Origin of the sequence: Bacillus sp. TH30 (assembly GCF_016650875.1) — a bacterium.
In the GTDB taxonomy this organism is placed as follows: domain Bacteria; phylum Bacillota; class Bacilli; order Bacillales; family Bacillaceae_G; genus Bacillus_A; species Bacillus_A mycoides.
Map to the genome: position 1 here is coordinate 2,981,371 of NZ_JAEKEY010000002.1, position 55,996 is coordinate 3,037,366.

Genomic DNA, 55,996 nt, shown 5'->3' on the forward strand with positions numbered 1-55,996 from the left:
AGGAAAGAACAGTAAACAAAAAAGCTGGAAGAATATCTTCCAGCTTAAGAGTTACTTTCAATTTGTTGACCATTTTCTTCTTCGTGGTCTTGTAATAGGTTGAATACGTCTGCTAGGCAGAATGCGATAAACCAAGTCCATAGACCGTGGAAGAAAGCTGAGCTTAATTGAAGTGGTAATGTATAGTTTGTCATTGAGTAGGAAATACATCCACCAACGATTCCGATCATTGTTAATAACATTGTTTTTTGAGCATTTTCTTCTGGATTGAAGAGGAAGAAAATGTATCCGCCTAAAATTGAAGCGCTTACAAGGGTTTCGATTCCATTAAAAATGATATTCTCTCCAAGCTCTGTGTTTGTCCAGAAACAGATCACGCCGCCGACGATGGCAAATAGGACAGCTAGTGTGTATCGTATATATTGATTCATATGTTCATCTCCTTATGTAATAAGATGATTTGGAAGTCAAAAAGGTAGGTATAGTATATTGAAGTGAATTTTAGTTGTACGTATCTTTTATAAAAAGATCAGTGAAGAATAACTAAGATGATCGGTTTTTTTTAAACCGTTACGTGTATGGTGTCTGAAATATACCCGACTGCTCGTTTCTTTTTGCTTATAAAAATAAGAGAAACTTCCAAGTCTATATACTCTTTTTTGTAAGTCTAGTTTTATTATAACACATTTAGTGATACAATAATAGAATTATCTGATTTTGTAATAAGTGTAAAAAATAAAAAACGCAAGGAATTGTAGTTCCTTGCGCTTTTTTATATACGTTTGAAACGGCCGACAATTTCAACTGTTTCAGTAATGTTCATAAATGCTTTATTATCCACTTGGCGGATAATACGTTTCATTTCGCCCAACTCGTAGCGAGTTACGACAGTGTAAATCATTTTTTTCTTATGGTTTGTATAGCCGCCGACAGCATCTACCATTGTTACGCCACGTATGCCGTGATGTAATAGTGAGCTTTTTATTTCCTCACCTTTTTCTGTAATTGTCATTATCGTTAATTTAATATGTTTTGTATGCACGGCATCAATTACTTTGCTGACTACAAACCGACTAATTAACGTATAAAGCGTAATATCCCATCCGAAAATAAATCCTGCTGCAACAAGTAAGATTAAGTTGAATCCAAAGATGATTGCTCCAATTGAAACATCGCGATGTTTCGCTACAATCAATCCAACAACATCAAAACCACCTGTTGAAGAAGCAAATCGGAATATGATTCCTGAGGCAGCACCGCAGATGACACCACCGAACACAGAAGACAGTAAAATATCGTCTGAAACTTGGTGTACTGGGATAATGTTCATCGCTAAAGATGATACAGCTACAAAGTATGCCGTTAAAAAGGTTGTCTTCTTTCCTAAGTAAAAGTGACTTAAAATAAGAAGTGGAATGTTTAGTAAAAAGATAAGTGCTCCGATATTGTAGTGCATTAAATAACCGATAATCATCCCTACACCAGCGAACCCACCGCTAATCATATTATGCGGGATAAAAAACATATTCATAGAAATTGCATACAAAATAGAAGCTATAAAAATAACAACTAACTGTATGATGAATTCTAAATGAAATGTTTTAGCTGCTGGGAAGGATAAAAAGGCGGTGTCGGGAACGTAATCGGCGTCTCCTAGTTGACCCATAGTATGTTTCATCTCCATATTCATTTTTGATTACAAGAAGAGAATAAAGCTTTTTTCAAAAACTGGCAATAGTTTTATTATAATGCAAAAATTTTATAAATTTCTAACAAATTAAACCTATTCAAAGATACGTGTGAATATACTAAAGAAAGCGAATACATTGGTTTTCTAGCATAATTTTTTGAGAAAATATGCAAAAAAACTTTTGAGAACAAAAGGAAATAGAGAATGTTTGCTGAATATGCTAAAATGACTTTATTAAGGATGTGAAGCGATGGAATTTTTATTGCAGGATGCAATTCTATATATATCGTTTGTAACGACAGCGCTTTGTGTATTAGAAGTCTTTTTTCTTGCTAACGTTTCTCGCTTTGTGCGTCAGCAAGCATCGAGCGGTAGACAGAGAGCTTTTAAACTAGTAGATACGTGTGAAGAGGGTACAAGAAATGTACCGCTATTTTCTATTTTTTATAAATATGGAATGATTCGTTCTGTCCGCAGACAAGAATCGAGTGGAGAGAGTGACGAGGTAGGTCCGTATACACCAATGTTTCGCTAATTAATTACGAAACATTGGAGGAATGAACATGTTAAAATCATACCGAGCTAGGCTCATTAGTTTATCATTATTACTTGTTTTTGTTTTATCTGGCTGCAGTAATGCAGGTACAATTGATTCACATAGTACGGGAATTTGGAACCATTATTTCGTATATCCAATCTCATTTATGATTCAATTTGTTGCTCATCATATACCTGGAGCTAGCTTCGGGATTGCCATCATTATCATGACGCTCGTTATTCGTTCAGCAATGATTCCATTAGCTGTTTCGCAATATCGTAGCCAAGCGAAAATGAAAAAAATGCAACCTGAATTACAGAAGCTGAAACAGAAATACGGTGATGTGGGTAAAGATCTTGAAAAACAAAAGCAGTATCAAAAAGAAATGTCAGAACTAATGAAATCAGGCGGTTGGAATCCGTTAGCTGGGTGCTGGCCAATCTTTATACAAATGCCGATTTTCTCTGCTTTGTATTATGCGATTAGCCGAACTGAAGAGATTCGTACATCTTCATTTTTATGGGTGAACCTAGGACATGCAGATCCATATCATATATTACCGATTATCGCAGCGTTAACAACATTTATTCAAATGAAGGTGTTCCAATCAAATGTAACGCCTGGAGAACAAGTTCAAATGCTGAAAATACAGCAAATTATGATGCCTGCAATGATTCTATTTATGGGATTTGCGGCGCCATCAGGACTGGTGCTGTATTGGATTACAGGTAACTTATTTACAATGACACAAACAATTGTATTAAGAAAAGTAATGGAACGTGAAGAATTACAATTACAAAAAGCTTAGAAAAACGCCGCTCGTGATGAGCGGTGTTTTTTATTTAAATCGTTAAGGAAATTTTAAGAAACCAACATTACTATTGGCATTGTATACGAAAGTGTACATGCTTTAGAACTATGAAGGAGGAAATTTCCTATGAAGAAGAAAACAGTTGGGTATTTAGTAATTGCAGGTGCTCTATCATTTGGAATTGTAGGAGGAGCTGGTATACCAGCGTTTGCGGCAACTAATACTCCAGCAGCTGAGCAAGTTACAAAAGGAACTGCGAAGAAGAATTTAGATGAGGCTACAAAACAAAAAGTAAAAACGATTATGGACGATACAAAGAAACAGTTAGAGGGATTAGGTGTGAAATTCCCAGAGAAGGGTAAGCACAAGGAAATGTTTGCAGGACTAGATGATCAGGCGAAAGAAAAAGCAAAGTCGATTCTAGAGCAAGAAAAGTCCGGGAAATTAACTCGCGAACAAGCAAATGAGGAATTAACAAAGCTAGGCGTGAAATTCCCAGAGAAAGGTAAGCACAAAGATATATTCGCGAATTTAGATGAGGTGACAAAAGAAAAAGCGAAGTCCATTTTTGAGCAAGAAAAGTCCGGAGCATTAACGCATGAGCAAGTGAAAGAGAAATTGAAAGAATTAGGCGTAACGCTTCCAGAGAAAGGGAAGCATGGTGACATGTTCGCGGATTTAGATGAGGCGACAAAAGAAAAAGCGGAAGCAATTTTGAAGCAAGAAAAGTCTGGAACAATAACTCGTGAGCAAGCGAAAGCCAAGTTGAAAGAACTAGGTGTGAAATTCCCAGAGAAAGGGAAGCACGGTGATATGTTCGCGAATCTAGATGAGGCGACAAAAGAAAAAGCGAAGTCCATTTTTGAGCAAGAAAAGTCCGGGAAATTAACTCGCGAGCAAGCGAAAGAAGAATTGACAAAACTAGGTGTGAATCTTCCAGAGAAAGGGAAGCATGAAGACATCTTTGCAAACTTAGATGAGGCGACAAAAGAAAAAGCGAAAGCGATTCTAGAAAAGGAAAAGAAACAATTAGCAGATTTAAATGTGGATCTTCCAAATCATAAATTTTTTATGAAAACAGATGATAAATAATTGAACTATGTAGTATCTTTCGTGTGGGCAACCGAAAGGTACATATGACAAATGCGAGGACCGATTTCTGTAAGCAGAAATCGGTCCCTTTTAATGATTCATTGAAATTCTTTTCATTGTTAGTATGTATCCAAAGATGCAGTAGAAGATTGCAAAACCGATAAACACTTCAGTATATTGGTATTTACCTAATACGTAGAAGGAAGCAGCTGGTATAATAGCTACCGCTAAAATGCTATAACCAGGATACTTATATCGATACATGATAGCGAATATAAAAGAAAGAACCGTAGCGATGATACAAAAAATAGCAATCATTATTAGTACACCTCCTACATGAATTGTACCATTTTTAGGGAATTAGAGAAGTGTCGGAACTTCTGTTATAATATAAGAAGAGAAATGTTTCTTATGTTATATAAAAAATATATTGATTTTTTCTAACAATTCAATATAATGGGAAACAACTACAAAATTCGACATCAAGAAGTGATGATGAGGATATGATCAGTTTTTTACGATTATCAGAGAGGGAGGCCTTTGGCTGTGAGCTTCCTAATACGGAAAAATCGATTACCACCTCTGAACTGCAGCAGTGAACGGATATCTAGTAATTGCATGCCGGCAAAAACCGTTATTTAGACTTGAGAAATTGGTGAAGTGTGTCACTTTACTAATTGAAACAAGGGTGGAACCACGAATACAACACTCGTCCCTTTTTTAGGGAGGAGTGTTTTTTTATTTCATTTTTGCATCACACTAGAATTGGAAGGAGGATACGCAGCATGCATCATGATGAGAAAAACAAAATTGGTTTAACAGTAGCACTTTCTATCGTAGTAGGAACTATTATTGGGTCTGGTGTGTTTATGAAACCAGGGAGCGTATTAGATTACTCAGGGAGTTCTAATATGGCTATTCTTGCTTGGGTAATTGGTGGTCTGTTGACGTTAGCAAGTGGTTTAACAGTAGCCGAAATTGGAGCGCAAATTCCGAAAAATGGTGGGTTGTATACGTATTTAGAGGAGATTTACGGAAGTTTTTGGGGGTATTTATCTGGCTGGATGCAAACAATTGTTTATGGACCAGCTATTATTGGAACGTTAGGTTTGTATTTTAGTTCTTTAATGATCAATTTTTTCTATTTAGATAAAGTCTGGAATTTACCAATCGCAATTGGAACAGTTGTGTTCCTAGGCGTTATAAATAGTTTGGGAACAAAATATGGGGGCATCGTCCAAACGGTTACGACAGTTGGGAAGATGATTCCAATTATATTAATTGTTGTGCTAGGGTTTTGGAAAGGGAATAGTGATATCTTCAACGTAGTTGTACCGATATCAGAAAATCAAAGTATCGGGATGGCAATTTTAGCAACTTTATTTGCCTATGATGGCTGGATTTTGCTTGCTTCTATTGGCGGAGAAATGAAGAATCCAACAAAGTTATTACCAAAGGCAATGACAGTTGGGATTTTAATTGTAACAGCTGCTTACGTATTAATTAACTTAGCGTTACTAAATGTATTACCAGCAGCGAAAATTGTAGCCCTTGGAGAAAACGCAACGGCGACAGCTGCGGGAATGTTACTTGGAGAATATGGCGGGAAAATTATTAGTATCGGTATTATTATTTCTATTTTCGGTTGTTTAAATGGAAAGATTTTAACATTCCCACGTATTCCGATGTCGATGGCAGAGCGTGGACACCTTCCGTTTTCTAAGTTTATTGCAAAAGAAAATTCGAGATTTAAAACACCAGCGAATGCGATTACTGTTGAAATCATATTAGGAATTATTTTAATGATTATTAGTGATCCGAATAAGCTATCCGAGATTTCCGTATTCATTATTTATATTTTCTATGTAATGACATTTATAGGTGTCTTCATTTTAAGAAAACGTAACAAGAATAAAGAGCGTGCATACAGTGTACCGTTATTCCCGATTGTACCAATCGTTGCGATTTTAGGATCGTTGTTTGTGCTTGGAAGTGCAATTATTAACGATCCGGTAAGCTGCTTCTTATCAATTGGAATTGTATTTACTGGACTTCCGGTATATTGGTACTTAAATAAGAAGAAAGAAACTGGAGTTTAATGATTGAAGGGCAGGCGTATTATACGCCTGCTTTTTTGCTATAAAAAAATTTGTACTTGCGTCCACTTTCTCTTTTGGTTACTATAATGGTAGTAACCAAAAGAGAAAGTGTGGGGAAAGGCTTGAATTTTCGTGTATATATTTTAGCTATTGCGGCTTTCGTAGTCGGAACGGTTGAGCTAATTATAGGAGGAACGCTTGATTTAGTTGCTAATGATTTAGGTGTGTCGATTAGTGCAGCTGGTCAGCTTATTACAATATTTTCAGTAGTATTTGCTCTATCGGGGCCAGTTTTATTAGCATTAACAGGCAAGTTTGAAAGAAAGAAATTGTATGTTGTGGCATTATCAATTTTCTTAATTGGAAATATCATTTCGGCATTTAGTGTGAATTACGAGATGTTAATGTTCTCGAGAGTAATTTGTGCAGCGAGTGGTTCGCTTATTATTGCACTATCGGTAACACTTGCTTCTAGTGTAGTAGAGCCGCATTTTCGTGCGCGTGCAATTGGAATCATTTTCATGGGTATTAGTGGATCACTCGTACTTGGAGTACCACTAGGTCTTGTGCTCGGAAATGCATATGGATGGCGTGCACCATTTGTATTAATTTCGGTATTAACAGTTATAGCAATCGCTTGTATTTCATTATTCTTAACGAAAGTACCACCGACATCAGTACTATCGATAAGAGAACAAATTGCTACGTTAAAGGATAAAAAAATTGTAAGCGCACAGTTAACATCATTTTTATTTTTAACAGGTCATTTAACGCTATACGCATATTTAACACCGTTTCTAAAAGATGTCATGCATGTTGAAGCAAATTGGATTAGTGTGTTTTACTTCATTTTCGGAATTGCGGCGGTACTTGGAGGCGGCCTTGGCGGCTTGCTTGCTGATAAATGGGGATCGAAGAAAAGTATTATTTCCATCATTATCGTATTTGCATGTGCAATCTTTATGTTGCCGATGATGACATTCTCATTCCCGCTTTTCATTATTATGATGGGGCTTTGGAGTATGCTGAGCTGGGCAATTTCGCCAGCACAGCAAAACTATTTAATTGAAATTGCGCCAGAATCAGCTGGTATTCAGCAAGGTTTAAATAACTCTGCACTTCATTTAGGAATTGCACTTGGCTCAACAGTGGGCGGAGTTGTTATTGAGAAATCATCTGTTATATATAACGCTTGGGTAGGCGGCGTTTTCATTATATTGGCACTGCTTTGTGCGATTTTCTCTATTACGAGAGGACGCTCGAATCAGCTTACGAAAGAAGAATCTATCATTTGATAGGTTCTTTTTTTGTTTGTAAAAAATTGCAGGTTTTAGTAGAAAAGTGGAGAAATTGTATGTAGCGAGGTGATGTATATGTATACGAATTTTTCGATTCTTGGCTTTCTAATTTCAATGCTTCCGTTGTTCCTTATTATTCTTGCACTTAGATGGGTTCGTTTCATCTATCAAAACTCAGAAAAACAAGTGGAGCAAAATGAAAAAATTATTGAGCTGTTAATGGTGATAAAGGAACAAAATGAAAAGGAGTCTAGGTGAAGAACTAGACTCCTTTTCATTATTCAACTAGTACCTCAACTTCATAAGCAGACTCTTAATTTCCTCATCCTGCATAAAGAGATCATGGTGCTTCTCTGTAATCTTCGCAAGTGCAACGTCATGATAGAAGAACTCCGTAAAGAACTTCACGAAAGGTTGTGACATTGTTTTCATCGCTTGCCATGATTCTTGCTCTACACCAGCAAATAAAATTTCACGATCGTCAACGATGAGTAGTAAATAACGCTCTAATGCGTTAGGTTCTTGAGCTGGGATTAAAAAATGCATGTTTTCTAAGTCAGTTTCCACTTTTCCAACTATGAGGGACTCGACTTGGACGCCTTGTTTTTCTTTTTGTTCTAGTAAAGGAAGATATTCTAAAAGGGTATCGTTCCATGCGGAGATGCGTATGGATTCTTTCGCATCTTCTATAAGTTGCCTACTTTGTACTTTAATAGAAGACTGCATTTTTAAACTCCAAACGCGGTCATCTGTAAATGACTTTTTAGAAATATTATTTTCAAGTTCTTTAATATTAGATTGGAATTCTGTCGTTAACTTTTCAATTGCTAGCTTGAGTGGTAATGCTGTATACAATTTTTTCTTTTCAGAAACAGAATCCATTACCATCCCTTTATCAATGAGTCGTGCTAACACTTCGTATATTTTTGCTTTTGGAACACCTGAATGTTTAACGATAGTTGTTGCATCTAATGGGTCATTGCTTGATACGACAACTTCATAAGCTTGGCTTTCATATTGTGAGAAACCGAATTTTTGTAGCATAGTTCCCTCCGAACGAATGAGATTATATGTTAAGGATAATGAACTATTTGTTTTTACACAAGTGTTGAGATAACAAGTAAGTTGATTGAAATGAGAATAAATTTCAATTTTTTAAACTATATGGATTGAGCTTTCTGATTTATCTATTATACTTAATATAGTGATTAATACGATTAAATTTTACCGAGAAGGGGATGCTTGAGGGAATATGTTGAGAAGTTTACGTTTAAAAATTGCAGTAGTATTTTCGGTACTTATTTCTATGATGTTTGTAATATTAGGTACAGCTGTGTATCAATTGCAAAAAGAGAAAGAAACGCACTCCTTAGATCAGTATTCTGAAAATACGATGGATCTTGTGACAGAGCAGTTAACTGCATTTATGCAGCGAATTGAAGAAGATATGGGTCATTATGGATCTCATGAGGATATTCAAAACATGCTACAAGATGGGGTTACTCCAGAAGAAGAGAGTTTTATTTTAAAAGAATTTTCAAGATTTAAAAAGAATCATCCTGATATTTTAGATGTATACATTGGGACGAAAGATAAAAAAACGTTAAGTGCAAACCTTGCTGATGGAGGAAAAGTACCTGAAGGATATGATCCAACAAGTCGTCCGTGGTATAAAACATCTGAAGCAGATACAAAATCGATTATTTGGGGACAACCACAATATGAAATCGCGACAGGTAAGTTAAGTATTGGAGTTTCAAAAGCCATTGTCGGGCAAGATGGTTCTGTGTTAGGTGTTGTAGCAATGGATGTATCACTAGGAACGATTCAAAAGCTACTCCATAATATTCAATATAATAATGGCGGAGAAATGTTTGTTATAAATGATAAAAATATTGCCATTGTGTACCCGGAGAAAGTAGGAAAAGATGTTTCGAAAGAACCACTTGTTAAAAGTTTAAATAAAGATGAAACGAAATTTGCGGCGGCGACATTAGGTGGAAAAGATGTAGTGGCATACAGTCAAGTGTTTGATAAGATGAAATGGAAAATTGGGATTGTATATCCGAAAGAGTCAATTGATAACTTACTCGTAGAAACAAGAAATACAGTTATTATAATGGCATGTATAAGTTTATTGATTGGAATATTAGCTTCATATTTATTCTCAAGAAGATTAGCAAGACCGTTACAATTATTAACGAATCACGTTCAAAAAGTAGCGGAAGGTGATTTAACGTTGCAAATGAAGGTGACAAGTAAAGATGAGGTTGGTACGCTTACGACTCACTTTAATCATATGGTTGAGCAAATGAATGAAATGGTAAGTAAAATTAAAAATAGTGTATCGACAGTACAGAAATCGACTCACAATCTGCATTATTTAACGAATGAAACTGTAGCAGCTAGTAGAGAAGTTTCAGGTGCAATGGATGATGTGAGCGGAGGCGCGTCTACTCTTGCTAATAGTGTAGATGAAGTTTCAGAACAGCTCGAGAATATGGCGCAGTCAGTGGAACAAATGAATAACTCCGTTGGTGAAATAAAAGGAGTGGCTGGCAAAGCTGAAGAGGCATCTAAGCAAGGATTAAATACGATGCGTAATTTAGTTCGTACGAGAGGACAATCATCTTCTATCATTGTTCATACAGAGGAAGCGTCTGGTAAGTTAGAGCAAAGAGTTGGATCGATTCAAAATGTTGTAGAGCTTATAAAAGGTATTTCGGATCAAACAAATTTACTTGCTTTAAATGCTTCGATTGAAGCAGCACGTGCAGGTGAACAAGGTAAGGGATTTGCGGTTGTTGCTGAAGAGGTTCGAAATTTAGCTGAACAATCAAAAGAGGCAACCGGAGAGATTGCAACGATGATTGGTGATGTACAATTAGAAGTAAAGCGAGTTGTAGAAGTTGTAAGTAAGTTGAAAGATATTGCTGATATACAAAATAAAGTTACGACAGAGGCGGAGACAGAATTCCGCACAATCATGTCAGTCGTAAGTACAATTAGTGCTTCAGTAGAGAAGATTGTAGCAGAAGTGCAGAATATAGGTCACGAGCAAGAAGAAATTACAGATGTTATGCAAACAATCGCTGGTACGAGTCAAGAAAGTGCAGCTGTTTCTGAAGAGGTAAATGCAGCGACTGAGTCACAGGTTAATCATCTAGAGAAAGTTGCTCACACGATGGAAAGTTTGACAGAGAATATGAGAGACTTAGAAAGATTGATTGAGCAGTTTAAAGTAGAAGAGTAATGTATTAGTAAAATGATGAGGATTTCGGTAAAATAGACAATGGATATATATAAAGTAGTTATAGGAGGAAGATTATTATGGCAATTGTTGATGTATCGATTATTCCAGTAGGAACAGGTAATCCAAGTGTTAGTGAATATGTAGCAGAAGTACAAAAGGTACTAGAGAAAAATGCTGATCGTGTGAAGTATCAATTAACACCGATGAATACAGTAATTGAAGGCGATCTTCCTGTCATTTTAGAAGTAATTCAACAAATGCATGAAGTGCCATATACGAAAGGTGCACAGCGTGTTGCAACAACAATTCGTATCGATGATCGTCGTGATAAAGTAAGCACGATGGAGAAGAAATTAAACTCTGTTCGATCAAAATTATAAGAAAAAGCAGCGATCTTCGCTGCTTTTTTCATATAGGAGGAAATAAGATGAGTGAAAAGTTTAACGAGCAATTTGACGGATTGCTAGAGAAATACACGGAACTATTACTTGGAGAGAGCAACGAAGAGCGAAAAGAGCAGGTACAGAAATGGGCACTTTATTCTTATATGGCTAAGACGATGCCAGCTTTAGTGAAACATTGGAATGAGACGTATCCAGATGCAAAAGAAGAGATGGTACAGTTAATTACGAATATTAAAAAGCTGAATGATGAGAAGCGAAATGAGAAGTAAGAAGGCTTGAGGATAATGTTACCTCAAGTTTTTGTTATTAATATCCTTATATAATTTACATGAAATATAAATGGTTTTGTGAGCATGTCGAATATTTTCGGCATGCTCATTTTTTCCCTAGTAAACCCGTTTTTTTTGAATGTCGAAAAATATTTTCTTCATATTTACAAACGAGAATATAGAGTTTTAAATGTTTTGATAGTATTTTATAAATTATCTAAATAATTATTTGTATCAAATAATTTTAAACAATGATATAATTTCGAAGAGGGGTAAAAAACAGATAAATTATAGTCGTAGGGGTGAATTACATGGAACAATTAATGCGAAATTCGTTTCTTTTCTTATCTAAAAATAAAGCGCTAACAAAACTGGCTAAAAAGTACGGTTTACGCTTTGGTGCAGGTCGCTTCGTCGCAGGGGAAACGATTGAATTAGCGACAGCTGCAATTAAAGCATTAAATAAGCAAGGTCTTTGTGTAACAATCGATTATTTAGGTGAATTCGTTGATAATGAAGCGGAAGCAAATGAAATGGCCAGCGAATCGATTGAAGCGATTCGTGCAATTGGAAGAGAAGGTCTTAATTCACAGCTTTCTTTAAAGATGACTTCTATGGGATTAGATATCTCCGACGAAATCGTAATGAACAATATGCGCCGTATTTTAGAAGCTGCAAAAGAAAATGGTGTGTTTATTACAATTGATATGGAAGACTATACGCGCTGCGGAAAAACAATTGATATCTTTAAACAATTAAAATCTGAATACGATAATATTGGTACTGTTATTCAAGCTTATTTATATCGTACAGAAAAAGATATTGAAGATTTAAACGCTTATAATCCTAATTTACGTCTTGTAAAAGGGGCCTATAAAGAACCTGAAGAAGTAGCGTTCCCGGAAAAGAAAGATGTAGATGACAATTATAAAAAAATTATTAAAATGCACTTATTAAATGGAAATTACACTGCAATTGCTTCACATGACGAAGCGATTATTGAATATACGAAAAAACTTGCGGAAGAACATAACATTCCAAGGGATCAATTTGAATTCCAAATGTTATTTGGTATTCGTACAGAGCGTCAACTTGAGCTAGTAAAAGAAGGTTACAAAATGCGCGTTTACGTGCCTTATGGAAACGACTGGTATGGCTATTTCATGCGCCGTCTAGCAGAACGTCCAGCAAACGTTGCGTTCGTATTAAAAGGTATGATCAAAAAATAACCAAGGAGAAAATACTCCTTGGTTATTTTAATTGCTGAAATGCGTAGTGCGACATTTTCTTCGTATCAGGATATAGTTGCGTACGAGTAGAAGATAACACGACGTTAATGACGCGTTTACCGTCTTTTTCATCAACTGTTACGACTGTGTATTTTCCGAGTGCTGATAAACCGCTTTTACTTCCAATCGCATATGGATCATCATATAGTTCTTCTCGTCCATAGTTTGCGATTTTCGGAGAACGCTCTGAAGTATGTAGTGTTGTATGTATTGAATTCATATATTCTAAAACGATCGGATACTTCAAGGCTTCTTTCGTAATAATAGCAATGTCATATGGTGATACTTTATTTCCAAGTGCATCAGCACCGCTTGCGTTTTTGAAAGTCGCATGTTTTGTCCCAAGTTCCTTCGCCCTAGAGTTCATCATTTTCACAAACTCATTTTTTGATCCTGCGATATGTTCAGCGATTGACTCAGCGATTGGGTCTGCACTAATAATAAGCATAAGTTTTAATGCCTCATCACGTTTTAATTTTTCACCCGCGCGAAGCTTAATCTTCTTACTTTGACTTTCTGTTTTAATCGCATTCTCTGTAACCGTAATTTCTTCATCTTCTTTTACATTCTCAAGTAAGAGAAGAGTTGTCATCATTTTGGCTATACTAGCCGGATAAGAGCGTTCATCTTCACGTTTTCCATACAAAATTTTCCCTGTGTCTGCATCAATTGTAATCCCGTATTGCCCAGTAATGTTAGGTTGATCTGCTCTTACAACTTGTTGCCTTTGTGCATAAGAGAAGAAAATCATCCCTGTAAATAGTGTGGCAATCATTACAATCATAATTATTGTTCGTTTCATCGTCGTTCCCTCTTTTGTTTTCCATATGTACAAATAAATTGGGCAGAAAAAGCAGCCATTAATCATTATGCCACGTCCTCTGCCCAAAAATATAGCGTTATTTTTCGCCCATATTATGCTTCTTATATTGTTGGTTATTACTTTGACGCCCTTTTTCAACACCGTGATTATGCGGACCTGCATTTCCAGTTACACTTGCTGCGCTAATTCCAGTTTTTGAAGGGTTCTTCTTAAGTTTTGCCATATATATTCCTCCAGTTTCGTCAGATTATAAAAAGGAAAAGTGCATTTTAATGAAGAAAATACACATGTATAGCATAGCCAAATGAAAGAAATATATTTATTTCAGAAAATTTTATCAATAAATATATTGCGAAAATTCAAACTGTATCATATATTTATTAGTAGAGGCTCACTCATTGATTGCGACTTATGTCGAAAAATTGAATGAGCATTCATTCAAGAATAGGGGGAGAAATGGATGTTCCAAATTAAAAAGGCTGCTGTTCTAGGTTCAGGCGTAATGGGTTCAGGAATTGCGGCACACTTAGCTAATATTGGTATTCCGACATTATTGCTTGATATTGTACCACCTGCGCTTACGAAAGAAGAAGAGGCGAAGGGACTTACATTAGAACATAAAAGTGTGAGAAATCGTTTTAGTAATACGGCTGTGCAAAAACTATTAAAGCAAAAACCAGCTCCTCTGACAGTGAAAGGAAATTTAGCACTGATTGAAGCAGGTAACTTAGAAGATGATCTTGAGCGTCTAGCTGATGTAGATTGGATTATTGAAGTAGTAGTTGAAAACTTAGATATAAAGAAGAAACTATTTGAAAAAGTAGATGCTGTTCGTAAACCAGGCTCAATTGTGAGCTCAAATACATCAGGCATTTCCGTTGAAAAAATGGCAGAGGGTCGTTCAGACGACTTCCAGAAACACTTCTTAGGAACACACTTTTTTAACCCACCACGATATTTAAAACTTCTAGAGGTAATACCGACGAAAGAAACTGATCCACAAGTATTAAGCTTCATGAAACTATTTGGCGAAGACGTTCTTGGAAAAGGCGTTGTTATCGCAAAAGACACACCAAACTTTATTGGAAACCGCATCGGTACGTATGGCTTGCTTGTAACGCTTCAAGAAATGATTAAGCGTGGCTATAGCATTGGAGAAGTTGACTCTGTAACAGGTCCATTAATTGGTCGTCCGAAGAGCGCAACGTTCCGTACATTAGATGTTGTTGGTTTAGATACATTTGTACACGTTGCAAATAACGTATATGAAAATGTACAAGAAGAAGAGCGTGATGTATTTAAAGTACCTGCTTTTATGCATGACATGCTTGATAAAAAATGGCTTGGAAGTAAAACGGGTCAAGGCTTCTTCTTAAAACAAGGAAAAGAAATTTTAGAATTAAACCCTGAAACGATGGAATATGGAGCGCGTAAAAAATTAAAAGCTGCGTCCGTAGAGTTAAGTAAGCAAGAAAAAGGATTAGCGAATAAATTGAAAGCGCTTGTATACGCGAAAGATCGCGCAGGAGAGTTGTTATGGAATATTATCACACCAACTCTTTTATACTCTGCAAAGCTTCATAAAGAAATTGCTGATGATATCGTTGCAATTGACCAAGCGATGAAATGGGGCTTCGGATGGGAGCAAGGACCATTCGAAATTTGGGATGCAATCGGCGTTGAAAAGTCTGTTCAAAAGATGGAAGAAAACGGCGCAGTTGTTCCTACTTGGGTGAAAGAAATGGTAGAGAAAGGTTTCACTACTTTCTATAAACATGATAACGGCGATAGCTACTATTACGACAATGGTGAATATAAGCTAATCGAACGTAACAAAAAAGCAATTTCTCTTAAGCAGTTAAAAGAGAAAAACGGTGTGTTAAAGAAAAATAGCGGAGCGAGCTTAATTGATTTAGGCGATGGTATCCTTTGCTTAGAATTCCATTCGAAGAGCAATGCAATCGGTATGGATATTACGCAAATGATTAACTACGCTGTTGATGAAGTAGAGAAAAATTATAAAGGTCTTGTTATCGGAAACCAATCGAAGAACTTCTGCGTTGGTGCGAACCTTGCAATGATCTTAATGGAAGCACAAGACGACAACTACTTTGAAATTGAGTGGGTTGTGAAAAACTTCCAAGATGCAATGACGAAAATTAAGTACTCTTCTAAGCCAGTTGTAGCGGCGCCATATGGTATGACGCTTGGCGGTGGTACAGAAGTTTGTTTACCAGCAGCGAGCATTCAAGCTTCTAGTGAGACTTATATGGGCTTAGTAGAAGTAGGTGTTGGCTTAATCCCTGGCGGAGGCGGTAACAAAGAGTTATACATTAAACACTTAAACAAAATGGCAAACGGTGTAGAATTCGACTTACAAAAAGTTGCGAATAAAGTATTCGAATCTGTAGCGATGGCGAAAGTTTCTACATCAGCACAAGAAGCTGTATCGAACAACTTCTTAGGCGATAAAGACGGTATTAGTGTGAATGGTGATCACTTACTATATGATGCGAAACAAAAAGCACTTTCTTTATATGAAGCAGGTTATAAAGCACCTATCCGCAAAAAGATACCAGTTGTTGGTGAGACAGGATATGCAGCGCTTGTACTTGGTGCAGAGGCAATGCATTTATCAGGTTACATTTCTGAACATGATCTGCACATTGCGAAGAAACTGGCATATGTCATTGCGGGCGGAAAAGTGCCGTACGGAACAGAAGTTGATGAGCAGTATTTATTAGATGTAGAACGTGAAGCATTTATTAGCTTAGTAAGTGAGATGAAATCACAAGCAAGAATGCAGCACATGCTTGTAAAAGGAAAACCATTACGTAACTAATAACGAGGGGAGATATCGTTCATGAGAGAAGCTGTCATTGTTGCGGGAGCAAGAACACCAATTGGAAAAGCAAAGAGGGGGTCATTAAAAACAGTTCGTCCTGACGATCTAGGGGCGTTAGTAGTAAAAGAAACGTTAAAGCGTGCGAATTATGAAGGACCAATTGATGATTTAATTTTCGGTTGTGCGATGCCAGAAGCAGAGCAAGGTTTAAATATGGCTCGTAATATCGGCGGGCTAGCAGGACTTTCTTACGATGTTCCAGCTATTACAATTAACCGTTACTGTTCTTCAGGTTTACAAAGTATCGCTTACGGAGCAGAGCGCATTATGCTTGGTCACTCTGAAGCTGTATTATCAGGCGGAGCGGAATCAATGAGTTTAGTTCCAATGATGGGGCACGTTGTTCGTCCGAACAGTCGCCTTGTAGAAGCTGCTCCAGAATATTATATGGGTATGGGACATACAGCAGAGCAAGTTGCTGTGAAATATGGAATTTCTCGTGAAGAACAAGATGCATTTGCAGTAAGAAGTCATCAACGTGCTGCGAAAGCATTAGCTGCAGGGAACTTTGCGGATGAAACAGTATCTGTAGATGTGACGTTACGCTCGGTTGGATCAAACAACAAACTGCAAGAAGAAACAATCATTTTCGCACAAGACGAAGGTGTAAGAGCAGAGACGACGCTAGACATTTTAGGTAAATTACGTCCAGCATTTAACGTTCGCGGTTCTGTAACGGCTGGTAACTCTTCACAAATGAGTGACGGTGCAGCATCTGTACTATTAATGGATCGTGAAAAAGCAGTGAGCGATGGCATGAAGCCACTTGCAAAATTCCGTTCATTCGCAGTAGCTGGAGTACCACCAGAAGTAATGGGAATCGGCCCAATTGCTGCAATTCCGAAAGCGTTAAAATTAGCTGGTTTAGAGCTATCTGATATCGGTCTATTTGAACTAAATGAAGCATTCGCTTCTCAATCTATCCAAGTTATTCGTGAACTTGGTCTAGATGAAGAAAAAGTAAACGTAAACGGCGGTGCAATCGCACTTGGACATCCACTTGGCTGTACAGGAGCAAAACTAACACTATCTCTTATTCACGAAATGAAACGTCGCAACCAACAATTCGGTATCGTAACAATGTGTATCGGCGGCGGAATGGGAGCAGCGGGAGTATTTGAATTACTATAAAAAAAGTGGAAGCGGCTCGCTCAGAATGTGAGGGGGATGGAGCTTCAGACGAAGAGGCGCTGTTTGCCTCGTAGGAAGAAGCAAAGCCATCGAACATTCTAGCCGCTGGAACTGGATTATATAAAAAGTGCAGGTGGCTTGCTCAGAACAGGAGGGCGTTGGAAGCCCTGACGAAGAGGCGCTTTTTGCCTCAAAGGAAGGGGTGAAACGACCGACTGTTCTAGCCACCGGAACTGGATTGTAAAAAAGTGGAAGCGGCTCGCTCAGAACAAGAGGACGCTAAAGCAAAGAATGGAAGCAACAAAGGGGTATGAAAAATAAAAGTGAGAGTCAGCTTTCCAAAAATGAGAGAAGCGGCTTATGAAAATATAAAGGAGGAAATTTTCATGGAAAAAACAGTAGGAAATGCGGTTAAAGGCGGTAGCTTTTTAGTAGAGGAAATTACGATTGATCAAGTGTTTACGCCAGAAGATTTTTCATCTGAGCATAAAATGATTGCAAAAACGACAGAGGACTTTATCGTAAATGAAGTTCTTCCGGAGCTTGAATATTTAGAGCAACACGAATTTGATCGTTCTGTGCGTCTTTTAAAAGAAGCTGGTGAACTTGGTTTACTAGGCGCTGACGTACCAGAAGAGTACGGCGGAATTGGTCTTGATAAAGTAAGCTCAGCGTTAATCGCAGAGAAATTCTCGCGCGCTGGTGGTTTTGCAATCACTCACGGTGCTCACGTTGGTATCGGATCTTTACCAATCGTATTATTCGGTAACGAAGAGCAAAAGAAAAAATATTTACCACTACTTGCAACTGGTGAAAAATTAGCGGCATACGCATTAACTGAGCCAGGTTCAGGATCTGACGCATTAGGTGCAAAAACAACTGCACGTTTAAATGCAGAAGGTACGCATTACGTATTAAATGGTGAAAAACAATGGATTACAAACTCTGCATTTGCTGACGTATTTATCGTATACGCAAAAATAGACGGTGAGCACTTCTCAGCATTTATCGTAGAGAAAGACTATGCTGGTGTATCTACAAGCCCTGAAGAGAAGAAAATGGGTATTAAATGTTCTTCAACTCGTACGTTAATTTTAGAAGATGCGTTAGTACCGAAAGAAAACTTACTTGGTGAAATCGGTAAAGGCCATATTATCGCGTTCAACATTTTAAATATCGGTCGTTATAAATTAGGTGTTGGTACAGTTGGATCTGCGAAACGTGCAGTAGAAATTTCAGCACAATATGCAAATCAACGTCAACAATTCAAACAACCAATCGCTCGCTTCCCATTAATTCAAGAGAAACTTGCGAATATGGCAGCGAAAACATATGCAGCTGAAAGCTCTGTATATCGTACAGTAGGTTTATTCGAAAGTCGCATGAGCACATTATCTGAAGAAGAAGTAAAAGACGGTAAAGCAGTAGCAGCTTCTATCGCTGAATATGCAATCGAGTGTTCTTTAAATAAAGTATTCGGTTCTGAAGTACTAGATTATACAGTAGATGAAGGTGTTCAAATTCACGGTGGTTACGGATTTATGGCAGAGTACGAGATTGAAAGAATGTACCGCGATTCTCGTATTAACCGTATTTTCGAAGGCACGAACGAAATTAACCGCCTAATCGTACCAGGTACGTTCTTACGTAAAGCGATGAAAGGTGAATTACCACTTCTTCAAAAAGCACAAAAATTACAAGAAGAGTTAATGATGATGATGCCAGAAGAAGTAGGCGATGAGCCATTAGCACTTCAAAAATATTTAGTAAAGAACGCGAAGAAAATCGGTTTAATGGTAGCTGGATTAGCTGCTCAAAAATACGGTAAAGCATTAGATAAAGAGCAAGAAATTCTTGTGAATATTGCTGACATCGTAAGCAATCTTTACGCAATGGAATCAGCTCTTCTTCGTACAGAAAAAGCAATTAAAACAACTGGTCTTGAAAAGAATAAACAAAAAGTGTTATACACTGAAGTATTCTGCCAAGAAGCATTCAACGAAATCGAAGCAGATGCGAAAGAAACACTTATCGCAGTTGAAAATGGCGACATGCTGCGCATGATGTTATCATCATTACGTAAATTAACTCGCCACACACCACTTAACGTAATTCCGAAGAAACGTGAAATTGCTGCGAAAATTTTAGAAGATGAGCGTTACACAGTTTAATAGAACAGCGGGAACCAGTAGCCTTGTGGCTGCTGGTTTTTTATTTTTACTGATGTTAAAAATAGTTTACATGATGTTAAAAATAAATTACAATGAAAATATAGAAAATAATGTAAAATAAGGAGAGGTTATGAAACAGAGTGGGAATTTACAAAATAATCTCGTTGTACTCAGAGCAGAAAAACGCTGGTCACAAACTGATTTAGCAAAGCAAGCTGGGGTAAGTAGACAAACGATCGCCTCAATTGAAGCAAATCGTTACAATCCATCTTTAATTTTAGCTTTTGAAATTGCACTTATTTTGGGTAAGGAGTTTCATGAAGTTTTTCAATATAAGATAGAGGGGGAAACGGAATGAGTGTTGTAGTAGGGATAATAATCTCAGTAGCAGGACTAATAGGTGTTTTATATTCAACACGTTTTCAGAAGAATGAGGGGGAAGATGAAAGAGGCGAGCATATTACAGGGAATGCAGCTAAAATTTCGTTATTTGTATTTTTATTTCTATATTTAGTTATCTTTTTAATCGGGAATCTATATTCATTGACAGGCGAACAATATAAATTAGCAAATGCATTTTTATTAGCAGGGGTACTTTGTTCTTATGCTTTAACTATCGTAGTTTTGAAAAGAAAATATTAACTGGAAAAGGGCTGTTTTACATATGTATTTGTAAACGGCTCTTTTTTATGGAGGTAAAGGAGATGAAGGTAATAAAAGTAGGAACAGTTCATCAAATCGCATTTTTACCACGTTTATTTCCGATTAACTGTTATTTTGTTGAAGAAGAAACAGGATTAACTTTAATTGATGCAGCTTTACCATTTTGTGCAATGAAGATTTTAGAAGCGGCTCGAAAAATTGGTAAACCGATTACGAATATTGTTATCACGCACGCGCATGATGACCATATAGGAGCACTTGATGCGATAAAACAAGAGCTGCCGGATGTTACGGTTTATATTTCTAAAAGAGATGCTCATTTACTTGAAGGAGATATGGCACTGCAAAATGGAGAACGAAACACACCGATAAAAGTGGGTGTGTCTAAAAAGATAAAGACGATTCCAGATATTCTTCTTCAAGAGGGTGATCAGATGGGTTCTCTTTTAGCGATTGAGACTCCAGGTCATACACCAGGTTCAATGGCGTTTTTAGATACGAGGAACGATGCACTCATTGTTGGAGATGCATTTCAAACGAGAGGCGGGATAGCGGTAGCGGGGCAATTGAAGTGGCTTTTTCCGTTTCCTATGTTTGGTACTTGGGATGCAGAAGTTTCATTAACAAGCGCTCAGAAATTGCTGGAGTATAAGCCGTCTATATTGGCGACGGGGCATGGGAAGATGATTAAAGATCCGTTAGTGCAAATGCAGAAAGCGATTGAAGAAGCGGAAAGGAATTTAATGAGAAAGAGCCTCAAATAATTTTGAGGCTCTTTTTTGCTAGATGATATTTTTTTGTAGGCTTTAGAAATGTATATATCGCTAATACGAAGTTGAAAAACATAAATACGAAAGGGTCTTGGCTTGGATTCGGATCATAATTTTTTTGAGTGTTTGTAAGACATTCTAGTGGTATTTCTAGATGTCTTTTTTTTATGAATATGATTTAAAAAGAATCAAATAATAAATGGTGAATGAACAAAGAAAGGTAGGAGTATTTTATGCAAAACTTAACAGAGCTTGAAGTGGAAAATTTACGTCATTTAATTGGTGGTCATGCGACGATTATTAACAAATTGGACCAGTATGCACAGGCTTGTACAGATCCACAGCTAAAGCAAATGCTACAAAAGGATGCACAAGATGCACGAAATACGAAACAGCAATTAATGACTTTTCTAGGATAGGAGGAAGAGAGAAATGAATGAAAAAGATATGGTAAATGATTATTTAGCAGGGTTAAACTCAAGTTTAACAAGTTATGCAAATTATATTTCTCAGTCTGATAACGAACAGTTACATCAAACGTTAATTCAAATTCGTAATCAAGATGAGATGCGTCAACGTAATATGTATGAATATGCAAAGCAAAAAAGTTATTACAAGCCGGCAGCACCTGCTAATCCAATGATTGTGCAGCAATTGAAAAGTCAATTAAGTGCGGAATAGTGTGATGAATGAAACGAGCGAATGGATTCGCTCGTTTTTTTGTTTGGTATATGTCAATAAATACATAATAAATATTTTTTCAGTTGTAACAAATATGACGAAAATTAAATATAACAATTCACAAAAAGGACAAAACTTTGCTCAATATTTCACAAAGTATCCATGGTTTCTATCGTGAGAACCTCTATAATTAGGGGTGTAAAGAACGAAAGAAATAGACTACATGATCAATTAGGAGAGATTGCTATGAATAGAAACACAAGAAAAATTGCAATTATCGGTACTGGATTAGTTGGATCAAGCTGTGCGTATTCCATTGTAAACCAAGGGATTTGCGAAGAGCTATTGTTAATTGATATAAATCATGAACGTGCAGTTGGAGAAGCGATGGATTTATCGCACTGCATTAACTTTACAAATACAAGAACAAAAGTATATGCAGGAAGTTATGAAGACTGCAAAGATATGGACATTGTCATTATTACAGCAGGACCAGCGCCGAAGCCTGGACAAAGTCGTTTAGACACTTTAGGAGCAAGCGCAAAGATTATGGAAAGTGTTGTGAATGGCGTAATGGAAAGTGGATTTGATGGTATTTTCTTACTCGCATCGAATCCAGTTGATATTATTACATATCAAGTGTGGAAGTTATCTGGTTTACCTAGAAATCGTGTGATTGGTACAGGTACATCACTAGATTCTTCTCGCTTAAGAACATTTTTATCTGAAATGTTACATGTAGATCCTCGTAGTATTCATGGGTATTCATTAGGAGAACATGGTGATTCTCAAATGGTTGCTTGGTCTCACGTAACTGTTGGTGGAAAGCCGATTTTACAAATTTTAGAAGAGAAAAAAGACCGATTTGGTGAAATAGATTTAGATGAAATTGTTGAGAAGACTGCAAAAGCTGGATGGGAAATTTATAAGCGCAAAGGAACTACTTATTACGGAATCGGAAATTCTTTAGCTTATATTGCTCGCTCAATTTTCAATGATGATCACCGTGTTATCGCTGTTTCAGCTATTTTAGATGGTGAATATGGCGAATACGATATTTGTACAGGAGTACCAGCAATTATTACTAGAGATGGTATAAGAGAAGTGGTAGAACTAAACTTATCAGAAGATGAAGAAAGTCGCTTTGCAAAATCAAACGATGTTTTACGCGATTATATGAAAACAATTGGTTACTAAATTATAGGAGAAGGTGAAACAAATGAAGGAATATATAATGTCTCGTGTGTTTAAAGCTTCTGCCGGAATCGCACAGGGTATTTTCGTATCCCTTGGAATTGGTTTACTGATTGAAAATATAGGAAGAATTGTTGATATACCATTACTTATTACAATCGGAGTTGTTGCAAAATCACTTATGGCACCAGCAATTGGAGCCGGGATTGCCTTTATGCTCGGTGCAAACGGACTCGTAATTTTCTCAGCGATGGTAGCTGGAGCAATTGGAGCTGGTTCAATTTCAATTACTGAAGCTGGTCTTATCATTAAAACAGGTGAACCAATCGGTGCATTATTAACAGCGACTTTAGCAGTTTATATTGGTAAACGATTAAGTGGAAAAACTGCTTTAGATATGATGCTCGTTCCATTTGCAGCAATATTAGGTTCTGGTTTAGTCGGTATTTGGTTAGCTCAAAATATTAGCCCAGTTTTAAATACAGTTGGAGCATTCATTAAAGATAGTTCAGCTGGTAGCCCGTTTATCGCTTCTATCGTGATTGCTGTAGTTTGGGGATTGTTACTTATCTCTCCAGCTTCATCAGCTGCGTTAGCGATAGCGCTTAGCTTAGATGGTGTTGCAGGCGGTGCAGCACTTGCAGGATGTGTTGCTCAATTTATCGGATTCTCTGTTATTTCAGCGAAAGAAAATAATTTAGGTGGCATATTAGCCCAGGCACTTTGTACTCCAAAAGTGCAGTTACCGAACATTACTAAAAATCCAATGATTCTCGTCCCAACTGTCGTCGCCAGTGCAATAGTTGGCCCAGTATCGGCACTAATTTTCCAACTGGAAGCAGGAAAAGAAATTGCAGGTCTTGGATTAAGCTCTCTTATCGCACCAATTAATTTAATTTCCAGCCAAGGGTGGGAAGTTGTCCCAGCGATGGTAATCACTTATATCATCATTCCAGTAGCTGTTTCTTATATACTGTACATTGCTCTTAAAAAAGCAGGTCGTATTCATTCTGGTGATATGACTGTACCGCAATCTTAATTTGAAAATCTCCTTAATAATAGATAAAAGCAGACTGAGAAGACACAGTCTGCTTTTTTACATTTTATGATTTTGTTTTACTGGAACTGTCACTGTTTCTTTTGCTAATAAGAGCTGGACACCGAAGTATAGTACGCTTGCGAGCGTCATTCCAGAAATGGCGTCTACAAATGCATGCTGCTTCGTAAATAATGTTGATAAAATAATAAGCGTACCGAAGAAAGTAAGGATGTAATATTCCAAAGTATGCTGTTCTCTACGCTTAAAGGCAGCTAACATAATTACAAATGTCGTAAGGACATGAATGCTTGGGAAGCAGTTTACTGGATGATCAATACTATAAATATAGCGGACTAGTTCGGAAAATACGTCTGTTCCAACGACGGTTGGGCGTGGTACAGTTGTCTGCCAAAAAAAATAAATCGAAAAACAAGCAAGTTTTCCAAGAATTACACTACTTAAAGTGACATAATATTGCTTTCGATCAGCAAAACAGTAATAAATAAGTGCACCGTATAAGTATGGAAACCAAAGTAAGTAAGGAATAATAAATGCTTTCACAAATGGAATCCAATCATCTACTACAGTTGTGACATCTACTGCGTGAACAGTAGATTTATTTAATACATCGTAAAGGGGACTTACGAGTACGAGTAGAAGTATATAACTTAACGGAAGAAGAGATGAAAGTTTAAATTTCTTCATGATAATCTCCTATGTTTTAGTAATGTAAATAAATTCAATTGATTATAATATAGAAAATCCAATTGGGCTATCGATTTTACTTACATTTTCTTGAATTCACCTTACATTTTTGTCACTTGACTTAAAAGAGGGGGAGGGTGCTATATGAAGCGTTCATTTTATTTCTTAGTTTTTATATTGTTATGCCTAGTGAGTACTGGGTGTGCAAAGGATAAAGAAGGAGAGAAATTAGAATACAACGGGAGAGCACTCGTAATTGGAGTTGTTGGTGAAAAGCCGAAAGATACGTTTAGAAATATAAAGTTTGAAAAAGTGAAGTTAGAAGAACTGAAAAAGGAATCTGGAGCAGTAGATGGTTTTCTAATAATGAAAGAGCACTTTCAAGAAGCTTCGAAAGAGCAGTATAAAGATTTATTTTTATCGTTAAAGAAACCAGTGTTTTTTATTGGCTTACAAGATAAATCATATTCGACTTTTATTACAAAAAATATAGAGTATAACAGTGCACCAAAAGATGTAAATGCTATGTACGTGCAAGGTTTTGCAAATATTGGAAGTGGCGAAGGGCAACAATGGGGAGTAGGTTTATCGAATGGTGGAAATACAGAAGAAAGTATTCATAATATGTATATAGTAGTGTTTCAAACCATTTCGGACTATTTAAGTCGATGATGAAGGAGCCTGTAAAAGGGCTTCTTATTTTTTAAATAAAGTGAAACTTTAATCAGTCGGGGTTTTGTCCATTCCCCACTGATTATTAGCCGCACCAATCAGGCTTTTACGGGAAGTTATCTCCCACCTAACTTCCTCGCATTTGCCGAATTTCGAGGTGGGAGTCTTACTGCCCGTTAATACGGGATAAACGTTTGTTTAAGATATATGTTCGGTATAGAAAATCATGTATTCCAAAGGTGATATAGAAAAACATGAAATTAATCAAACGTTTGTTTAAGAGGTATGTTCGGTATGGAAGAATTCATGTATTCCAAAGGCTGGGGTAGAAAAACATGAAATTAATCAAACGTTTGTTTAAGGTATATGTTCGGTATAAAAGAATCTACGTATTCCGAAGGTTGAGGTAGAAAAATATGAAATTAATCAAACGTTTGTTTAAGATATATGTTCGGCGTGGGATGAGAAAAAATTTTAAAAAATTATATATTTATTTTTTCTTAATAAATGGCGGAAAAATAAGAAAAATTAGCAGGATTATTAAAAATTATCACGAAATAAGTAAAAGTTTAGCGAATAATCGTTTGAAATAATAAAATGTTTTCTATATGATAAAGGTAAAGGTTAGTAAAAAAGTAGGTGAATTTATGACAGTAACATTTTATTCATATCCAAAATGTGGCACATGTCAAAAAGCAAAGAAATGGTTTGAGGCAAACGATGTAGCATATGAGATGATTCATATTGTTGAAAATCCACCGTCAAAAGAAGATTTACGTAATTTACATGAGAAAAGTGAATTACCATTAAAAAAATTCTTTAATACAAGTGGAATGCGTTACCGCGAACTTGGTTTAAAAGATAAGTTAAAGGATGCAAGCGAAGACGAAATGTATGAGCTTTTAGCATCTGATGGCATGTTAATTAAACGTCCAATTGTAACAGATGGAACGAGTGTAACACTTGGTTTTAACGAAGAGCAGTTTGAAAGTGTGTGGAAAAAGTACCAATAAGGTATTTTTACATAATTAATACATTCACTGGAGGTACAGTCATGAGCATTCCAAATAATTTACGTTACTCTGAAGAACACGAATGGGTAAAAACAGAAGGTAATGCGGTTGTTATCGGTATTACTCATTTTGCGCAAGGTGAGTTAGGCGATATCGTATTCGTTGAACTTCCTGAAGTAGGTGCAACAATCCAAGCTGACGAGCCATTCGGAAGCGTAGAATCTGTTAAAACAGTTTCTGAACTATACGCACCTGTAAGTGGTAAAGTTGTAGCAGTAAACGAAGAATTAAGTGACCAACCAGAACTAGTTAACGAATCTCCATACGAGGGTGCATGGATGGTTAAAGTTGAACTTTCTGATGCAAGCCAAGTTGAGAAGTTATTAACTGCAGAAAAATATGCAGAAATGACAAACCAAGACTAATTATAGTCGAAGAAAAAGGACAGCCTTTGTGCTGTCCTTTTTTATGTTGTGTACATAATGAATTTAAAAACATATATATTAATTATTATGTAGGAGAACGTTTTTGAAAAACTTTTTTCATGGAGGCTTCATGCTGAGCAAGCCGCTTGAGCTTTTCGTTATGATCCAGCTCCAGCGGCTAGATTGTTCGGTGGCTTCGCGTCTTCCTGCGAGGCAAAAAGCGCCTCAAGTTCAGGAGTTCGGGTGCTCTCCTGTTCTGAGCGAGCCGCTTCCGCTTTTCTTTTGCAAAAATAAACAGGAAACAACATGAAAATAACGAATATACTATATACTAAGTTAAAGGTTGTATAGTATATGGTGATCGGGTGATGACATATGATTTATGTGGAAAAAGTCATTATTGTAGAAGGTAAATCGGATAGAAGAAAGATTGAATCTATTATTCGTGAACCAGTGGAAATTGTTTGTACAAATGGTACAATTGGTTTGTCGAAAATGGATGAGCTCATTGATCAATTTTTTGATAAGGACGTATATGTGCTAGTGGATGCTGATGATGCAGGAGAAAAGTTAAGGAAACAATTCCGAAAAGAATTTCCGCAAGCAGAGCATATTTATATTGATCGCTCGTATCGCGAGGTGGCGACTGCACCTTCTTCACATTTAGCAAATGTATTATGGGGAGCAGACATTGACGTTTATACAGAATATTTACGGTAAGGAATGATAGAAGTGATTGATTGGACAGGTGCCGAAGCTACAGCCCTAATAGGAAATGAAGAAAAAACAGTGTTATATGTGTATACACCAATGTGTGGAACATGCCAATTAGCAAAGAAGATGTTAACGGTCGTTGAGATGACGATTGAAGATTTGAAAATTGGAATGTTAGATTTAAATTATGCCCCGCATTTAGCGAAAGAGTATGGGATAGAAAGTGTACCGTGTTTACTTATTTTTGAAAATGGGACACTCATGAAGAAAATATATGCATTTCATTCGGTTGAATATTTATATACGGAATTAAAGTAGGCGGCAAAGTTTTTGCCGCCTCGACATATTTCTTGGGAAATATGTCGACATGCGTGATAGATACAGTATTTGTCGAGCGAAAATAACAGGATTGCCCTTTAATAAGAGGGAATGGTATGTAATAGAAAGTGATATGAGGGATGTGGTTTAGGATGAAATTATATTCTTTGCTTCAATCATTTGTAAATTACGCTAATGGTCAATATCATTTAGAACCGCTTTTAAGGCAAGGAGAAAGAACTGTTAATTTTCGTTTTGGAGATGAATGCTGTTCGTTACAAATTTCAAGAGATTATATAGAACTTTTGAAAGAGGCGAGAGGAACGGAACAAATCGTTTGTTTAGAGGAAGAGGATGTACAAAAGTTAGTGACTGGAAATATGAGGTTGCAAAAGTTAATGAGTGATGGACGGGTACAATATTCTGGAACGTATCGAACGATGTTATTAGTTGAATCGATGTTTCATATATGTAAACCGATGTCAGTCGGAGCTTAAAATTCTGAAGTTTCTTTTTTTACGAAAATTTCTGTTGACAGAGCGTGTGGATATTGATACAATTCAATTCATAAAATATAGACAATTTCATAAATTTTAAATCAGACGAAAATTTAATCTGATTTCTCTTATTAAGAGAGGTGGAGGGACTGTGCCCTGTGAAGCCCGGCAACCGTCAACTTATGTTGAAATGGTGCCAATTCCTGCAAAGCAAATGCTTTGAGAGATGAGAGAGAGGGATAATGTTGTTATATACGCATATAAACCTTTCTGCTTCTCTAGAAGCGGAAAGGTTTTTTGTTGTTTGAATGCGGAGGACATTCAAATAATAAGAGGAGCTATAACGATGGACTACACGCATGAAAAATAAAAAAATGCGGAGTCTATCCAAAGTTTTATGAAATCCAGCTCCAGCGGCTAGAACAGTCGGTCGTTTCATCCCTTCCTATGAGGCACAAAGCGCCTCTACGTCTGGGATTCCAACGCCCTCTTGTTCTAAGCGAGCCGCTTGCGCTTTTTATTTAAAAAAGGGGTGAACATCATGATTTTATTAGAGAATGTAAAGAAAATATATAAGGCAAAAAGCGGTGATGTCACTGCTGTAGATAACGCCAACTTAAAAGTAGATAAGGGTGAAATATTTGGTGTTATTGGATATAGTGGCGCTGGGAAAAGTTCGTTAATTAGATTGTTTAATCAGTTAGAGAAACCAACTTCTGGCCAAATTACAATTGCGAATCGTGTGATTTCAGCGATTACTGGAAATGAACTTCGTAAGGCAAGACAAGAAATCGGAATGATTTTTCAGCATTTCAACTTACTTTGGTCACGAACTGTGCGTGAAAATATCGCATTCCCACTTGAAATTGCAGGTGTCGATAAGGCGGAGAGAAGAAAACGTGTCGATGAGTTAATTCATCTTGTTGGATTAGAAGGAAGAGGAGACGCGTACCCATCTCAGCTAAGTGGTGGACAAAAGCAGCGCGTCGGGATTGCAAGAGCGTTAGCAAATAATCCACAAGTACTTTTATGTGATGAAGCAACGTCAGCTCTTGATCCGGAAACGACAGATCAAATTTTAGATTTATTGTTAGATATTAATAAGCGTCTCGGCTTAACAATTGTATTGATTACGCATGAGATGCACGTTATTCGCAAAATTTGTAATCGAGTTGCTGTAATGGAGAAAGGGAAGATCGTAGAAACGGGTCCAGTACTTGACGTATTCCGTAATCCACAGCAAGACATTACAAAACGATTTGTACAGCAGTTAACTGATTCTGAAGATACGAATGAAACGATTGAAAGTTTAATAGAAAAGTATCCAGATGGAAAAGTAATTCGTTTGCAGTTTGTCGGTGAAGCGGTAGAAAGACCGGTACTTCAAAGGTTAATGCAGCGCGGTGATATAGAAGTTAGCATTTTGCAAGGAAATATCGCGCAAACGAATAACGGATCTTACGGAAGTTTAGTCGTTCATTTAAATGGTGAAGAAACAGCGATCCAGCAAGCAATAGAAGGGATTCATCAAGATCAAGTAGAGCTGGAGGTGATTGCACATGGATAAGTTAATCGCAAATATTGATTGGAATCAAATGTTAGAAGCAACTGGTGAAACGTTATATATGACGGCAATCGCAGCACTTGCCACATTTGTTTTAGGACTTATTTTAGGACTATTACTCTTTATGACAGCGAAAGATAATTTATGGGAAAATAAAGCGATTAATACGGTGATTGGAGCGTTCGTAAACATTTTCCGTTCTATACCGTTCATCATTTTAATTATTTTATTAATCCCGTTCACAAAGATTCTTCTTGGAACAATACTCGGAGCGAGTGCAGCGCTGCCAGCTTTAATTATTGGAGCGGCACCATTTTACGCGAGAATGGTTGAAATCGCGCTTCGTGAGATTGATAAAGGTGTAATTGAAGCTTCAAAAGCGATGGGAGCAAAAACAAGCACAATTATTTTGAAGGTGTTAATTCCAGAATCGTTACCAGCGTTAGTATCTGGTATTACGGTTACGACTATTGCTTTAGTAGGCTATACAGCAATGGCAGGTGTTGTTGGTGCTGGTGGTCTTGGAACACTTGCTTACTTAGAGGGATTCCAGCGTGGAAATAACGATGTAACAATCGTTGCGACAATTTGTGTATTACTCGTTGTATTTTTAATTCAGTGGATTGGTGATAGTTTAACGACTCGAATAGATAAAAGATAATGAAAACAGGGGGATATTTCAAATGAAAAAATTATTACTTACAGCACTTATTTCAACTTCAATTTTTGGGTTAGCTGCTTGTGGCGGGAAAGATAAAGATGAAAAGAAACTTGTTGTTGGTGCTTCTAACGTACCGCACGCTGAAATTTTAGAAAAGGCAAAACCGTTACTTGAGAAAAAAGGAATTGAGTTAGAAATTAAAAAATTCCAAGACTACGTGTTACCGAATAAATCGTTAGCAGATAAAGAATTAGATGCAAACTACTTTCAGCACATTCCGTATTTAGAAAAAGAGATCAAAGATAAGAAATATGATTTTGAAATAGCAGGAAAAATTCATTTAGAACCGATTGGTGTGTATTCTCAAAAATATAAGAGCTTAAAAGAACTTCCAAACGGGGCGACAATTATTATGAGTAATTCTGTTACTGATCATGGTCGTGGTTTAGCAATTTTACAAAAAGAAGGCATTTTAAAAATTAAAGACGGAGTAGAGCCAGTTAAAGCAACTCCAAAAGATATTGCGGATAATCCGAAAAACTTAAAGTTCAAAACGGATATCGAGCCTGGTTTATTGCCACAAGTGTATAACAATAAAGAAGGCGATGCGGTTCTAATTAATTCTAACTATGCAATTGATGCGAAATTAAACCCAGAAAAAGACGCGATTGCAATTGAAGGAAATGATTCTCCATACGCAAACGTAGTAGCTGTTCGTAAAGGCGATAAAGATAAAAAAGAGATTAAAGCTCTTATAGAAGTACTGCATTCTAAAGAAATTGAAGACTTTATTACTAAAGAATATAAAGGGGCAGTTGTTCCTGTAAAAGAATAATTGCGGAAAAAGGGCTGGTGTATGCCGGTCCTTTTTTTACTACATAACTATAGGGGAGAAGGGGACATCATATGAAAAAGATTCTATTGTCAGTTGTTACAGCACTGTCTGTATTTACATTAGCCGCTTGCGGGGGGAAAGAGGAGAATAAGCTTGTTGTTGGAGCTTCTAACGTGCCGCATGCTGTTATTTTAGAAAAGGCACAGCCGATATTAGAGAAAAAGGGTATTAAATTAGAGATTAAAAAGTTCCAGGATTATGTTCTGCCGAATAAAGCGTTAGCGGATAAGGAAATTGATGCGAACTACTTCCAGCACATTCCGTATTTAGATAAAGAAATTCAAGAAAAGGGATATAAAATTGTCAACGCAGGAAAAATTCATTTAGAGCCAATGGGCATTTATTCTAAGAAATATAAAAGCTTAAAAGATCTTCCAGATGGAGGAACAGTTATTATGAGTAATAACGTAGCTGAGCGTGGCCGTATGTTAGCGTTGTTACAAAAAGGCGGCGTTATTAAATTAAAAGACGGTGTAGATGTTGTTAAAGCGACAGTAAAAGATGTTGTAGAAAACCCGAAAAATTTAAAGTTTAAAACAGATGTAGAACCTGGACTTTCACCGAAGCTGTACGAAAACAATGAAGGTGATGCTTTATTCATTAATTCAAACTACGCAATTGATGCGAAATTAAATCCAAAAAAGGATGCAATTGCAATTGAAGGATCAGACTCTCCTTATGCAAATATTATCGCAGTTCGTAAAGGTGACGAGAAGAAAAAAGAAATTAAAGAGTTAGTAGACGTATTGCATTCAAAAGAAATTCAAGATTTTATTAACAAAGAATATAAAGGTGCTGTACTTCCTGTGAACGAATAGGTGCAGGAAAGGATTGGGAAATTCCCAGTCCTTTTTTCTTTATATATATAAGAAGAAAAGTGTATCATATAAGGATGCAAGGGAAATACTTATATACATTTGTGAAAAAATTGTTACTTTTTTTCGTCGTTTGCGATATCATTTTATTTGCTATAAGATTAGAATGAGAATAAAATGAGAATATGAACGTTTTAGTAATTTTTAAAATGTATATAGAGGATTAATGGAGGTATTGAGATGGCTGGTTCTACATTAACGGTTAAAGACTTACACGTATCAATCGACGGTAAAGAAATTTTAAAAGGTGTAAACCTTGAAGTAAAAGGTGGAGAAATCCACGCAATTATGGGACCTAACGGAACAGGTAAATCAACTTTATCTTCTGCGATTATGGGTCACCCAAAGTATGAAGTAACAGAAGGTAGCATCATCATTGACGGTGAAGATGTATTAGAAATGGAAGTAGACGAGCGCGCACTAGCAGGTCTATTCTTAGCAATGCAATATCCAAGTGAAATTAGCGGAGTAACAAACGCTGACTTCTTACGTTCTGCAATTAATGCACGTCGTGAAGAAGGCGAAGAAATTTCTCTTATGAAATTTATCCGTACATTAGATAAAAACATGGAATTCCTAGAAATGGATCCAGAAATGGCACAACGTTACTTAAACGAAGGTTTCTCTGGTGGAGAGAAAAAACGTAACGAAATTCTTCAATTAATGATGATTGAGCCAAAAATCGCAATCTTAGATGAAATCGACTCAGGTCTTGATATCGATGCATTAAAAGTTGTATCTAAAGGTATTAACCAAATGCGCGGCGAAGAGTTCGGCTGCCTAATGATTACGCATTACCAACGTTTATTAAACTACATCACTCCAGACTTCGTTCACGTTATGATGAACGGTCGTATCGTTAAATCTGGTGGCCCTGAGCTTGCACAACGTCTAGAAGCTGAAGGTTACGACTGGATTAAAAAAGAATTAGGTATTGAAGACGAAACAGCAGAGCAAGAAGCGTAAGAGAGGAGCATAAACATGACAATCGGTACATTACCTTTCGATCAAGAAACAATCCGTCAGCGCGCAAGCGAAGTAAACGAAGCTGCTTGGTTGACTGAGTTCCGCTTACAAGCTCTTGCACAAGCAACTGAACTTCCAATGCCAACGCCTGATAAAACGAAAATTGAAAAATGGGACTTTATCGGAAAAGGCGACGCTGCTAAGCAAGAGCCTGTAAGTTCTTTAACAGAGCTTCCAGAAGCAGTGAAAAACTTAATCGATGAAAATAACAGCGTATTAGTACAACGTACTGGTACAACTGCTTTCGTTTCTTTAGCAGACGAAGCAAAAGAAAAAGGTGTTATTTTTACAGACATCGTAACAGCTGCAACAGAGCATGCTGAATTAGTACAAAAGTACTTAATGAAAGACGGCGTGAAAGTAGACGAGCATCGTCTAACTGCACTTCATGCTGCATTAATCAACGGCGGTGCATTCGTATATGTTCCGAAAAACGTTGTTCTTGAAACTCCACTTCAAGCTGTATTCTTAGTAGACGGCGAAGAAGCTAACGTATATAACCACGTATTATTCGTAGCTGATGCGAACAGTACTGCAACATATGTAGAAAACTACGTTGCAAATGAAAATGCTAAAGGTATTGCAAATATCGTAGCAGAAGTAATCGTGGAACAAGGCGCACAAGTGAAATTCGGTGCGGTTGATCTATTAGCAAAAGACGTAACAACTTACGTTAACCGCCGCGGTATTGTTGGACGCGACGGCCGTATTGATTGGGCTCTAGGCCTTATGAATGACGGAAATACAATCTCAGAGAACGTTACGAACTTAATGGGCGACGGATCATTTGCTGATACAAAAACAGTAACAATTGGCCGTGGTAACCAAACACAAAACTTTACAACTAAAGTTGTTCATTTCGGTAAACACTCTGAAGGTTGGATTTTAAAACACGGAGTACAAAAAGATAGTGCAACATCTATCTTTAATGGAATTGGTAAGATTGAACACGGTGCATCTAAATCAAATGCACAACAATCTTCTCGCGTTCTTATGTTAGATGAAAAAGCTCGCGGTGATGCAAACCCAATTCTTTTAATCGACGAAGATGATGTAATGGCAGGTCACGCAGCTTCAGTAGGTCGCGTAGATCCGTACCAATTATACTACTTGATGAGCCGTGGTATTCCAAAACGCGAAGCAGAACGTTTAGTCATCCATGGATTCTTAGCACCTGTAGTAAATGAGCTTCCAATTGAAGGAGTAAAGGCACAGCTTGTTGAGGTAATTGAAAGGAAAGTTCGCTAATGAATATTCATGAAATACGCAAACAGTTTCCAATTCTTGATCAAAAAGTGAACGGCAAACAACTTGTATATTTCGATAGTGCAGCAACTTCTCAAAAACCAATTCAAGTCATTGAAACGTTAGAACGTTATTATAAAGAATATAATTCTAACGTGCATCGCGGTGTTCATACGCTCGGTACGAAAGCTACCGACGCGTATGAAGGTGCACGTGAGAAAGTTCGTAAGTTTATTAATGCGAAATCAATGGAAGAGATTATTTTCACGCGCGGAACGACAACTGCATTAAATACAGTAGCAGCTAGCTATGGTCTTGATAATGTAAAAGAAGGCGATGAAATCGTCATCTCTTACATGGAGCACCATAGTAACATCATTCCGTGGCAACAAGTTGCGAAGAAAACTGGTGCAACTTTAAAGTATCTTCCGCTTCAACTAGACGGTACAATTTCTTTAGAAGATGTTCGTCAAACAGTTACACCGAATACAAAAATCGTTTCTATCATGCACGTTTCTAACGTACTTGGAACGATTAACCCTGTAAAAGAAATCGGAGCAATCGCACATGAAAACGGTGCAATCATGATCGTTGATGGAGCACAAAGTGCACCTCATATGAAAGTGGATGTACAAGATTTAAACTGTGATTTCTACGCATTATCTGCTCATAAGATGTGCGGACCAACAGGTGTCGGCGTATTATATGGTAAGAAAGAATTGCTAAACAATATGGAACCAATTGAATTTGGTGGTGAAATGATTGATTTCGTAGACTTACAAGAGTCTACTTGGAAAGAGCTTCCGTGGAAGTTCGAAGCAGGTACACCGATTATCGGTAATGCAATCGGACTTGGTGCGGCAATTGATTTCCTAGAAGAAATCGGTCTTCATAATATTGAAAAGCATGAACATGAATTAGCGCAATACGCTTTAGAGAGACTATCAGAAGTAGATGGCGTTACAATTTATGGTCCAAAGCATCGCGCTGGTCTAGTTACATTTAATATTGAAGACGTACATCCTCACGATGTAGCAACTGTATTAGATGTAGAAGGCATTGCGGTTCGCGCAGGACATCACTGTGCACAACCGCTTATGAAGTGGCTAAAAGCTTCTTCTACAGCACGTGCGAGCTTCTATTTATATAATACAAAAGAAGAAATTGATACATTTGTTGAATCACTAATCAAGACAAAGGAGTATTTCACAAATGTCATTTAATAATTTAGATACGTTATATCGTCAAGTTATTATGGATCATTATAAAAATCCTCGTAACCATGGCGTGTTAGAAGATAGTGTTACCGTTAACTTGAACAATCCAACTTGCGGCGATCGTATTCAACTTACGATGAAAGTAGAAGAGGGTATTGTACAAGAAGCGAAGTTTGAAGGCGAAGGATGTTCAATTTCAATGTCTTCAGCTTCAATGATGACACAAGCAGTAAAAGGAAAGAAAATTGAAGAGGCCCTTAAGCTTTCTAAAATTTTCTCTGACATGATGCTAGGAAAAGAGTATGATGACAGCATTGATTTAGGAGATATTGAAGCATTACAAGGCGTATGCAAGTTCCCAGCACGTATTAAATGTGCAACATTAGCGTGGAAAGCGTTAGAAAAGGGCTTAAACGAAGATAAGTAATGTTAAAGGTTCCTAAAAACGAGGTTATATAAGGAGGGACACACCAACATGGCGAAGCAACTGCCAGATATCGGCGATTATAAATATGGTTTCAAGGATAAAGACGTTTCGATTTTCCGTGCTGGACGCGGTTTAACAAAAGAAATCGTTGAAGAGATTTCACGTATGAAAGAAGAACCACAGTGGATGTTAGACTTCCGTTTAAAATCACTGGATAAGTTCTATGAAATGCCAATGCCACAATGGGGCGGCGACTTAAACGACTTAGATTTCGATGAAATTACGTACTACGTAAAACCATCTGAGAAATCTGAGAAGTCTTGGGATGAAGTACCTGAGGAAATTAAAGCGACATTTGATAAATTAGGTATTCCTGAAGCTGAGCAAAAATATTTAGCTGGTGTATCTGCACAGTACGAATCTGAAGTTGTATACCACAACATGAAAGAAGACCTAGAAGATCTAGGAGTCGTCTTCAAAGATACAGATAGCGCATTAAAAGAGAACGAAGATATTTTCCGTGAGCATTTCGGAAAAGTAATCCCACCAACAGACAACAAATTCTCTGCATTAAACTCTGCAGTTTGGTCTGGTGGATCATTCATCTACGTTCCAAAAGGTATTAAAGTTGATACACCACTTCAAGCGTATTTCCGTATTAACTCTGAAAATATGGGACAATTCGAGCGTACGCTTATCATCGTAGACGAAGGCGCACACGTACACTACGTAGAAGGTTGTACAGCACCTGTTTACACGACTAACTCACTTCATAGTGCGGTAGTAGAAATCATCATTAAGAAAGATGCATATTGCCGTTATACAACAATCCAAAACTGGGCGAACAACGTATACAACCTAGTTACAAAACGTGCGGTTTGTGAAGAAAACGCAACGATGGAATGGATTGACGGTAACATCGGATCTAAATTAACGATGAAATACCCAGCAGTTATCTTAAAAGGCGAAGGCGCTCGTGGTTTAACATTATCTATCGCGATTGCTGGTAAAGGCCAACACCAAGATGCTGGTGCGAAAATGATTCACTTAGCACCAAACACGTCTTCAACAATCGTTTCTAAATCGATTGCGAAGCATGGTGGTAAAGTAACTTACCGTGGTATCGTACAATTCGGACCAAAAGCGAAAAACTCTCGCTCTAACATCGAGTGTGACACGTTAATCATGGATAACCAATCTACATCTGATACAATTCCTTACAACGAAATCAAAAACGATTACGTTTCACTTGAGCACGAAGCGAAAGTATCTAAAGTATCAGAAGAACAATTATTCTACCTAATGAGCCGCGGTATTTCTGAGCAAGAAGCTACAGAAATGATCGTAATGGGCTTCATCGAGCCATTCACTCGCGAACTTCCAATGGAATACGCAGTTGAAATGAACCGCCTAATCAAGTTTGAGATGGAAGGTTCTATTGGTTAAATAGAAATGCGGAGCCGACTGTTCAGACCCGTTGGCTAAGGTTCTTTCGCACAGAAGATGCTTTTTATCTTCTGGTGCGGAAGGTTCTTAGACATGAGGGTCTAGGAGGCAAAGCTGGACAATATTTAAAAGTGGAAGCGGCTCGTTCAGAATGTGAGGGGGATGGAGCTTTTGCCTCATAGGAAGAAGTGAAGCCACCGAACATTCTAGCCGCTGGAACTGGATAATATATGTATGAAGAAAGCGCCCTGCTGTGCAGGGCGCTTTTTTATGTTGTATATTCGGGTTCGGCTGTAAGATACCCGGGTAGGTGTTTAATGAAATATATCGACCACAACTCGGAATATATCGGCGATAATTTCAATATATCAGCGGTTCGACAAGGAATATCGATTTGTCGACAAAGTAATACAAAAGAAATCCCTCATATCCCCCTCAACATTTAAATACGAGAGGAGCACCTATATGGAAGTAAGACAAAGATACTGACAAATCTCCTCCCCCCACCAACTAGAATCATTTCACAAAAATTCCCCCCTCAAACTAATCAACAGACTAGAAAAAGTAATATAAAGTTTTCCATATTAAAAGGGCAATCTTTGGCTTTTTCTTATAATGCGAGTACAATGTAGAATAGCAAGAAAAGACGAAAAGTATTTACAGGATTATTGCGTACGTATAGCGTAAATGGCAGTAAGGAACTGAGAGGAGGTTTTTTCTCTGAATATAAATAAAGAAACAATCATCCACCTTTATCATACAAACGATATACATAGTCATTTTGAAAATTGGCCGCAAATTTCTCGGTTTGTACAAGGGGAGAAAAGGCGAAGACAGGAAGCGGGGGAGACTGTTTTAACTGTGGATATTGGCGATCATGTGGATCGTTTTCATAGTATTTCGGAAGCGACAAATGGACTTGGGAATACAAAATTATTAAATGAGGCGTTATATGATTATGTAACGATCGGAAATAATGAAGGAATTACATTGGCGAAAGAGCATTTGAATCGTCTATATGATGATGCTGGTTTTGAGGTGCTTGTAGCGAACTTATTTGAAAAAGAGGGTGTACGTCCAGCGTGGGCGAAGCCTTATAAATTACATACAACGACAGATGGGATTACGATTGCCTTTATTGGATTAACGGTAGCTTATCCAGAGTTTTATCATATGTTATATTGGCATATTGAAGATCCAATCATCCATTTAGAGTCTATTTTAGAAGAAGTTAAGGATACAGCTCATATTACTGTTGTGCTTTCTCATCTTGGAAAAAGTATGGATGAGTATATGGCGGAGCATTATGATATAGATGTTATTTTAGGGGCACATACGCATCATTTATTTGAGCGCGGTGTTCTTGTGGATAATACTTTGCTTTGCTGTTGTGAAAAGTGGGGACATTACGTTGGTCACGTTCAGCTTACTGTGGATAAAGAGACGAAGAGACTGTTGAAAAAAGACGGTAGAGCGATTAAGACAGAACGGTTAGGTGCTTATAGCGAGCCGTTATCCACAATTGAAATGCTAAAGGAAGAAAGTAAACAGATAATGGCTGAGCCTGTCGTTCATTTAAAAGAATCATTGCCGGCTGATTGGTTTAAGGAGACGACGTTTTCTCATATGTTGGCAAGTGCACTTAAAGAGTGGTGTAATGCGGATGTTGGGATGGTGAATGCTGGTGTACTTCTTGAGGGATTAAATGAAGGTGTTGTGACGCGCGGAGATATTCACAGAATTTGTCCACATCCAATTAATCCATGTTTATTAAAAGTGCCAGGAAAAACGTTACGAGAAGTTATTTTGAAAGCGCGTCGTCCGAATATGGAGAACCTTGAGGTGAAAGGATTCGGATTTCGTGGAAAAGTAATGGGGAAAATGATTTACGATGGTTTGGAAGTGATTCCAGATACGATTCCAGGGAATAAAATTTTACTAGAAGATGTATTGATTAACGGCGAATCGCTGGAATTAGACCGGATATATACGGTAGGGACGATTGATATGTTTACATTCGGATACTTATACCCAGAGCTATCCACACTTTCTGACAAACAATATTATATGCCGGAATTGCTTAGAGATGTACTAACAGACATGTTGATAACTTATACATCTTCAGTCAAACTATAGGCTAGTTAACTTGTAACACTCATTTTTCTCTTGTCATAAAGATAAGAAAGAGAGGAGTGTGAACTATGGTTAATGTAGAGCCAATTATAATTGATAACTATACGTTCATTGCTGTTAGCGTAAAACTTCCAAAGACAAATTTGCTAGCTGTAATGAGCGATAAAGGATATATTATGTGCGGTGCTTTAGATGTAGGTCTTCTAAATGAGAAGTTAGGTGATCGAGGAATTATTGCTGGCCGTGCGGTTGGTGTAAGAACGATTGAACAACTTCTTGAAGCACCGCTGGAATCAGTAACGACTGGAGCCGAAGCTTTAGGTATTCCGGTAGGCACAATCGGAAAAGATGCACTATTAAAAATGAGATAAGCATATATCATCCCTCTTTCTTGCATAGAAATAATATAAGAAGGAGGGTTTTCTGATGGGCATATTTCGTTCGAAAAATTCGCGGTTTCGAAGGGGACCGATTTCCTTTCGGTATATACTGCTTATTTCATTTATTATTTTTATCGTAATGGTAGTTCAAGGTTTATGGATTGTAAATAAAAGTATTCAGCCAACGTTAATTAAGTATGGGGAAACAGAGACTCATAAAATGGCAACAGCAGTTATGACGAAAGCGGTAAAAGACCGGATTAATGAAGGGTTTGATGTAGATTCATTAATGAAAGTACAAACGGATAGGAACGGGAAAGTATCTACAATTGATTTAAATACAAAACAAGTAAATGAAATATTAACATCGACTACTGCATACATAGAAAAATATTTACAACAAGTAGAAAAAGGGGATACGAAAGCACTTGGTATTTTTGAAGAGAATGGGGTATCTATGTCAGTTCCTTTTGGACGCATAACTGATAATGCGCTTCTTGGTAATATAGGACCAGATATTCCGATTAATTTTACGCCAATTGGTCATGTGAATACGGATATTAAACAATTAGTTGAGCCGCAAGGAATTAATAATACAGCGATCAAAATTATTATGGAAGTGGAAGTGACGTTACAAGTTATGATTCCGTTACGCACGAAAGAAATTAAAGTGAAGCAAAACATTCCGATTGCGACGCGCATCGTTCAAGGTGAAGTGCCTACTTATTACGGAAGCGGGGGAGTTGTTGTACCAGATAAAAAGAAAACGGATAATTAGTCAGTAGTGTTCTATTGATTTATATTTATAAAAATAACCGTAGCAATTTGCTACGGTTATCGTTTTGTATTTGCTCGTTCTTTTCGTTCCCAAAGGCTTAAATGCATGTATGGATCGAAAGCCCATTCTGTATAGCCATTGTCTTTATACATGCCGAAATGTAAGTGGGGCGGGAATTTTCCAGCTGTACCAGGAGGACCGTAGCCGGTACTACCGACAAATCCGATTACTTTTCCTGGTTCGACAATTTGTCCGAGCTGTATTTCTTTAGAGAACCCGCCTAAATGAGCGTAATAGTGGTAATTATTATGAAGGTCACGAATACCAATGCGCCATCCACCAAGACGATTCCATCCTTTTGTTTCAATAACGCCATAGCAAGTTGATCGTACTGGTACGCCATATCCAGCAAAAATATCGGTTCCTTCATGAATCCTCCTGCCGCCAAAGCTTCTACCAGCACCGAAAGTACTACGATAGCTATGGTCACTGCGAATCGGGAGAGGGAAAGCATTACCTTCTAAATTAATGCGTCCATAATGTTTATAAATTCGGGCGTATTCTGTAATTAATTCAACTGTTTTTGCACGTCTATAATATTCCCAAAGCATAATGTTAATACGGTCTTCCGACGTTCCTTGATTCTTTAAAATAGTTGCTGCTGTATGCAGAAGATCACGGTCGTTATTTGCATTTGCAAATCCATCTTTGTCACCATCTAAACCCATTCCGCCAAATAGAGAAATTGTATGGGGGAGAGTATCATTACTATTAACAGGTCCAGCCCATATTTCAGGTTTGAAATAAAGGGAAATGATGGCATCTGGTTTTTTCGGTATATCTTTTCTTACGCTCCGTATGTTTCTTTCGTATTGATCCATTGCGGCTAAGTAATACCACGGAATACCGGAAGATTGCTCAGTTTCTTTATATAGTGCCATGCGCTTTTCATATATGCTTTGCTGATTATCTTCACCGTAAGCGATGTTTTGGTGGAGAAGAAAGCAAATCGAAAGCAAAAGAGAAATTTTTCGAAGCATGAAATAGACTCCTTTCACAACATCACTCTTTTTAGTGTGGGATATACGGAGTATTTCATTATAGGGAACGATTGGAAAAAATCTTAGAATCTTCATTTGAGCAAATCGCTTTCATACGTTAGAATAGATATGTTACATTGAAAGAAGCGAACACGGTAAACTATTTCATATTGTGCGGAGTTGATAACCATGACAAAACAAACAGAGTATAAGCGCAAGCCCGAATGGTTGAAAATTAAGTTAAACACGAATGAAAACTATACAGGCTTAAAGAAAATGATGCGTTCTAAAAATCTTCATACAGTTTGTGAAGAGGCGAAATGTCCGAATATTCATGAATGCTGGGCTGTAAGGAAAACAGCAACATTTATGATCTTAGGTGCGGTTTGTACACGTGCTTGTCGTTTTTGTGCGGTTAAAACAGGCTTACCAACTGAGCTTGATTTACAAGAGCCAGAACGCGTAGCAGATTCTGTAGTACAAATGGGCTTAAAGCACGTTGTTATAACAGCGGTTGCACGTGATGATTTAAAGGACGGCGGAGCAGCTGTTTTTGCTGAAACAGTACGCGCTGTACGTCGTGAAAATCCATTCACGTCTATCGAAGTATTACCATCCGATATGGGTGGGGTAGAAGAAAACTTAAAAATGTTAATGGATGCAAAACCAGATATTTTGAACCATAACATTGAAACAGTACGTCGATTATCTAACCGAGTTCGCGCTAGAGCAAAATATGACCGTTCATTAGAGTTTTTACGTCGAGCAAAAGAAATGCAGCCTGATATTCCAACTAAATCGAGCATTATGCTGGGCTTAGGTGAAACGAGAGAAGATTTAATTGAAGCAATGGATGACTTACGTGCAAACAATGTGGATATTTTAACTCTTGGACAATACCTACAACCATCTAAGAAGCATTTACCAGTTATTAAATATTATCCACCAGCAGAATTTGCAGAGCTAAAAGAAATTGCACTTAGCAAAGGATTTAGCCACTGTGAAGCTGGTCCACTTGTACGTTCTTCTTATCATGCGGACGAGCAAGTACGTTCTGCGAAAGAAAAAGTAGCAGAAGCGAAATAATGAAAAAGGAGAGCTAATATTAGCTCTCCTTTTTCTTATACTCTAAAACAGTATTTTGACACGTTGATAAAATTCTTTTTAATTCCTCTGTGGATAATTCAATTGTAAATTCAGGTACACCAGGTGTAATTAAAATTTTATCGTAAGTATAAATTGAACTGTCCACAATAATCGTTACATCTTGTGAATAACCGAAAGGAGCTACACATCCAGGAGTGCAACCAGTCTCTTCTCTTAGCTCATTAGGAGAACAGAGAGATAAGCTCTCTCCTGTTATTTCCTTCATCTCTCCTCGGTTGAGGCGAGTGCCTTCTAACGTAAAGAATACGTAATACGCCCCGGATTTTGATTTTAAAAATAAGCTTTTACTTGGAGTGCCTTGCAAACCAAGTCTTTCACGAACGATACGATCTGTTTCATAGTCAAGTACTGGTTCGTGTTCAAATTTTTCATAAGAAGCATTTGTTTTATGTAGTAAAGAAAGTACATCTTCGTACATATTGAATGATACCCCTCTCTATGTTTTACTGCAGCCCTAGCATATCTTCTCGCAGTGTCAACTGAATGTATTGGAAAGGGATATTACTTGGATGGCGCTTCCCATAATCGTTGTATGATAGATTGTTCATCAAGTGTAATTTCATAAATATCAGGATTCGTTAAAGTTTTCCATTCGTCAAAGCCGATAGTATGATCAAAGTGCTTTAAAATTAATGTGAGTAAGTTGCCGTGTGTAACGAGTAGTGTTGTGTCATGCTCTAGTTTTAAAACTTCCTGAATAAGTGAGATGGCACGGTCTGTTGCTTGTTTTGTTGACTCTCCGCCTGAAAAGGCAATATCTATGTTTGTAAAAGTAGATTCTAGTTTTTGCATCCAATCATCCATCGGAACGTTGCTTAATATACGTTCAGCTAATCGTTCATCCTCTTCGATAGATAGGTTAGCTTGAATCGCATAGGGCCGAATGGAATCGATAGCTCGGACAAATGGGCTCGAAATAATATGATCTATTTGTAGCTGATTTTCTAAGAGGAATGCAGCAAGGGTGTTAGCTTGATCTTTTCCGGCAAACGTTAATTCGGCATCACGTTTTTGTCCAGTTGCGGAACAATGTCGTATTACAATAATTTTCTTCATAATTCATCCCCATCTTTCAAGTTGACGCTATATACTTCGACAAATGTGGAAAAAATTCCTTTTTATTGGAAACGGAATAGTGATCTAAGTATGTGGAAAAGTAATGTGGATAATGAAAATTTGAGGTACAATTATGAAAAAAATGATATGCATTGTATTCAGTATTTGTTTTCTCACGCAATTGTCCACAGCATATGCACAATCAAATCAAAAATTAGACTATCCAAGCAATCGAAATAAGCCATTTGTGAGTGAGGATGTGTTTTACGAACAGTTAGATAAAAAGGTGTATAAAGAATATAAAAATGCAGAATATAGTGTTCGGAAAAAGATTTTATTTAAAGAAGTGCCCGATGAAGAATTTTCTTTCAGACAAAAAACAGCCGTGGGTTGTCGGAGTAGCGTGGTGTTTCAAGATTTTTTTATTCACCCTGATCGCCAAGTTTAGCCCGCATTAACGGGCAGTAAGACTCCCACCGCAAAATTCAGTTTTAAAGAAAAGTAGTTAAATGGGAGATCAATTGCCCGTAAAAGCCCGATTGGTTCAACTAATAATCAGTGGATAAACCCCCACTGATTAAAGTTTCACTTTATTTTTTCGCTTCCTTTTCTCAAGATGAAGTAGATGAGTTCCATAAGTACATCGTTATAGATGCGGAAACAAAGAGGGAGCTGCAAGGGGGGAAAAGTTATCATCACTACGAAAATCCAGAGTAAAAAATAACCCACCAACTGGTGGGTTATTTTTTACTCTGGCACACTTACTAATTTCGCTTTCATTTTACGAATAAGAATGAAACCACCAATCGCGAAGAGAAGAGTAATTCCTTCTGCTACAAAGATGTTAATCATTTTTGTTTGGTAAAGTGCTGCGAAAAAGTCTACAAGTGCGTGGAATAATATAGCGTAAACAAGGAAAATGTATTTCTTTTGTTTTACTGCGTATACGACAAGCATTGTGAAGGCAATTTGCAGCACGAGTGCCATAATTCTTTCTAGGCTACCGAGTAAGTATAAATAGGCAGGTTGTTCTATTAACATATCCTTTACAAGATTTAATTGTGGTAGTTTTTCTGCCATTTGAGCGAAGCTACCATTGTTAATAGCATTAGCGAATATAAGTGTCTGCAATGCAGAGAATCCGCCAACTAAAATCGATTCAATCCCGCCATGACCAATTCCATAAGCGAAGCCATCTTTATATTCTAGATATTTTTTTAGTAGGAAGAAGAAGGCAACGAAGCGTCCTAATTCTTCAAAAATACCAGCAGTTAGTCCGCCATAAATTGCAAAGACATACGGATTTTCTAAAAATGGAGCGATTGCTGGATTACCACGCATAAATAGGTGGAACGGTGTTTCGAGAATTTGGGTAAATCCAATAAAGATAAGAACACCAACGCCGACCACTTTCCAATTAATATTATATTTTTTACGGAAATAAACGAGTACAATGATTGGGACCAGAACCGAAACAACGAGTTGAAATATGATGCTGGCAATTACAGTATTTGAAACCATACTTTCACCGCTTTCTAATATATGTACATATCTATTATGCATGAAATATGGGAGAGATGAAACTTTTAGAGATAAATGAATTTACTTATTGACTCTAACGTTGCGTCATACTTTATTGTATGTACTAAGGGGGAGATACACATGACAATGAAGGTAAAAGAAGTAGCTAATTTAGTTGGAATTAGTGTGCGCACACTGCATCATTACGATGAAATTGGGTTATTAACCCCAGACGAGACGACAGAGTCTGGATATCGTCTGTATTCCAATGGAAATTTAGAGACACTGCAGCAAATTTTATTTTTTAAAGAACTAGGCTTCCCTTTGAAGAAGATTAAAGAAATTATCATGAGTCCATCATTTGATCATGAAGAAGCACTACAGCTTCATAAGAAAATGCTTCTTGAAAAGCGTGCCAGGTTAGATAAGGTGATAGCGACGATTAATAAAACAATTCAGCATACAAAAGGAGAGATTGATATGACGAATAAAGAGAAATTTGAAGGATTTGATTTTAGTCATAACCCGTACGAAGAAGAAGCACGTGAACGATGGGGAGATGAGGCTGTAGATAAAGCGAATAAAACAGCGAAGGGGATGTCTAAAGAGAAACAGGAGGAGTTTAATAATATTTACAGAAATCTAGCAACACTTCGAAATGGAGCACCGGATTCTAAAGAGGCGCAATCCGCAATCGGAGTATGGTACGATTACTTGCAAAACTTCGGTGAATATTCATTAGAGGCCTTTAAGGGACTCGGTCAAATGTATGTTGCTGATGAGCGTTTTACGAAAAATATTGATAAGTTTGGTGAAGGTTTAGCGCAGTTTATGTGTGATGCGATGGAGGTTTATGCGGATCGTAAGGAATAGTAAAAAGGTGGAGGTTTTCTCCACCTTTTTATTTTTTAATCATATCATTCAAAGTTTGATCCCCCGTATTGTTCAAATGAGGATTATCGCTCATTTCACGTTTTAACATATCAAGACTTTGTTCATATTCTTTATCGTTTAAGCTACCAGATTGAAGACCTTGAATTTGAGAAATCAACTTTTGGTTTGTTGATACATATGCTTTATAATAGCGAGGAACGATGGACAAAGCAGTTTTATATACTTGATCTGTTACGAGTTTCGGATCCGTTGTGTTGGCACGGTATACAACAAATACTTCATCATCGGTAACGAGTGTAGCGGCATTGGTGACGTCAGGAAGTTTAACTGTCATGCTTGTAATCATTTCAGCGACTTTCTCACGGTTAATGGCTCCTACTTGTTTGTTAGATACTTCATGTTTTTGTTTAGATGAATAGCCAACCCTTGTGAGCCGTGTATTTGTATTTTCCGTATGATACATGTCGTTTTTGTTGGAAACAAGAACACGACTTCCTTCTTCACTCTCCATTTCGGCTTTATTAGTTGATTGGCAGCCTGCAAATAAGGAAAGAGTGAGAAGAGAGAGTATAATTTGTTTTTTCACGATGTAGCACCTCCTTCTCCATAGCATGCACTAATTTTCAATTTTTTGTATTTGAAATTGTTGGTTGTTATGCTTTGTGATACGATAAAAAGAAGAATGCTTAGAGAGGAAGTTCATAATGGAGCAAAAGCAAGAGATTCATACTACGGTGAGCGTTAATAATGTTCAGTACGAAGTGATTAAAAACTTTCGTGACGGTTTTAGTGAAGAAGCACTTAAAGAGCGCTATGCAGAAATTTTAAATAAATATGATTATATCGTTGGAGACTGGGGTTATGAGCAACTTAGATTGCGCGGATTCTTTGATGATAGTAATCAACGTTCGACATATGATACGAAAATTAGTACTTTATCAGAGTATTTATACGAGTACTGTAACTTCGGTTGTGCACACTTTGTATTGCGAAAAGTGAAGAAATGAAAAAATCCTCTTACGATTGTAAGAGGATTTTTTCATAGTAATTATGAGGAGACTGTTTACATTACATCTAAGTCATTCAATAAATCAATCGTACCTTTTCTCACCTTTAACATGAGAGTCCACCTTACAAACAAATTGAAATGTAATCACCTTCAGAAAGAGTTTTGTTTGGTTTCATTTGTTGTCCGTTCAATTGGATATGCCCATTTTTAATTTTATCCACAATGATAGTGCGGCTCCAATCTGAGATATATGTGGATAACACTTTATCAATCCTGTGGGAACCGAAAACGATGTCTAATACGATCGTTATTTCGGCTATACCACTTTCTTTGTATTGTGTAATGGAAATGGTAGTACTTGTTTCCGTTTGTTCTTGCTGAGTCATATCGACAGTTTCGACGTGATCAGTAAATGATTTATAAATATGAAGTTTTTGATTCCACGTATGATCTTTCGGACATTTATAAATTGCAAATCGGTATATGTTCTTTCCGTTTGCATTATGTCTGCGAATATTCGTGTCGGTAAAAAGGGTAGTGCGTCTGCAATTTTTACAATACTTTTCGATTGTTGCTAGTTCGTTTTCATATAAACTCCAAGAAAGTTGTACTTTCTGCATTTTCCTTCACCTCTTATATATTGGTAAAGGAACGTAATACAGCTATTTGGATGTCTTGTAGTATGAAGACATAAGAAGTAGACAAAAATAAAAAGAGGTTCCCCCAAGAGGAACCTCCGTAAACATCATACTACAGATGCGTTACGTTCCTTTGTAATGGGAATGGGCAGACTACTCCCTTGAAAAAGCACGGTGCTTTTTTGAGAGTAACGCTATCCAATTGCTGGTCCACTACAAAGTAAATGTTGGCATACGTAGATAACGTCCTTTCTATCCAAATAGATTTGTTCATAAGTATAACACATAAGATTGAAAATTCGGAATATAAATCGTAAAAAAACACCAGCTAACATAGCTGGTGCGCCAGATAAATTATATAAGTTCAAATAAAAATGAGCGTAATTCTTCTGCATTTTCTTCAGACATCGAAAATGCATGCTCTAAGTAGCCTTGTTCATTTAAATCGTCAGGACCAATGATAGCAAATTTGTTGCTTTGCATATCAAGGACTATCGTTTTACCGTAATGACGATCGGAGTATAAAAGCGCTAAATCATGACGCTCATTTTCCCCCAAAAAGCTAACGAAACGAGTTCTTGTAGCGACTGTATCGTCGTACAGAAAGAAACGTTCTTCCATACACATGGCTCCTTTATTAAATATCTAAGTTTAAGTGTGGTTTATGATCTAGATGGTGATGCGTTTTAATGAAACGTACTGTTCTTGTTTTGTAACGCATTACGATAGAATATGTTTCAGCTAAATCTCCGCCAAGGAATTTCACGCCGTCTAATAATTCACCAGCAGATACACCTGTTGCTGAGAAGATTGCATCATCACCAGATACTAAGTCATCTAACATAAGAAGTTGACGAGGATCTTCTAATCCCATTTCACGACAACGAGCTTCTTCTTCTTCGTTCATTGGAACTAAGCGAGCTTGCATTTCACCTTCAAGGCATTTTAATGCTGCTGCAGAGATAACGCCTTCTGGAGCTCCGCCAATACCTACGAATAAGTCGATACCTGTTCCAGGTAAAGCTGTTGCGATTGATGCACCAACATCTCCATCACCAAATAGTTTTACGCGTGCACCTTTTGCACGAACACGGTCAATAATATCTTGATGACGTTCACGTTCTTGGATGATAACCGTTAGGTCACGAATTTTTTTATTGTTTGCTTCTGCTACAATATCAATTGTTTTTTCAATTGGATCATCTAAGCTAATTTTACCAGCTGCTTTTGGACCAACCGCGATTTTTTCCATGTACATATCCGGAGCATGAAGAAGGTTTCCTTTATCTGCGATTGCGATAACTGCCATTGCATTTGCAAGGCCTTTTGCAACGATGTTTGTACCTTCTAATGGATCAACGGCGATATCTACTTCTGGACCGTTACCTGTTCCTAGTTCTTCACCAATATACAACATCGGTGCTTCATCAAGTTCTCCTTCACCGATTACAACTGTACCTGCCATGTTTACTGAATCGAACATATCACGCATAGCTGTAGTTGCTGCATCATCTGCTTCGTTTTTCTTTCCGCGGCCCATCCACTGTGCGGATGCTAAGGCTGCTGCTTCTGTTACACGGACAATTTCTAGTGCGAGTTCACGTTCCAAGGTTGCATTCCTCCAATTTCAAAAATCATACAAATATAACTATAACAAATAACGAGGAAAAGGTGAATTCGAAAAATTGTCGATTTTTTCAGAAGAAAGCGTTACAATTAAAATGTAAATGCTTTAATTTCCAGGTAGGTGACATTCATGTACTTCGTAGACAGAAAGAAAATAGAACAAATGCTAGTATGTTTAGAACGAGCAACAAATACATTTCAAGAGAAAAAGACATATGAAACCGAGTTTGAATTTTACGCATTAGAGCGCATGGCGCATCTTATTATCGATTGTATATTAGATGTAGGGAATGCGATGATTGATGGATTTATTATGCGCGATCCAGGAAGTTACGAAGATATTATTGATATTTTAATGGACGAGAGAGTTATAAGTGGAGAAGAGGGAGCGCATATTAAAGAAATTATTCTTCTTCGAAAAATGCTTACGCAAGATTATATTCAAATGAATCATGATGAATTATATAAGACGATTCAAAAACATATCGCCGTGGTAGAGAAATACCCAGCGAATATTCACAGTTATTTAGAAAAGGAATTAGGACCTGTATCTGCATTTGTACCAGAATAATTGTGCTTATAAGATCCCCGGGAATTCCTTTGGGGATCTTATATTGTATAGGAGAAAGAAAAGGGAGAAGGGTGAGCTATGGGGGAAGCACGTACTACGAGAGAAGAGATTGTACAATTACTGAAGATAAAAGGAGAGCATACTGTAGCAGAATTAGCCGAAGCTTTAGAAATTACAGAGATGGCGATTCGTCGACATTTAAGTAAACTAGAAAATGATGAGCTAATTTATTCAAAGATGGTAAGGCAGCATGTTGGACGCCCAACATATTTGTATGGATTAAGTCAAAAGGGAGAAGATACATTCCCGAAAGAATATAAGCAGTTTGCTATTGAAATATTAGATGATTTAGCTCGAATGGGCGATGAAAAAATACTTCGTTACGTTTTACAAGCGAGAACGAAACGAATGGAAGAACAGTTAAAAAAGAAGATAAGTAACCAAAGTAATTTAGCGTATAAAGTACAAGAAATAGCTGCTATGCAAGAGAAAAATGGTTATATGGTTCAAATAAAGAGAGATGGGGAACGCTCTTTCATACTTGAAAAGCAAAACTGTCCGTTAAAGGAAATAGCGGAGAAATACCCGCAAGTGTGTGAAGATGAAAAAGATATGTACAAGCGGTTATTAGCAGGTGCAAATGTGAAAGCGCTAACGAACATGTGCGTGGGCGATTGTAATTGTTCGTACCAAATAAAAGAGAAAAAATGAACGTTATGGGACGCTTTAAGGTAAAGCGTTTTTTTCTTTTGAAAAAGGGGTTAATATAAGAGTGGTATGATAGATGAGAACGTTAGCATAGAAGGAGAGACAAATAGATGTATAAAGGTTATTTAATTGACTTAGACGGTACAATGTATCGTGGTGAAGAACAAATTGAAGAGGCAAGCGATTTCGTAAAAGCGTTAGGAGAACGCGGTATTCCATATTTATTCGTTACAAATAACTCAACTCGTAAACCAGAACAAGTGGCAGAAAAACTTGTTCGTTTCGATATTCCAGCGAAAGCGGAGCAAGTATTCACAACGAGCATGGCTACAGCGAACTTTATTTATGAGCGCAAACAAGATGCAACTGTATATATGATTGGTGAAGAAGGCTTACACGCTGCTCTTGTGGAAAAGGGATTTGAAATTGTGGATGAAAATCCTGATTTCGTCATTGTTGGTTTAGATCGCGATATCACATATGAAAAATTAGCAAAAGCATGTCTTGCTGTGCGTAACGGTGCAACGTTTATTTCAACAAATGGGGATATCGCAATTCCAACTGAGCGCGGATTATTACCAGGTAACGGTTCATTAACATCAGTTGTTGCAGTATCAACAGGTGTGGACCCAATCTTTATTGGTAAACCAGAATCAATCATTATGGAACAAGCGTTAAAAGTGCTTGGCATAGGAAAAGAAGAAGCTTTAATGGTTGGGGATAACTACGATACAGACATTTTAGCCGGGATAAATGCTAGTATGCATACCCTTCTTGTCCACACTGGAGTAACAACTGTGGACAAGTTAACAGAATATGAAGTACAACCGACGCAAGTTGTGCACAACTTGACGGAGTGGATTGAGAAGATGTAATGAAATGCAGGTAACCGGAGGAGGTTGCCTGTTTTTTTATGCATAATTGCATATGTACTGTAGTTATATAAAATGTAGAATTTATATGTATTGATATAAAAAGGGAGGGAATAAGAGTGTACTGGATGTCATGCATTATGTTTGTTTTTGCATTATGTGTTTTGTTCTTTGTTCTATGGAAGATATATAAAATAAATGCAATGAAAAAAAGCGCGGGAAAACTTATTGCAACATATCCTCGGGTGAAACGGCGTTGGATTGCATCACTTGGACCGGCGTATTTCATCGGACAATGTATGTATACATATGCTCAGTACGTAAGTGGTGATATTGGTACAATTGAACAGTTTCTCGTTCAGTCAGGTAGTTATGCTGTAGTAAGTTGTTTTATGACTTTAATAGCTATCCATCTGATTAAAAGTGTACAAATATATGAAAAAGGTGTAATAGACGGATTGAACTTTTATTCATACGAAGAATTAAAAGGCTATAAAACATCAACATGGGAAAATCCAAAGGAAAATATATTTTTATATCGCGGGCGAGAAAAAATGAATGATAATGTGAATTTACTTATTAGGCAGGAAGATATGAATGAATTAGAAAGCATTCTTCAAAGATATATTCCGAAATTGATGATGAAATAAAAACTCCGGTTGTTATAACCGGAGTTTTTTATTAAAATGCACGATTCACAACGTCTTTAACTTCTTCAAGATAGTGTTTACGCACACTGTCATCCACAGAAGGAACACTCGTATAGAATGTATGCTCAAGTGTTTCAATGCCTGTAAATTCAAAAATACCAACATCCGCTGTTTTCTTCATTGCGTCAAACATACCACCTGCTGTGTATGCTTCTTTTGTATTTCCCATTGTAGATAATAATAATCCTTTTTTACCGCTTAATAACTTTTCAATGCCATTTTCACCGTAAGCATAAGCGAATCCGTGGCTAAATACGCGGTCAACATATCCTTTTAAAATAGCAGGAAGTCCTGCCCACCAAACGGGGTAAATGAATGTAATGCTATCAGCCCAAGAGATATGCTCTTGCTCTTCTTTAATATCTTCTGGTGTATTTCCTTGAGAAAATGAGGTGAAATCGGAAGCACCTAATACTGGATTGAAATTTAATTCGTATAGATCACGAACGCGCACTTCATGCCCTTTTCCTTCTAATTCACTTTTTACAGTTTCTAAAATTGCATGGTTGAAGCTTTCTGTATTCGGGTGTGCATAAACGATTACATGTTTCATTGTTCTTCCTCCTATTTGTGGATATGTGAATAGTTTTTATATATTCGTGTAACTATTATGGTTACTTTCGTTGCGAGAATCAACTTTTCTGACATGAGAAATAAAATGAAACTTTAATCGGTGGGTGGGCCATCCCGCACTGATTATTTGCTCACACTAATCGGGCACTTACTACCGGTTAATATAAATGTTAGTATGTGACAAAAAAATACAAAATAGTAGGGATTTTGCATTTCTGAATAGAATATATAGATTGGTAAATGGAGAGAAGGGGATATTGGGATGAATATTATTGAAATTGAAAGGTTAGAAAAATCATTTGATATTGGGGATAGTAAAGTAAAGATCTTAAAAGATATTAATCTTCAAATTCAAAAAGGAGATTTTGTTTGTATTATGGGGGCAAGTGGATCGGGTAAAACGACCTTACTTCAGCTGTTAGGTGGATTAGATATTCCATCGGTAGGTAGTATTCGAGTTGATGGTACAGAGATTTCAACATTAAAAGAAAAAGAGCTCGCTTTATTTAGAAGGCATAAAATCGGTTTTATTTTTCAACAGTTTAATTTAATTCCAGTGTTTAATGCGGAGGAAAATGTAGGGTTGCCTTTACTATTAGATAATGTTTCGCACAAGAAGGCAACGGTGACAGCAAATCGTTTATTAGAGCTCGTTGGATTGAAAGGAAAAGAAAAGCATTTACCAGCACAGTTATCAGGTGGGCAACAGCAAAGGGTTGCGATAGCAAGAGCTTTTGCAAATGAGCCAGCTATTATATTAGCTGATGAACCAACAGGAGCATTGGATTCAGAAAATAGCAAAAATATTATCGCGGCACTTCGCAATGCATGTGATGAATTAGGGCAAACAGCTGTCATTGTAACACACGATCCATTCGTAGCGGCCCATGCTGATAAAGTTGTTTTCTTATTAGATGGTGAAGTGATTCATGAGCATGCTGAAAGTAAAGGATGGAAATTTCGAAATATCCCGCAACAAGTTACTCAAATTCAAGAGATTATGAATCATCACTTTAAAGTAGGAGGTAAAGGTGATGCGATGGGTAATTAAGTATGCGATAAAATCGATGAAACAAAATTGGTTGCGAAATATGTTGATTGCCCTCGGTGCAGCTTTAGGTGTTATGTTAGCGACGATGTTATTACTAGGTAATCAATCAGTAGAGCAAAGTGTGAAGGAACAAGTAGTAAGCCGGTATGGAGATTATAATTTACAATTTGGCTATATAAAAAATGATATGTATTTAAATAATGAAAGTTTAAAAGGAATAGATGGCTTAGAAAATGCTGAAAAAATATCAAAAGCACTTATACCGTATCCTTTTCCACATTATAAAGAACTATCGGGAAAGCCATCTTATTGGGGTGTTGAGCAAGATTCTCCAGAAATGCATTCTTATAAAATATTAGAAGGACGATATCCAAAAGAAGGTGCTGAAGTAGCACTGACAAAAGGGTATACAGATCGTGAAAATATACGGGTAGGAGATACGATTAAACTGCCATTCCCGCAGCATGGTGAAAAGGCTGTGAAAGTTGTTGGTATTTTAAATCCACCGTTAATGGCGTCAATGGGGCATAGTGCTTATTTTCCAATCCATTGGCTTCAAAAAGAATTAAATTTACTAAATCAATTCAATCTCGTTCAAGTGAAAGTACAAGATGTAAATGTGAAAAAAGCAATTGCTTTTGATGTACATAAAAAGATTGAAAATATAAAGGTGGACCAACGTACTTATGTAGATAAGGCATTTGAACGACTAAATGTAATGAAGCCATTAATTTTTAGTTTAGGTGGTATTGCCTTATTTGTTGTAGCCCTTTTAATAATGGGAAGTTTCTTCTTATCTGTCAGAAGTCGATTTAAGCAATGGGCATTATTACGTGCACTTGGTAGTAATCCAAATCAAATTATATTAGTCGTTTTATTAGAGGCTTTATGTATTGGGGCAATCGGATCGCTAGCAGGAGTTATTCTTGGAGCGGGTACGCAAACAATCGCCGCATCATTTATTAATAAATGGGTGAATATTGAGGGTGCAGGGAAAGAAGCATTCTCGATTTCAGGTGAGATTTTACTCATTACGTTTTTACTAGGGATTGTTATGTCTATCATAGGGGCCATTATACCAGCTTTCATGGTTAGAAAGATTCCAACAGTTCAAGCACTTCGCCCAGGTCTTCCTAGTAATGAGAAAAAAGAAAAAAGATGGAGTGCTTTTAGCCTTAGTATTTTAATCATTGGTACTGTTATTGGACTAGCGGGTAACGTATTAGAGCGGTATATCGGTTTTAATCCAAGTGCGATAGGAGCGCTTTTATTTGCAGTTGGTTTGTTATTTGCGATTCCGTTATTTATTCGGGTGATAGCACCAGTGATTGCAAAACCACTTCAAATGATATTACGAATTGAAACGACGATTAGCAGCCGGAATGTAATTCGTTATCGAAATAAGGCAGCTGTATCGGTTGCTATACTAGCATTTGGTTTTATGTTAGC

63 protein-coding genes, 1 pseudogene, 1 riboswitch and 1 other annotated feature (1 of these 66 cut by a window edge) are annotated in these 55,996 nt (G+C 37.1%); of the genes and pseudogenes, 48 read left to right on the top strand and 16 right to left on the bottom strand.

The window, feature by feature from the left end; genetic code table 11:
• Positions 1-44 precede the first annotated feature (44 nt).
• Both JFU20_RS17315 and JFU20_RS17320 read right to left on the bottom strand, forming a co-directional pair.
• Positions 45-431 carry a DUF3938 domain-containing protein gene (locus tag JFU20_RS17315; protein WP_002015968.1) on the bottom strand — a complete coding sequence of 129 codons (387 nt, stop codon included), beginning with the start codon at positions 429-431 and terminating at the stop codon, positions 45-47.
• Positions 432-772: 341 nt separating this feature from the next.
• Positions 773-1,666, bottom strand: a complete 894-nt coding sequence (locus JFU20_RS17320; RefSeq protein WP_000530031.1) for a YitT family protein — start codon at positions 1,664-1,666, stop codon at positions 773-775.
• Between the two features lie 274 nt (positions 1,667-1,940).
• Here JFU20_RS17320 and JFU20_RS17325 point away from each other — a divergent pair, with 274 nt between their 5' ends.
• The 3 genes from JFU20_RS17325 (at position 1,941) to JFU20_RS17335 (ending at position 4,131) form a co-directional block, all read left to right on the top strand.
• A complete protein-coding gene (locus tag JFU20_RS17325; protein ID WP_002015967.1) occupies positions 1,941-2,225 on the top strand; it encodes a hypothetical protein in 285 nt (94 codons plus the stop codon).
• A gap of 28 nt (positions 2,226-2,253) precedes the next feature.
• Positions 2,254-3,036: a membrane protein insertase YidC gene (yidC, locus tag JFU20_RS17330; protein ID WP_002015966.1), complete on the top strand. Its 783-nt coding sequence runs from the start codon at positions 2,254-2,256 to the stop codon at positions 3,034-3,036.
• Positions 3,037-3,165: 129 nt separating this feature from the next.
• Positions 3,166-4,131: a hypothetical protein gene (locus JFU20_RS17335; RefSeq protein ID WP_201038788.1), complete on the top strand. Its 966-nt coding sequence runs from the start codon at positions 3,166-3,168 to the stop codon at positions 4,129-4,131.
• Between the two features lie 90 nt (positions 4,132-4,221).
• Here JFU20_RS17335 and JFU20_RS17340 read toward each other — a convergent pair whose 3' ends face one another.
• The gene (locus tag JFU20_RS17340) at positions 4,222-4,449 is read right to left on the bottom strand and encodes a hypothetical protein (protein WP_002015964.1); all 228 of its coding nucleotides are present in this window, start codon (positions 4,447-4,449) and stop codon (positions 4,222-4,224) included.
• 165 nt (positions 4,450-4,614) lie between these two features.
• Positions 4,615-4,851 (top strand) — a binding site (T-box leader).
• A 65-nt stretch (positions 4,852-4,916) separates the two neighbouring features.
• On the opposite strand from JFU20_RS17340, the gene JFU20_RS17345 reads away from it, so the two are divergent.
• The 3 genes from JFU20_RS17345 to JFU20_RS17355 all read left to right on the top strand — a co-directional run bounded on the left by JFU20_RS17345 (position 4,917) and on the right by JFU20_RS17355 (position 7,786).
• Entirely contained in the window at positions 4,917-6,230 is a 1,314-nt protein-coding gene (locus JFU20_RS17345) for an APC family permease (protein WP_002015963.1), read from the top strand.
• Positions 6,231-6,340: 110 nt separating this feature from the next.
• Entirely contained in the window at positions 6,341-7,525 is a 1,185-nt protein-coding gene (locus JFU20_RS17350; RefSeq protein ID WP_002166511.1) for an MFS transporter, read from the top strand.
• 78 nt (positions 7,526-7,603) lie between these two features.
• Positions 7,604-7,786, top strand: a complete 183-nt coding sequence (locus JFU20_RS17355; protein ID WP_002067983.1) for a hypothetical protein — start codon at positions 7,604-7,606, stop codon at positions 7,784-7,786.
• Between the two features lie 27 nt (positions 7,787-7,813).
• Here the strand turns inward: JFU20_RS17355 and JFU20_RS17360 are convergent, their stop codons facing one another.
• Entirely contained in the window at positions 7,814-8,572 is a 759-nt protein-coding gene (locus JFU20_RS17360; RefSeq protein WP_002015960.1) for a TrmB family transcriptional regulator, read from the bottom strand.
• A 208-nt stretch (positions 8,573-8,780) separates the two neighbouring features.
• Here JFU20_RS17360 and JFU20_RS30870 point away from each other — a divergent pair, with 208 nt between their 5' ends.
• The 4 genes from JFU20_RS30870 to JFU20_RS17380 all read left to right on the top strand — a co-directional run bounded on the left by JFU20_RS30870 (position 8,781) and on the right by JFU20_RS17380 (position 12,683).
• Positions 8,781-10,781, top strand: coding sequence for a methyl-accepting chemotaxis protein (locus JFU20_RS30870; RefSeq protein ID WP_002015959.1), 2,001 nt, complete (start codon positions 8,781-8,783; stop codon positions 10,779-10,781).
• Positions 10,782-10,858: 77 nt separating this feature from the next.
• Positions 10,859-11,161: an MTH1187 family thiamine-binding protein gene (locus tag JFU20_RS17370; protein ID WP_001018862.1), complete on the top strand. Its 303-nt coding sequence runs from the start codon at positions 10,859-10,861 to the stop codon at positions 11,159-11,161.
• Between the two features lie 47 nt (positions 11,162-11,208).
• Complete coding sequence (locus JFU20_RS17375; protein WP_001290599.1) at positions 11,209-11,454, top strand: YusU family protein; 246 nt, start codon at positions 11,209-11,211, stop codon at positions 11,452-11,454.
• 311 nt (positions 11,455-11,765) lie between these two features.
• Positions 11,766-12,683, top strand: a complete 918-nt coding sequence (locus JFU20_RS17380; RefSeq protein ID WP_002015957.1) for a proline dehydrogenase family protein — start codon at positions 11,766-11,768, stop codon at positions 12,681-12,683.
• Between the two features lie 22 nt (positions 12,684-12,705).
• On the opposite strand, the gene JFU20_RS17385 is transcribed toward JFU20_RS17380, so the two are convergent.
• Both JFU20_RS17385 and JFU20_RS17390 read right to left on the bottom strand, forming a co-directional pair.
• Positions 12,706-13,545 carry a D-alanyl-D-alanine carboxypeptidase family protein gene (locus tag JFU20_RS17385; RefSeq protein WP_033710232.1) on the bottom strand — a complete coding sequence of 280 codons (840 nt, stop codon included), beginning with the start codon at positions 13,543-13,545 and terminating at the stop codon, positions 12,706-12,708.
• Positions 13,546-13,642: 97 nt separating this feature from the next.
• Entirely contained in the window at positions 13,643-13,789 is a 147-nt protein-coding gene (locus JFU20_RS17390) for a YuzL family protein (RefSeq protein ID WP_002015955.1), read from the bottom strand.
• A gap of 237 nt (positions 13,790-14,026) precedes the next feature.
• Here JFU20_RS17390 and JFU20_RS17395 point away from each other — a divergent pair, with 237 nt between their 5' ends.
• The 10 genes from JFU20_RS17395 (at position 14,027) to JFU20_RS17440 (ending at position 24,120) form a co-directional block, all read left to right on the top strand.
• Complete coding sequence (locus JFU20_RS17395) at positions 14,027-16,408, top strand: 3-hydroxyacyl-CoA dehydrogenase/enoyl-CoA hydratase family protein (RefSeq protein WP_002015954.1); 2,382 nt, start codon at positions 14,027-14,029, stop codon at positions 16,406-16,408.
• Between the two features lie 21 nt (positions 16,409-16,429).
• On the top strand, positions 16,430-17,602 hold the full coding sequence (locus tag JFU20_RS17400; protein ID WP_001206332.1) for an acetyl-CoA C-acetyltransferase: 1,173 nt from the start codon (positions 16,430-16,432) through the stop codon (positions 17,600-17,602).
• A gap of 386 nt (positions 17,603-17,988) precedes the next feature.
• A complete protein-coding gene (locus JFU20_RS17405; protein ID WP_002089410.1) occupies positions 17,989-19,773 on the top strand; it encodes an acyl-CoA dehydrogenase family protein in 1,785 nt (594 codons plus the stop codon).
• Positions 19,774-19,903: 130 nt separating this feature from the next.
• Complete coding sequence (locus JFU20_RS17410; RefSeq protein WP_002015952.1) at positions 19,904-20,131, top strand: helix-turn-helix transcriptional regulator; 228 nt, start codon at positions 19,904-19,906, stop codon at positions 20,129-20,131.
• Positions 20,128-20,415 carry a DUF2178 domain-containing protein gene (locus JFU20_RS17415; protein ID WP_002166513.1) on the top strand — a complete coding sequence of 96 codons (288 nt, stop codon included), beginning with the start codon at positions 20,128-20,130 and terminating at the stop codon, positions 20,413-20,415. Before JFU20_RS17410 ends, JFU20_RS17415 begins: the two co-directional genes overlap by 4 nt.
• Positions 20,416-20,477: 62 nt before the next feature.
• Positions 20,478-21,200 carry an MBL fold metallo-hydrolase gene (locus JFU20_RS17420; protein ID WP_201038789.1) on the top strand — a complete coding sequence of 241 codons (723 nt, stop codon included), beginning with the start codon at positions 20,478-20,480 and terminating at the stop codon, positions 21,198-21,200.
• Between the two features lie 239 nt (positions 21,201-21,439).
• On the top strand, positions 21,440-21,625 hold the full coding sequence (locus tag JFU20_RS17425; RefSeq protein WP_001180550.1) for a hypothetical protein: 186 nt from the start codon (positions 21,440-21,442) through the stop codon (positions 21,623-21,625).
• Between the two features lie 13 nt (positions 21,626-21,638).
• The gene (locus JFU20_RS17430; RefSeq protein ID WP_002015950.1) at positions 21,639-21,887 is read left to right on the top strand and encodes a spore coat protein; all 249 of its coding nucleotides are present in this window, start codon (positions 21,639-21,641) and stop codon (positions 21,885-21,887) included.
• A gap of 246 nt (positions 21,888-22,133) precedes the next feature.
• Positions 22,134-23,084, top strand: a complete 951-nt coding sequence (locus JFU20_RS17435; RefSeq protein ID WP_002015947.1) for an L-lactate dehydrogenase — start codon at positions 22,134-22,136, stop codon at positions 23,082-23,084.
• Between the two features lie 22 nt (positions 23,085-23,106).
• Positions 23,107-24,120, top strand: coding sequence for a PTS sugar transporter subunit IIC (locus tag JFU20_RS17440; RefSeq protein ID WP_002089394.1), 1,014 nt, complete (start codon positions 23,107-23,109; stop codon positions 24,118-24,120).
• A gap of 57 nt (positions 24,121-24,177) precedes the next feature.
• On the opposite strand, the gene JFU20_RS17445 is transcribed toward JFU20_RS17440, so the two are convergent.
• Positions 24,178-24,825, bottom strand: a complete 648-nt coding sequence (locus JFU20_RS17445; protein ID WP_002015945.1) for a phosphatase PAP2 family protein — start codon at positions 24,823-24,825, stop codon at positions 24,178-24,180.
• A 144-nt stretch (positions 24,826-24,969) separates the two neighbouring features.
• Here JFU20_RS17445 and JFU20_RS17450 point away from each other — a divergent pair, with 144 nt between their 5' ends.
• The 18 genes from JFU20_RS17450 to yunB all read left to right on the top strand — a co-directional run bounded on the left by JFU20_RS17450 (position 24,970) and on the right by yunB (position 41,111).
• The gene (locus JFU20_RS17450; RefSeq protein ID WP_201038790.1) at positions 24,970-25,497 is read left to right on the top strand and encodes a hypothetical protein; all 528 of its coding nucleotides are present in this window, start codon (positions 24,970-24,972) and stop codon (positions 25,495-25,497) included.
• Between the two features lie 647 nt (positions 25,498-26,144).
• On the top strand, positions 26,145-26,510 hold the full coding sequence (locus tag JFU20_RS17455; RefSeq protein WP_002129756.1) for an arsenate reductase family protein: 366 nt from the start codon (positions 26,145-26,147) through the stop codon (positions 26,508-26,510).
• A gap of 41 nt (positions 26,511-26,551) precedes the next feature.
• Positions 26,552-26,935, top strand: a complete 384-nt coding sequence (gene gcvH, locus JFU20_RS17460) for a glycine cleavage system protein GcvH (RefSeq protein ID WP_000026895.1) — start codon at positions 26,552-26,554, stop codon at positions 26,933-26,935.
• A 375-nt stretch (positions 26,936-27,310) separates the two neighbouring features.
• The gene (locus JFU20_RS17465) at positions 27,311-27,655 is read left to right on the top strand and encodes a toprim domain-containing protein (protein ID WP_000640865.1); all 345 of its coding nucleotides are present in this window, start codon (positions 27,311-27,313) and stop codon (positions 27,653-27,655) included.
• 3 nt (positions 27,656-27,658) lie between these two features.
• Positions 27,659-27,967, top strand: coding sequence for a thioredoxin family protein (locus tag JFU20_RS17470; protein ID WP_002015940.1), 309 nt, complete (start codon positions 27,659-27,661; stop codon positions 27,965-27,967).
• Between the two features lie 152 nt (positions 27,968-28,119).
• The gene (locus JFU20_RS17475; protein WP_002015939.1) at positions 28,120-28,464 is read left to right on the top strand and encodes a hypothetical protein; all 345 of its coding nucleotides are present in this window, start codon (positions 28,120-28,122) and stop codon (positions 28,462-28,464) included.
• 125 nt (positions 28,465-28,589) lie between these two features.
• Positions 28,590-28,697: riboswitch (SAM riboswitch) on the top strand.
• Between the two features lie 308 nt (positions 28,698-29,005).
• Complete coding sequence (locus JFU20_RS17480) at positions 29,006-30,031, top strand: methionine ABC transporter ATP-binding protein (protein WP_002015938.1); 1,026 nt, start codon at positions 29,006-29,008, stop codon at positions 30,029-30,031.
• Positions 30,024-30,689, top strand: a complete 666-nt coding sequence (locus tag JFU20_RS17485) for a methionine ABC transporter permease (RefSeq protein WP_002129754.1) — start codon at positions 30,024-30,026, stop codon at positions 30,687-30,689. Before JFU20_RS17480 ends, JFU20_RS17485 begins: the two co-directional genes overlap by 8 nt.
• 22 nt (positions 30,690-30,711) lie before the next feature.
• Positions 30,712-31,524 carry a methionine ABC transporter substrate-binding lipoprotein MetQ gene (metQ, locus tag JFU20_RS17490; protein WP_002015935.1) on the top strand — a complete coding sequence of 271 codons (813 nt, stop codon included), beginning with the start codon at positions 30,712-30,714 and terminating at the stop codon, positions 31,522-31,524.
• A gap of 71 nt (positions 31,525-31,595) precedes the next feature.
• Positions 31,596-32,402: a methionine ABC transporter substrate-binding lipoprotein MetQ gene (metQ, locus tag JFU20_RS17495; protein ID WP_002015934.1), complete on the top strand. Its 807-nt coding sequence runs from the start codon at positions 31,596-31,598 to the stop codon at positions 32,400-32,402.
• Positions 32,403-32,639: 237 nt separating this feature from the next.
• Entirely contained in the window at positions 32,640-33,425 is a 786-nt protein-coding gene (sufC, locus tag JFU20_RS17500) for a Fe-S cluster assembly ATPase SufC (RefSeq protein WP_002015933.1), read from the top strand.
• 15 nt (positions 33,426-33,440) lie between these two features.
• Positions 33,441-34,733 (top strand): Fe-S cluster assembly protein SufD, encoded by a 1,293-nt coding sequence (sufD, locus tag JFU20_RS17505; RefSeq protein ID WP_002015931.1) that lies wholly within the window; start codon positions 33,441-33,443, stop codon positions 34,731-34,733.
• Complete coding sequence (gene sufS / locus JFU20_RS17510; RefSeq protein ID WP_002015930.1) at positions 34,733-35,953, top strand: cysteine desulfurase SufS; 1,221 nt, start codon at positions 34,733-34,735, stop codon at positions 35,951-35,953. The genes sufD and sufS overlap by 1 nt, the downstream gene beginning before the upstream one ends.
• The gene (sufU, locus tag JFU20_RS17515; RefSeq protein WP_002089369.1) at positions 35,943-36,374 is read left to right on the top strand and encodes a Fe-S cluster assembly sulfur transfer protein SufU; all 432 of its coding nucleotides are present in this window, start codon (positions 35,943-35,945) and stop codon (positions 36,372-36,374) included. The genes sufS and sufU overlap by 11 nt, the downstream gene beginning before the upstream one ends.
• Before the next feature lie 48 nt (positions 36,375-36,422).
• Positions 36,423-37,820, top strand: a complete 1,398-nt coding sequence (gene sufB / locus JFU20_RS17520) for a Fe-S cluster assembly protein SufB (RefSeq protein WP_002015928.1) — start codon at positions 36,423-36,425, stop codon at positions 37,818-37,820.
• A gap of 744 nt (positions 37,821-38,564) precedes the next feature.
• A complete protein-coding gene (locus JFU20_RS17525) occupies positions 38,565-39,956 on the top strand; it encodes a bifunctional metallophosphatase/5'-nucleotidase (protein ID WP_079998979.1) in 1,392 nt (463 codons plus the stop codon).
• Between the two features lie 65 nt (positions 39,957-40,021).
• Positions 40,022-40,324, top strand: coding sequence for a YunC family protein (locus JFU20_RS17530; RefSeq protein WP_002015926.1), 303 nt, complete (start codon positions 40,022-40,024; stop codon positions 40,322-40,324).
• A 55-nt stretch (positions 40,325-40,379) separates the two neighbouring features.
• A complete protein-coding gene (gene yunB / locus JFU20_RS17535; protein WP_002129745.1) occupies positions 40,380-41,111 on the top strand; it encodes a sporulation protein YunB in 732 nt (243 codons plus the stop codon).
• A gap of 56 nt (positions 41,112-41,167) precedes the next feature.
• On the opposite strand, the gene JFU20_RS17540 is transcribed toward yunB, so the two are convergent.
• Positions 41,168-42,151: a M23 family metallopeptidase gene (locus tag JFU20_RS17540; protein ID WP_002015924.1), complete on the bottom strand. Its 984-nt coding sequence runs from the start codon at positions 42,149-42,151 to the stop codon at positions 41,168-41,170.
• Between the two features lie 189 nt (positions 42,152-42,340).
• Between JFU20_RS17540 and lipA the strand changes: the two genes are divergently transcribed.
• Positions 42,341-43,237, top strand: coding sequence for a lipoyl synthase (gene lipA, locus JFU20_RS17545; RefSeq protein WP_002015922.1), 897 nt, complete (start codon positions 42,341-42,343; stop codon positions 43,235-43,237).
• A 19-nt stretch (positions 43,238-43,256) separates the two neighbouring features.
• Here the strand turns inward: lipA and JFU20_RS17550 are convergent, their stop codons facing one another.
• Positions 43,257-43,736 (bottom strand): YbaK/EbsC family protein, encoded by a 480-nt coding sequence (locus JFU20_RS17550; RefSeq protein WP_002015920.1) that lies wholly within the window; start codon positions 43,734-43,736, stop codon positions 43,257-43,259.
• Between the two features lie 83 nt (positions 43,737-43,819).
• On the bottom strand, positions 43,820-44,374 hold the full coding sequence (locus tag JFU20_RS17555) for a histidine phosphatase family protein (RefSeq protein WP_002015919.1): 555 nt from the start codon (positions 44,372-44,374) through the stop codon (positions 43,820-43,822).
• 133 nt (positions 44,375-44,507) lie between these two features.
• Between JFU20_RS17555 and JFU20_RS17560 the strand changes: the two are divergent.
• Positions 44,508-44,819, top strand: a pseudogene (locus tag JFU20_RS17560) (hypothetical protein); the annotation flags it as partial.
• Positions 44,820-45,121: 302 nt separating this feature from the next.
• On the opposite strand, the gene JFU20_RS17565 reads toward JFU20_RS17560, so the two are convergent.
• Positions 45,122-45,937, bottom strand: coding sequence for a YhfC family intramembrane metalloprotease (locus JFU20_RS17565; protein ID WP_002015917.1), 816 nt, complete (start codon positions 45,935-45,937; stop codon positions 45,122-45,124).
• 99 nt (positions 45,938-46,036) lie between these two features.
• On the opposite strand from JFU20_RS17565, the gene JFU20_RS17570 reads away from it, so the two are divergent.
• A complete protein-coding gene (locus JFU20_RS17570) occupies positions 46,037-46,768 on the top strand; it encodes a MerR family transcriptional regulator (RefSeq protein ID WP_002166520.1) in 732 nt (243 codons plus the stop codon).
• Between the two features lie 28 nt (positions 46,769-46,796).
• On the opposite strand, the gene JFU20_RS17575 is transcribed toward JFU20_RS17570, so the two are convergent.
• Positions 46,797-47,375 (bottom strand): YhcN/YlaJ family sporulation lipoprotein, encoded by a 579-nt coding sequence (locus JFU20_RS17575; protein ID WP_002166521.1) that lies wholly within the window; start codon positions 47,373-47,375, stop codon positions 46,797-46,799.
• A gap of 118 nt (positions 47,376-47,493) precedes the next feature.
• Between JFU20_RS17575 and JFU20_RS17580 the strand changes: the two genes are divergently transcribed.
• Positions 47,494-47,796, top strand: a complete 303-nt coding sequence (locus tag JFU20_RS17580) for a YutD family protein (protein ID WP_002015914.1) — start codon at positions 47,494-47,496, stop codon at positions 47,794-47,796.
• A gap of 124 nt (positions 47,797-47,920) precedes the next feature.
• Here JFU20_RS17580 and JFU20_RS17585 read toward each other — a convergent pair whose 3' ends face one another.
• The 3 genes from JFU20_RS17585 to glpX all read right to left on the bottom strand — a co-directional run bounded on the left by JFU20_RS17585 (position 47,921) and on the right by glpX (position 50,045).
• Positions 47,921-48,418 (bottom strand): hypothetical protein, encoded by a 498-nt coding sequence (locus JFU20_RS17585; protein ID WP_002166522.1) that lies wholly within the window; start codon positions 48,416-48,418, stop codon positions 47,921-47,923.
• A 372-nt stretch (positions 48,419-48,790) separates the two neighbouring features.
• Positions 48,791-49,057 carry a DUF3055 domain-containing protein gene (locus JFU20_RS17590; RefSeq protein ID WP_002015912.1) on the bottom strand — a complete coding sequence of 89 codons (267 nt, stop codon included), beginning with the start codon at positions 49,055-49,057 and terminating at the stop codon, positions 48,791-48,793.
• 16 nt (positions 49,058-49,073) lie between these two features.
• A complete protein-coding gene (glpX, locus tag JFU20_RS17595; RefSeq protein ID WP_002166523.1) occupies positions 49,074-50,045 on the bottom strand; it encodes a class II fructose-bisphosphatase in 972 nt (323 codons plus the stop codon).
• Positions 50,046-50,192: 147 nt separating this feature from the next.
• On the opposite strand from glpX, the gene JFU20_RS17600 reads away from it, so the two are divergent.
• The 4 genes from JFU20_RS17600 to JFU20_RS17615 all read left to right on the top strand — a co-directional run bounded on the left by JFU20_RS17600 (position 50,193) and on the right by JFU20_RS17615 (position 52,863).
• Complete coding sequence (locus tag JFU20_RS17600; RefSeq protein ID WP_002015910.1) at positions 50,193-50,633, top strand: DUF86 domain-containing protein; 441 nt, start codon at positions 50,193-50,195, stop codon at positions 50,631-50,633.
• A gap of 78 nt (positions 50,634-50,711) precedes the next feature.
• Positions 50,712-51,344 (top strand): helix-turn-helix transcriptional regulator, encoded by a 633-nt coding sequence (locus tag JFU20_RS17605; protein WP_002015909.1) that lies wholly within the window; start codon positions 50,712-50,714, stop codon positions 51,342-51,344.
• A 107-nt stretch (positions 51,345-51,451) separates the two neighbouring features.
• The gene (locus JFU20_RS17610) at positions 51,452-52,216 is read left to right on the top strand and encodes a TIGR01457 family HAD-type hydrolase (RefSeq protein ID WP_002129729.1); all 765 of its coding nucleotides are present in this window, start codon (positions 51,452-51,454) and stop codon (positions 52,214-52,216) included.
• Between the two features lie 116 nt (positions 52,217-52,332).
• Positions 52,333-52,863 carry a hypothetical protein gene (locus JFU20_RS17615; RefSeq protein WP_002166524.1) on the top strand — a complete coding sequence of 177 codons (531 nt, stop codon included), beginning with the start codon at positions 52,333-52,335 and terminating at the stop codon, positions 52,861-52,863.
• 31 nt (positions 52,864-52,894) lie between these two features.
• Here JFU20_RS17615 and JFU20_RS17620 read toward each other — a convergent pair whose 3' ends face one another.
• Positions 52,895-53,476 carry an NAD(P)H-dependent oxidoreductase gene (locus JFU20_RS17620; RefSeq protein ID WP_002166525.1) on the bottom strand — a complete coding sequence of 194 codons (582 nt, stop codon included), beginning with the start codon at positions 53,474-53,476 and terminating at the stop codon, positions 52,895-52,897.
• A 282-nt stretch (positions 53,477-53,758) separates the two neighbouring features.
• Here JFU20_RS17620 and JFU20_RS17625 point away from each other — a divergent pair, with 282 nt between their 5' ends.
• Positions 53,759-54,547, top strand: coding sequence for an ABC transporter ATP-binding protein (locus tag JFU20_RS17625; RefSeq protein WP_002089345.1), 789 nt, complete (start codon positions 53,759-53,761; stop codon positions 54,545-54,547).
• Positions 54,531-55,996 carry the 5' portion of an FtsX-like permease family protein gene (locus JFU20_RS17630; RefSeq protein WP_002166526.1) on the top strand. It continues 1,108 nt past the right edge of the window, so 1,466 of the gene's 2,574 nt are visible here — the first part of the coding sequence; the start codon lies at positions 54,531-54,533; its stop codon lies beyond the right edge, outside the window. Before JFU20_RS17625 ends, JFU20_RS17630 begins: the two co-directional genes overlap by 17 nt.

What these genes read in the sequence shown, in the direction of transcription:
- JFU20_RS17315 (WP_002015968.1), bottom strand. Translation starts at nt 431, where the DNA reads ATGAATCAATATATACGATACACACTAGCTGTCCTATTTGCCATCGTC.
- JFU20_RS17320 (WP_000530031.1), bottom strand. Translation starts at nt 1,666, where the DNA reads ATGGGTCAACTAGGAGACGCCGATTACGTTCCCGACACCGCCTTTTTA.
- JFU20_RS17325 (WP_002015967.1), top strand. Translation starts at nt 1,941, where the DNA reads ATGGAATTTTTATTGCAGGATGCAATTCTATATATATCGTTTGTAACG.
- yidC (WP_002015966.1), top strand. Translation starts at nt 2,254, where the DNA reads ATGTTAAAATCATACCGAGCTAGGCTCATTAGTTTATCATTATTACTT.
- JFU20_RS17335 (WP_201038788.1), top strand. Translation starts at nt 3,166, where the DNA reads ATGAAGAAGAAAACAGTTGGGTATTTAGTAATTGCAGGTGCTCTATCA.
- JFU20_RS17340 (WP_002015964.1), bottom strand. Translation starts at nt 4,449, where the DNA reads ATGATTGCTATTTTTTGTATCATCGCTACGGTTCTTTCTTTTATATTC.
- JFU20_RS17345 (WP_002015963.1), top strand. Translation starts at nt 4,917, where the DNA reads ATGCATCATGATGAGAAAAACAAAATTGGTTTAACAGTAGCACTTTCT.
- JFU20_RS17355 (WP_002067983.1), top strand. Translation starts at nt 7,604, where the DNA reads ATGTATACGAATTTTTCGATTCTTGGCTTTCTAATTTCAATGCTTCCG.
- JFU20_RS17360 (WP_002015960.1), bottom strand. Translation starts at nt 8,572, where the DNA reads ATGCTACAAAAATTCGGTTTCTCACAATATGAAAGCCAAGCTTATGAA.
- JFU20_RS30870 (WP_002015959.1), top strand. Translation starts at nt 8,781, where the DNA reads ATGTTGAGAAGTTTACGTTTAAAAATTGCAGTAGTATTTTCGGTACTT.
- JFU20_RS17370 (WP_001018862.1), top strand. Translation starts at nt 10,859, where the DNA reads ATGGCAATTGTTGATGTATCGATTATTCCAGTAGGAACAGGTAATCCA.
- JFU20_RS17375 (WP_001290599.1), top strand. Translation starts at nt 11,209, where the DNA reads ATGAGTGAAAAGTTTAACGAGCAATTTGACGGATTGCTAGAGAAATAC.
- JFU20_RS17380 (WP_002015957.1), top strand. Translation starts at nt 11,766, where the DNA reads ATGGAACAATTAATGCGAAATTCGTTTCTTTTCTTATCTAAAAATAAA.
- JFU20_RS17385 (WP_033710232.1), bottom strand. Translation starts at nt 13,545, where the DNA reads ATGAAACGAACAATAATTATGATTGTAATGATTGCCACACTATTTACA.
- JFU20_RS17390 (WP_002015955.1), bottom strand. Translation starts at nt 13,789, where the DNA reads ATGGCAAAACTTAAGAAGAACCCTTCAAAAACTGGAATTAGCGCAGCA.
- JFU20_RS17395 (WP_002015954.1), top strand. Translation starts at nt 14,027, where the DNA reads ATGTTCCAAATTAAAAAGGCTGCTGTTCTAGGTTCAGGCGTAATGGGT.
- JFU20_RS17400 (WP_001206332.1), top strand. Translation starts at nt 16,430, where the DNA reads ATGAGAGAAGCTGTCATTGTTGCGGGAGCAAGAACACCAATTGGAAAA.
- JFU20_RS17405 (WP_002089410.1), top strand. Translation starts at nt 17,989, where the DNA reads ATGGAAAAAACAGTAGGAAATGCGGTTAAAGGCGGTAGCTTTTTAGTA.
- JFU20_RS17410 (WP_002015952.1), top strand. Translation starts at nt 19,904, where the DNA reads ATGAAACAGAGTGGGAATTTACAAAATAATCTCGTTGTACTCAGAGCA.
- JFU20_RS17415 (WP_002166513.1), top strand. Translation starts at nt 20,128, where the DNA reads ATGAGTGTTGTAGTAGGGATAATAATCTCAGTAGCAGGACTAATAGGT.
- JFU20_RS17420 (WP_201038789.1), top strand. Translation starts at nt 20,478, where the DNA reads ATGAAGGTAATAAAAGTAGGAACAGTTCATCAAATCGCATTTTTACCA.
- JFU20_RS17425 (WP_001180550.1), top strand. Translation starts at nt 21,440, where the DNA reads ATGCAAAACTTAACAGAGCTTGAAGTGGAAAATTTACGTCATTTAATT.
- JFU20_RS17430 (WP_002015950.1), top strand. Translation starts at nt 21,639, where the DNA reads ATGAATGAAAAAGATATGGTAAATGATTATTTAGCAGGGTTAAACTCA.
- JFU20_RS17435 (WP_002015947.1), top strand. Translation starts at nt 22,134, where the DNA reads ATGAATAGAAACACAAGAAAAATTGCAATTATCGGTACTGGATTAGTT.
- JFU20_RS17440 (WP_002089394.1), top strand. Translation starts at nt 23,107, where the DNA reads ATGAAGGAATATATAATGTCTCGTGTGTTTAAAGCTTCTGCCGGAATC.
- JFU20_RS17445 (WP_002015945.1), bottom strand. Translation starts at nt 24,825, where the DNA reads ATGAAGAAATTTAAACTTTCATCTCTTCTTCCGTTAAGTTATATACTT.
- JFU20_RS17450 (WP_201038790.1), top strand. Translation starts at nt 24,970, where the DNA reads ATGAAGCGTTCATTTTATTTCTTAGTTTTTATATTGTTATGCCTAGTG.
- JFU20_RS17455 (WP_002129756.1), top strand. Translation starts at nt 26,145, where the DNA reads ATGACAGTAACATTTTATTCATATCCAAAATGTGGCACATGTCAAAAA.
- gcvH (WP_000026895.1), top strand. Translation starts at nt 26,552, where the DNA reads ATGAGCATTCCAAATAATTTACGTTACTCTGAAGAACACGAATGGGTA.
- JFU20_RS17465 (WP_000640865.1), top strand. Translation starts at nt 27,311, where the DNA reads ATGATTTATGTGGAAAAAGTCATTATTGTAGAAGGTAAATCGGATAGA.
- JFU20_RS17470 (WP_002015940.1), top strand. Translation starts at nt 27,659, where the DNA reads ATGATAGAAGTGATTGATTGGACAGGTGCCGAAGCTACAGCCCTAATA.
- JFU20_RS17475 (WP_002015939.1), top strand. Translation starts at nt 28,120, where the DNA reads ATGAAATTATATTCTTTGCTTCAATCATTTGTAAATTACGCTAATGGT.
- JFU20_RS17480 (WP_002015938.1), top strand. Translation starts at nt 29,006, where the DNA reads ATGATTTTATTAGAGAATGTAAAGAAAATATATAAGGCAAAAAGCGGT.
- JFU20_RS17485 (WP_002129754.1), top strand. Translation starts at nt 30,024, where the DNA reads ATGGATAAGTTAATCGCAAATATTGATTGGAATCAAATGTTAGAAGCA.
- metQ (WP_002015935.1), top strand. Translation starts at nt 30,712, where the DNA reads ATGAAAAAATTATTACTTACAGCACTTATTTCAACTTCAATTTTTGGG.
- metQ (WP_002015934.1), top strand. Translation starts at nt 31,596, where the DNA reads ATGAAAAAGATTCTATTGTCAGTTGTTACAGCACTGTCTGTATTTACA.
- sufC (WP_002015933.1), top strand. Translation starts at nt 32,640, where the DNA reads ATGGCTGGTTCTACATTAACGGTTAAAGACTTACACGTATCAATCGAC.
- sufD (WP_002015931.1), top strand. Translation starts at nt 33,441, where the DNA reads ATGACAATCGGTACATTACCTTTCGATCAAGAAACAATCCGTCAGCGC.
- sufS (WP_002015930.1), top strand. Translation starts at nt 34,733, where the DNA reads ATGAATATTCATGAAATACGCAAACAGTTTCCAATTCTTGATCAAAAA.
- sufU (WP_002089369.1), top strand. Translation starts at nt 35,943, where the DNA reads ATGTCATTTAATAATTTAGATACGTTATATCGTCAAGTTATTATGGAT.
- sufB (WP_002015928.1), top strand. Translation starts at nt 36,423, where the DNA reads ATGGCGAAGCAACTGCCAGATATCGGCGATTATAAATATGGTTTCAAG.
- JFU20_RS17530 (WP_002015926.1), top strand. Translation starts at nt 40,022, where the DNA reads ATGGTTAATGTAGAGCCAATTATAATTGATAACTATACGTTCATTGCT.
- yunB (WP_002129745.1), top strand. Translation starts at nt 40,380, where the DNA reads ATGGGCATATTTCGTTCGAAAAATTCGCGGTTTCGAAGGGGACCGATT.
- JFU20_RS17540 (WP_002015924.1), bottom strand. Translation starts at nt 42,151, where the DNA reads ATGCTTCGAAAAATTTCTCTTTTGCTTTCGATTTGCTTTCTTCTCCAC.
- lipA (WP_002015922.1), top strand. Translation starts at nt 42,341, where the DNA reads ATGACAAAACAAACAGAGTATAAGCGCAAGCCCGAATGGTTGAAAATT.
- JFU20_RS17550 (WP_002015920.1), bottom strand. Translation starts at nt 43,736, where the DNA reads ATGTACGAAGATGTACTTTCTTTACTACATAAAACAAATGCTTCTTAT.
- JFU20_RS17555 (WP_002015919.1), bottom strand. Translation starts at nt 44,374, where the DNA reads ATGAAGAAAATTATTGTAATACGACATTGTTCCGCAACTGGACAAAAA.
- JFU20_RS17565 (WP_002015917.1), bottom strand. Translation starts at nt 45,937, where the DNA reads ATGCATAATAGATATGTACATATATTAGAAAGCGGTGAAAGTATGGTT.
- JFU20_RS17570 (WP_002166520.1), top strand. Translation starts at nt 46,037, where the DNA reads ATGACAATGAAGGTAAAAGAAGTAGCTAATTTAGTTGGAATTAGTGTG.
- JFU20_RS17580 (WP_002015914.1), top strand. Translation starts at nt 47,494, where the DNA reads ATGGAGCAAAAGCAAGAGATTCATACTACGGTGAGCGTTAATAATGTT.
- JFU20_RS17585 (WP_002166522.1), bottom strand. Translation starts at nt 48,418, where the DNA reads ATGCAGAAAGTACAACTTTCTTGGAGTTTATATGAAAACGAACTAGCA.
- JFU20_RS17590 (WP_002015912.1), bottom strand. Translation starts at nt 49,057, where the DNA reads ATGGAAGAACGTTTCTTTCTGTACGACGATACAGTCGCTACAAGAACT.
- JFU20_RS17600 (WP_002015910.1), top strand. Translation starts at nt 50,193, where the DNA reads ATGTACTTCGTAGACAGAAAGAAAATAGAACAAATGCTAGTATGTTTA.
- JFU20_RS17605 (WP_002015909.1), top strand. Translation starts at nt 50,712, where the DNA reads ATGGGGGAAGCACGTACTACGAGAGAAGAGATTGTACAATTACTGAAG.
- JFU20_RS17610 (WP_002129729.1), top strand. Translation starts at nt 51,452, where the DNA reads ATGTATAAAGGTTATTTAATTGACTTAGACGGTACAATGTATCGTGGT.
- JFU20_RS17620 (WP_002166525.1), bottom strand. Translation starts at nt 53,476, where the DNA reads ATGAAACATGTAATCGTTTATGCACACCCGAATACAGAAAGCTTCAAC.
- JFU20_RS17625 (WP_002089345.1), top strand. Translation starts at nt 53,759, where the DNA reads ATGAATATTATTGAAATTGAAAGGTTAGAAAAATCATTTGATATTGGG.